This is a genomic window from Komagataeibacter oboediens (assembly GCF_003207815.1).
Classification (GTDB): Bacteria; Pseudomonadota; Alphaproteobacteria; order Acetobacterales; family Acetobacteraceae; genus Komagataeibacter; species Komagataeibacter oboediens.
The window spans coordinates 1-57671 of the sequence record NZ_NKTX01000012.1; the positions used below are offsets into that span (position 1 = coordinate 1).

Sequence of the window (57671 nt, forward strand, 5' to 3'; positions counted from 1 at the left end):
CAGCTATGTCATGACCCATCTGGCCAAAACCGGCCTGCTGGACCGCGTGCGCTTCCGCCCCATGACCCTGCCCGACCGCTTCATCGATCACAACACCCAAGCCGCGCAGTATCATGAGGCCGGGCTGGATGCGCCTGCCATTGTCGCCACCGCACTGTCCGCCCTGGGCGTGCCGCAGTCACGCCAGATGGCCTGACCTCGCCGGAAAGCAGGCACCACGCATGGCAAAACGTCGCGTTGACCAGATTCTGGTGGACCGGGGGCTGGTGGAAACCCGCACCCGGGCGCAGGCACTGATCATGGCCGGTCTGGTCCACACGCCCGACCGGCGCATTGCCAAGGCCGGGGAGCAGATCCCCGAGGATACGCCCCTGACGCTGAAGGGGCAGGACCATCCATGGGTCTCGCGCGGCGGGATAAAGCTGGCGCACGGGCTGGAACATTTCGGCCTGTCGCCTGCGGGCCTGACCTGTCTTGATGTCGGCGCGTCAACCGGCGGCTTTACCGATGTGCTGCTGCATGAAGGGGCGGCGAAGGTCTATGCCGTCGATGTGGGCCATGGGCAGCTGGCATGGAAACTGCGCAGCAACACCGAACAGGTTGTTGTGCTGGAAAAATGCAATGCCCGTACGCTGGACACAACCATCATTCCCGACCCGATACAGGCGCTGGTCTGTGACGCCAGCTTCATTGGCCTGCGCACCGTCCTGCCCGCGGGGCTGGAACTGTGCGTACCGGGTGCGTGGGCCATTGCGCTGATCAAGCCGCAGTTCGAGGCAGGACGGGATGCGGTCGGCGCAAAGGGCGTCGTGCGCGACCCGGCGGTGCATGACGCCGTATGCGCCATGATCCATGAATGGTGGTCGGGCCTGCCTGGCTGGACCGTACTGGGCATTGACCCCAGCCCCATCACCGGGCCGGAAGGCAACCGGGAATTTCTGATCGCGGCGCGTAAGGACGGCTGATCGAAAGTCGCGCATCCATCCCCTGCTGTGATAGACAGGGGATGGCAAATGGGGATATTCCTCCCCTCCCCCATAAATGACACGACGAACATAGGCAGCACCGGTATGTCCGCAGCCCCTGCAACTTCACCTTCCCGGTCACGCGACGGGACGGCGGCCTCGCTTCTGAATGATGAGGAACGCGCGCGCATCCGCGCGAAATCCGCCCAGTTCGCCCCGCCGCCTGCCGCCCTGCCCGATGGCAGGCGCGACCTTGTTGGCCTGTCGCGTGAGGAACTGACGGACATCATGGTCGAGATTGGCGAAAAGCCATTCCGCACCAAGCAGCTGTGGCACTGGATCTACCATCAGGGCGCGACCGATTTCTCACGCATGAGTTCCATTGCCCGTCCGTTGCAGGAAAAGTTGGCCGAACGCTTCGTCATTGGCCGCCCCGGCGTGGTGACCGAACAGACATCGCAGGACTCCACGCGCAAATTCCTGTTCCGCTTCCGCGACGGGCAGGAAGCCGAAACCGTGTACATTCCCGACCGGCAGGAAGACCGTGGAGCGGTGTGCATTTCGTCGCAGGTGGGCTGCACGCTGTCATGCACTTTCTGCCATACCGGCACGCAGGCGCTGGTGCGCAACCTGGGAGCTGCCGAAATCGTGGGCCAGTTCATGGCCGCGCGCGACAGTTATGGCGAATGGCCCAGCCCGAAGGGCGAGACGCCGCGCCTGTTGTCCACCATCGTGCTGATGGGCATGGGCGAACCACTGTACAATTACGACAACGTGGCCAAGGCCATGCGCATCATCATGGATGGCGAGGGCATCGGGCTGTCACGACGGCGTATCACGCTGTCCACATCCGGCGTGGTGCCGATGATGGATCAGTGCGGGGCAGAACTGGGCATCAACCTGGCCGTGTCACTGCATGCCGTGCGCGATGACCTGCGTGACGAGATCGTGCCGCTGAACCGCAAATATCCCATCCGGGAAGTCATTGCCGCCTGCCGCCGCTATCCCGCCGCCAGCAATGCCCGGCGCATCACGTTCGAATACATCATGCTGCGCGGCATCAATGACAGCGAGGCCGACGCGCGTGAACTCGTGCGCCTGATTTCGGGCATACCGGCCAAGGTGAACCTGATCCCGTTCAACCCATGGCCGGGCAGCAGCTACCGCCCGTCCACGCGCGAACAGCTGGACCGGTTCGCGAAGATCGTGATGGATGCGGGCTTTGCCTCCCCCATCCGCATGCCGCGCGGGCGCGACATCCTGGCTGCGTGTGGCCAGCTGCGCACCGAAAGCCAGCGTTTGCGCCGCGCCGCAGGCCAGCCGGACGCCGCACCGGAAGCAGAGGACGCGGGGGCATAAAAATCCGGCCTTAACTTCTGGTCGGCCACGCCGTGGGATGCTAGGAGGACAGGCCGCCGGTTCACCCGGCAAAGTATTGTCCAGAGTTTTTCGACAGGAGCGTTCTCCCATGGCCGCCAGGGATGTCAAAAAGGTCGTTCTCGCATATTCGGGCGGTCTTGATACTTCCGTGATTCTGCGCTGGTTGCAGACCACCTACAACTGTGAAGTCGTGACGTTCACGGCCGACCTTGGTCAGGGCGAGGAACTTGAACCCGCCCGCCGCAAGGCCGAAATGTTTGGCGTGAAGGAAATCTTCGTCGAAGACCTGCGCGAGACCTTCGTCAAGGACTTCGTCTTCCCCATGTTCCGCGCCAACGCGCTGTACGAAGGGCAGTACCTGCTGGGCACGTCCATCGCCCGCCCCCTGATCGCCCAGCGCCAGATCGAGATTGCCGAGCAGGTCGGGGCTGACGCCGTGGCCCATGGCGCCACCGGCAAGGGCAATGACCAGGTCCGTTTCGAACTGGCCTATTACGCGCTCAAGCCCGACATCACCGTGATCGCGCCGTGGCGTGAATGGGACCTGACATCGCGCACCCGCCTGCTGGCCTTTGCCGAGGAACACCAGATCCCCATCGCAAAGGACAAGCGCGGGGAAGCCCCGTTCTCGGTCGATGCGAACCTGCTGCACTCCTCCTCTGAAGGGAAGCTGCTGGAAGACCCGGCGGTCGGCCCCGAGGAAATCGTGTTCCAGCGCACCATTTCCCCCGAAGCGGCCCCCGACAAGGCCACCGAAATCACCATCGATTTCGTATCGGGCGATCCGGTCGCGATCAATGGCGTGGCCATGTCCCCCGCCACCCTGCTGACGCGCCTGAACGAACTGGGCCGTGACAACGGCATCGGCCGGCTTGACCTGGTGGAAAACCGCTTTGTCGGCATGAAGTCGCGCGGCATTTACGAAACGCCGGGCGGCACGATCCTGCTGACCGCGCACCGCAGCATCGAAAGCATCACGCTCGACCGCGAGGCCATGCACCTCAAGGACAGCCTGATGCCGCGTTATGCCGAAATCATCTATAACGGGCTGTGGTTCTCCCCCGAACGGCACATGCTGCAGGCGCTGATCGATCGCAGCCAGCATTCCGTGAGTGGTCGCGTGCGGCTGAAGCTGTACAAGGGCAACGTGATCTGCGTTGGCCGCGAAAGCCCCAACAGCCTGTACGACACCCGTGTCGTGACGTTCGAGGATGATGAGGGCGCCTACAACCAGGCCGACGCGCAGGGCTTCATCAACCTGAACGCGCTGCGCCTGCGGCTGGGGGCCAAGATTGGCCGACGTGGCGGCGCGCTGTAATCTTTCACCCGATCCTTCGTGTTCATTCCAACGACCTGCCGAGGTGTCATGAAACGATTTTCCCGTGTCATTCCCCTTCTTCTTGCGACTGCCGTGGCGTTGCCGCTGGCAGCATGCGGGGGCAGCAAGAAGGATGACCAGCCGGAACTGACCCCGGCAGAGTTCATGGACAACGTGCGCAAGCAGCCCGGGGTCAAGACCCTGCCGGACGGACTGGCCTACAAGGTCCTGAAATCCGGGCCGAAGGATGGCGCGCAGCCCACCATCAATGACAGCGTGATGGTCATATACGAAGGCCGCCTGCCTGATGGCGGCATTTTCGACAGTTCCGAGCAGCACGGGCATGGCGCGTATATGCAGATGCCGCTGGAGATGGTGATCAAGGGCTGGCAGGAAGCCGTGCCGCTCATGCATGTGGGCGATACATGGATGCTGTATGTGCCACCCGAACTGGGTTACGGGCATAAATCCATGGGCATCATCCAGCCCGACAGCCCGCTGATCTTCAAGATACAGCTTCTGGGCGTCGCACCCGGCGGCCATTAAGGGATGCACAGGGCCATTCATCCAACGGGTGAATGGCCTTTTTCATGACATAACGGGACAGGAAACCGGATAACCGACATGGGTAATGGGACCGGGCGTATGGCGTCCGTACTGCGCGGGGCCTGCATGGTGGGCACGATGGTGCTGCTGGCGGCCTGCACGCGCCACGGCCACGAAGGCTATGCACGTTACCGCACCAACTGCGGCATATGCCACCATGGCGGGGAAGGCATGAAGGGAGAAATCCCGCCCGTATCCGGACGGGTGGACAAGATCGCCTCCACCCCCGAGGGCAAGCAGTACCTGATGCATGTGCTTCTGAACGGACTGAATGGCCCGCTGCAGATTGACGGCGTGCGGTACAATTTTTCCATGCCGCCATTCCGCGCCCATCTGTCGGATGAGGAAATCGCCTCCATCCTGACCTATCTGGCCACGCGTGGCGATACCCGCCCCGCCCCGGTGTTCAGGGCCGCGGATGTCGCCGCGGAACGCGCCCACCCGATGACCACCACCATGGTAGCCGAAGAACGTCGCCGCCTTGACGCCATCCATCCCCTGCCCTGACAACCTGGCATCTTGACCACCACGGGCAAAAAAACGGAAAACGCTTTCATGCAACGCCTATTTTCCGGCATTCAGCCGACCGGTATCCCGCAGCTTGGCAATTACCTTGGTGCAATACGCAACTGGGTTGCGCTGCAGCGTGATCATGAATGTATCTTCTGCCTGGTGGACATGCACGCCATCACCACATGGCAGGACCCTGCGGTGCTGCGCCAGCAGACACTGGCGCAGACGGCGGTCCTGCTGGCATCGGGCATCGATGTGCAGCGGCATATCCTGTTCAACCAGTCCGCCGTCAGCGCGCATGCGCGGCTGGGGTGGATTTTCAACTGTGTCGCCCGCATCGGCTGGCTCAACCGCATGACGCAGTTCAAGGACAAGGCCGGCAAGGACCGTGAGAAACATTCCGCGGGCCTGTATGTCTATCCCGACCTCATGGCCGCCGACATCATGGCATACAAGGCTACGGTCGTGCCGGTGGGCGATGACCAGAAGCAGCACCTTGAACTGACCAACGACATTGCCCAGAAATTCAACCATGACTACGGGACGGAATTCTTCCCGCAGGTCGAAGCCCTGATCCCGCCGCAGGGCGCGCGCGTCATGAGCCTGCGTGACGGCACCAAGAAAATGTCAAAGTCCGATCCCTCCGCCCAGAGCCGGATCGAGATGACGGACGATGCCGACGCCATCGCCAACAAGATCAAACGCGCCAAGACCGATTCCGAACCGCTGCCGTCTGAGGAATCAGGCCTTGAAAACCGGCCCGAGGCCCGCAATCTGGTAACCATCTACGCCACGCTGTCCGGCACGACTGTCGCCGGGGTGCTGGCGCAGTTCGGCGGTCAGGGCTTCGGGCCGTTCAAGACGGCGCTGACCGACGTGGTGGTGGGGGCAATCGCCCCGATTGCCGAAGAAACCGGACGCCTGCTGAAGGAACCCGGTTTCCTGTGCGACACGCTGCGCGATGGCGCGAACCGGGCCCGCGCCATTGCCGAACCAATTGTATCGGAAGCGGAATCCCTGATCGGCTTCCTGAAATAAACACGAAAGGCGGCACCATGCGCCAGGATCTGCACAGCCTTGTGGTCACGACCCGCGGCAAGGGACTGGTCCCGATCGACCGGCCGGTTCTGGACTGGGTAAGGCAGAGCGGGATCGGGACCGGCCTGCTGACGCTATGGTGCCGCCATACCTCCGCATCGCTGACGGTGCAGGAAAACGCCGACCCGACGGTGCGCGAGGATATCGAACGGTATTTCGAAACCCTCGTGCCTGAACAGCCGGGGCGTTACATCCATGAAGATGAAGGGCCGGACGACATGCCCGCCCATCTGCGCGCCATGCTGACCAATACCCAGCTTTCCATTCCGGTGGCGGATGGGCGGCCGGTGATGGGCACATGGCAGGGCCTGTACCTGTTCGAACACCGTGCGCGCGCCCACAGGCGGGAAATCGTCCTGCACCTGATCGGTGAGTGATCCCCGCCCGCCCGGCGAGCTCAGAGCGCGTTCAGGATGGTGGCATGGTGGTCAAGATGATCGGCGATGAATGACTGGATGAACCAGTAGGAATGATCATAGCGCTGATGCACGCGCAGGCGCAGGTCCTGCCCTGCCGCGCCAGCCGCAGCCGCCAGCAGTTCCGGCCTGAGCTGGTCATGCAGGAATTTGTCGCTTCCCCCCTGATCCACCAGAATTTCGGTGGGATGGGTATGCCCTGCTTCCAGCAGCAGGGTCGCGTCATGCCGCGCCCATGTGGCACGATCAGGCCCCAGATAGGCGGTAAAGGCCTTCTTTCCCCAAGGCGCGACGGCAGGATGGCAGATCGGGGCAAAGGCCGAAACCGATTTCCATGCCTGTGGCGCACGCAGAGCATGGACCAGCGCGCCATGGCCGCCCATGGAATGGCCCATGATGCCACGCCGCGCGCCATCAATGGCGAACTCGGCCTGCGTCAGTTCGGGCAGTTCGTGGCTGACATAGGTGCCCATGCGGTAATGCCTGCGCCACGCGGGCGTCGTGGCATCAAGGTAGAAGCCTGCCCCCGTGCCAAGGTCATAGGCATCGTCTTCCCCCGCAACGCCCGCGCCACGTGGCGAGGTATCGGGGGCAACCAGCGCGATGCCATGATGGGCCGCGAACCGCACGGCATTGGACTTGACCAGAAATGTCTCCTGCGTGCAGGTCAGCCCCGCCAGCAGGTGGATGACGGGCACGCGTTCCCCCGCCAGCGCGCGTTCGGGCAGGAACACGCCAAAACGCGCCTCCAGCCCGAGGCTTTCGGAGGGGTGGCTGTAAAAGCCCACCCGTCCGCCACAGCTTGCATGTTCTTCAAGCGTCGTGATCCGGCTCATGGATCAGAACTCGACAACCGTGCGGATGCTCTCACCCTTCGCCATCATGTCGAAGCCTTCATTGATGCGCTCCAGCGGCAGCCTGTGGGTAATCAGGCTGTCGATATCAATGCGGTTTTCCATGAACCAGTCCACGATGCGCGGCACGTCCGTACGGCCACGCGCGCCGCCGAAGGCCGAACCGATCCACCGCCGCCCGGTCACAAGCTGGAACGGCCGCGTGCTGATTTCCTGCCCCGCGCCCGCAACCCCGATGATGGTGGACACCCCCCATCCGCGATGCGCGCATTCCAGCGCCTGCCGCATGAGCGTCGGGTTGCCTACACATTCAAATGAATAGTCCACGCCGCCACCGGTCAGTTCAACGATATGACCAACCAGGTCGCCATTGGGGCCGAGATCCTTCGGGTTGATGAAGTCGGTCATGCCGAATTTACGGCCAATGGCTTCACGCTCGGGGTTGATGTCGATGCCGATAATCCGTTCGGCCCCGACCATTTTCGCGCCCTGAATGACGTTCAGCCCGATCCCGCCCAGACCGAATACGGCAACCGTGCTGCCGGTCTCGACCTTGGCGGTGAACAGCACGGCCCCGATGCCGGTGGTGACCCCGCAGCCGATATAGAACACCTTGTCAAACGGGGCATCGGGCCGGATCTTGGCCAGCGCGATTTCCGGCAGCACCGTATAGTTGGCGAAGGTGGAACAGCCCATGTAGTGATGGATCGGCTGCCCCCTGAACGAAAAACGCGACGTGCCATCGGGCATCAGCCCCTTGCCCTGCGTCGTCCGGATGGCCGTGCACAGGTTGGTCTTGCGTGACAGGCAGGACTTACATTCCCGGCATTCGGGAGTATAGAGCGGGATGACATGGTCGCCGGGCTTCAGGTGCCTGACACCTGCGCCGACTTCCACCACCACACCAGCGCCTTCATGGCCAAGAATGGCGGGAAACAGCCCCTCAGGATCAGCGCCGGACAGGGTGAACTTGTCCGTATGGCACAGGCCGGTGGCCTTGATCTCGACCAGCACCTCACCCGCGCGCGGGCCTTCAAGCTGCACGGTCTCGATTTCAAGTGGTTTGCCTGCCTCGAAGGCAACAGCTGCCCTTACGTCCATGAACCCGGTCTTCCCTTCAATACGTGGGCCCCGCGCGGGGGCTTTTGTCCGTAATGATTAAGGGCATCATCGCCACCTGCGTCAATGTCATGTGGCCATGCAGGCGCTGACGATATTTTCAGTGACAAAACATGCCACCCGCCCACTCCCGGTGCCGCAACGCCGGCATGATGTGATAAGCGGCACAAAGGGGACCGATGCACGGCCCCGTATCGCACCCTTAGATAAACCGGGAATCTTGCATGGTCATTGATCGCAGAATTGGTTTGTGGATCCTGCTGCGCGAAAGCGTGCTGTCACTGGTTTTCCTGTGCGCGTGGGACATCGTCGTCGTGGTGATGTTCCAGATCTTCCATCAGGAATGGATGGAACAGCCCACCCTGCCCATATCGCTGATCGGCTCGGCGCTGGTGCTGTTCATGAGCTTTCGCAACAACACCGCCTATAACCGCTGGTGGGAAGGACGGACGCTGTGGGGGGCGGTCACCAACAACAGCCGGTCCTTCGCACGTCAGGCGGGCACGATCCTGCGCGGGTGTCCCGACCTTGCCCGCGCCATGGCGGCCTATCCCTATGCCCTGCGGGGCGCGCTGGGGCGGCTGGATGCAAGCGACGACATCATGCGCCTGCTGCCCGATTCCATGAAGGCGGGCATCGCAGGCAAGGTCAACGTCCCCGCCGCCATCCTGTTTGAAATCGGGCTGCGGGTGGATGCGGAATCACGCAGGCTGGGCATTGACGGTGCGCTGCAGGGACAGATCGACCGCATCCTGTCGGACATGTGCAACGCCCAGGGCGGGCTGGAACGCATCCGCAACACACCGCTGGCCATACAGTTTTCCGTCCTGCCGAAGGTGGTGGCGGTGGTCTTCTGCATCATCCTGCCCCTGTCCATGGTGCAGACGCTGGGGTGGATCACGCCACTGGGGTCATCACTGGTGGGGCTATTGTTCGTGGCACTGGACAAGATCGGCAACGACCTGCAGGATCCCTTCAGCGCAACGCCGCACGGCATGCCGATGCTGGCCATTTCCCGCACGATCGAAATCGACCTGCTGCAGTCCTGCGGCCTGCCTGCGCCGCCACCGCTGACACCCGTGGGCGGCATACAGGCATGACGCAGCCCGCCTGATGGGCCAACCTCCCCGGGCATACCGGGTACCGCGCCGTCATCGGGGTACCATATTTCCCGGACCGGAAGCGTTATGAAGGAAGCAAGACAGAAGGGCGGATTTATGCTATATGGGCGGTATGAGCATGTTCAGAACCACCCAGAAGGGCACTGTGACCGATGCAATGGCACGGACGGCCGCAGCTGCCACGGCAGCCGAGGCAAAGTCCAGCAAGGCCGTAAAAGACGAGGATCCATTCCGCGAGGGCGACGCCATTGTGTATGCGGCACATGGCGTTGGCCGTGTTGACCGGATTGGCGTTGACGAAATCGCGGGCACCAAGCTGGAAATGATCCAGATCTCCTTCCCCGGCAACCAGATGACGCTGCGCATCCCGCTGTCCAAGGCGCGCAAGTCGGGCCTGCGCAAGATCGTATCAAGGGAAATCGTGGACAAGGCGATGGCCATCATCAAGGGCAAGCCGCATGTCAGCCGTGGCATGTGGGCGCGCCGCGCGGTCGCCTATCAGGAAAAGATCAATTCCGGCGACCTGGTGCAGATCGCCGAAGTGCTGCGTGACCTCCGCCGCAATGTGGACAGCCTTGACGGCAGCTTCAGCGAACGCAAGCTGTTCGAGGCGGCACAGGAACGCTTCGTGGCCGAGGTCGCCGTGCTGGAAGGCAAGGAGCCGACCGAAGTGCTTGAAAAGCTGACCGAGGTCATGAAGGCGGCCTGACCACCCCACGCCGCCTTTTCCGTCACAACCCCATCCATGCCGCCGGCCCCTGTGCCGGCGGTTTTGCCATGCGCGCCCTACTTTATGGACCGGATGCCGCCGGTGGCTATGGTGCCCTGTCCGTATCGGGATTGCGGATCACCAGCATGAGCACGCTGCCCGCGACCGCCGACAGCATGGCCAGCACGAAGGGGCTGCGTGGTCCCGCCACCCCCACCATAATACCGGACATGACCGCGCCTGAGCCCGCGGCAATGTCAAAGAACACATCAAACAGCCCGATTGCCGATCCCGCTGCACCAGGAGGTGCCTGCCGCAGCACCGGCAGCGCCAGCAGCGGGTAGGTCAGCGAAAACCCGAACCCGGTCAGGAAACTGCCTGCCGCCGCCCATGCCGGCCCCGGCGCAAGCCAGATCAGGGTCAGGCCCAGCGCCTCCACCAGCATGATGGCGGCCACCATCGGCCGCACATCGTCACGATCCACATGGGCACTGCCGACCAGTCGGGCAATGACATGCCCCGCGCCGAACAGTCCCAGCGCCCAGCCGCCGCCATGCCAGTCCTTCGCGGCATAAAAGATGACCAGAAACGACGAAATCGCGGCAAACCCCACCGCCGACAGAGCCAGCGTCAGACCCCATGCCCAGGTATGCCCGATCAGGTGCTTCCACCGCATGCCCCCGTCGTGCCCGCCCCCATGCAGGCGCGGTGGCGCGGGCATCAACACGGTCAGCCCCATGCCCGTCACCGGCAGGATAATGGCGACAAGGCACAGCCGGGCGAACCCGGCATGGATCTCGATCACGTCACCCAGCGCCGTGCCCATGCCCAGCCCGGCGAAAATGGCCAGCCCGATCCATGACATCGCGGCCCCCGCCTTCTCGCTGCCAGCCAGGCTTACGGCCCATATGCCACCACCCGTCACCATCAGCCCTTCGCCCAGCCCCATGGCCAGGCGCCCCGCCACGATCATCGCCTGCTGCATGACGGGCGACAGGACGGGCACCAGCGCAACGCTGTAGGCCAGACCCGAACACGCCGTGCACAACAGACCGCACAGCAGCGTATCACGCCCGCCGCGCCGGTCGGCCATCCGCCCCGCCCATGGGCGCGACAGCAGGGTGGCAGCGGCCTGAATACCCATGACCAGACCGATCACGGTCGTCCCTTGCGCGAAACGGGACTGGAGTTCCAGCGGCAGGGCAGGCAGCGCCACCCCCATCGCCAGCATGCCGCTGGTCATGGCCAGCATGATGGGCAGCAGGCCGCCACGGGCCGTAACACGATAAATCATGCCGGGACCGTAATGCATTTACTCCGTGGGGAACAGGTCGGCGCATGCTCAGTATTTGAACTGGTACAACAGGCCCACACTGCTGCCCGGATCGTTTTCCGGCGTGGTGAAGCCGGTCACGTTGCCGCCGGTCCCCACCGTGGTGTTGAGCTTCAGCCGCTTGGTCAGGTCAACCTGCACCTGCGCCTGCGTGCCCGAACCCGACGTCGCCTGCTTGGCGCCCACGTACACGCGGCGCATGACATATTTGCCCGCCTCGATCGAACCGGTGTCATTGCTGCCCGACCCGTTGGATGAACTGCTCATCTGCAACCGGTCCAGGTGCAGGGTCTTGCGCACCATGCCCAGCGGGTCGAAGGCGGACCCGCCACTCAGCGTCGCGACGGCTGCCGCGATGGACGCCATCTGCGTGGGCGAAAGGGACTGCGTATCCGACCCGAACAGGAGTATGGCCAGTATCTGGTCCTGTGACAGTGGCGGCGTGGAGGAAAACGAAATTTTCGGCGCGCTGGCATACCCGCCCACGTTCAGCCGCGCCGTGCCGTCATTCGTGCTGCGCTCGGCCACGAAGTCCAGCGTGGGGTCGATCGCATGGGTCACGCCCATGCCGTTGAAGCCCACCTGCCCCTTGCTGAAATCAAGCGAGATACCGCCCAGCGAAAACCCGCCCTTGACCAGCGAGAACCCACCCGTCACCACCGGCGTCGCACTGGTGCCACCGGCATGGATGCTGCCGTGCATTTCCGTGTTCAGCCCGTGCCCGCGCACATAGAATTGTCCTGGCGAACGTACATCAAGGTTCAGTCCGATCACCAGCGGGGCGGTGTGGACCACCTTTTGCTGCGCCGCCTCATCCTCGGGGCGGATGACATCCAGATGCGCGACCGACGTGGGCAGTGAATCCGGGATGTTGATATCCACGCGCTTGAGCGTGATGGCCCCCGCTGCATCGATCCGGCTGGCAAGCTGGCCCTTTATGCCCATATCCCCGTTTATGGTCGCGGTCACAAGGTCGCTGGCCAGTGGGCGGGCATCATCGGCGTGGATCCGCAGGTCGATCGGCTGCCCGGGTTCCAGCACCCCGTAACTGCCCGTGACGCCAATTGTCCCCTTGCCCGCCTGCGCGTTCAGGTCGGCAATGACCAGCCGGTCCCCCAGCGCATTGACCGTGCCATGCATGTTGGACAGCTGTATCCCTTGCCCGAAATCATGGAATACGCCATTGGTCAGGCCCAGCGTGCCGTTCAGGCGCGGCTGCTGCGGCGTGCCGCGCACGCCAAGCGCGATCTGCAGTGCGCCGCCCGCCTGCATGCCCTGCGCGCCGAGATAGGCATTCGCCACCGCAAGGTCCACGTTCCCGTCCGCCTGCAACGTGATCTGGCCGGCCCTGTACGCCGGGGCCGTGCCATGCAGGCCAAGGTTGACCTGCGTGCCCGCGCGGACCTGCGCATCCACCCGCGCCATGCCGGCTGTCAGGTCGGCCGTTGCCTCCACCGATGCCGGGGCAAGGGACGAGGTGTAGTCGGTCTGGTATTTCAGGTCCGTGCCATGCAGCGTGACCCGGCCGGAAGGACGGTCCGTCGTGCCGGTCAGCCGTGCCTCGGCAGCCAGCGTTCCCTGCGCATGCAGCGTGGGCACGAAGGGCACCAGCAGGTCGGGCGAAAGGCGGCTGATCACCGCATGCAGGTCCAGCGCGGGGCTGATCCTGCCGCTGACCTCCAGACTGCCCGGCTGCCCGCGCGGCGGCGTCAGGCTGATGCGCAGATGGTCGATCGCGGTTTCCTTGCCATAGGTCACCGTGGCGGGGGCATCCAGACGGATCACCTCGCGCCGGGCCTGCGCCTCCAGCCTGCGTATGTTTACCGAAGCTGCGGGAATGTTGGACACGACCGCCGCATCAATGGTGGCGGGACCGGTCCATGGCGTATCCAACCCCGACTGCGCCACAACGTTCAGGGCGGAAAACGGCCCCTTCGCAGTCACATGCGCATGCCCGCCCATATCGCGGAAATGCGCATTATCCACCAGCAGGTCCAGATCGGTGACCGGCGCGTTCCCTGTCGGGTCCTGCACCCTGCCCTTCAGCACCAGCCGGTCCACCCGCGCCATGGCGGCACTCAGCGCGCTATCCACGTTCACGCTCAGGGCAGCGGGGGTATCGGCGGTGGCGCTCGTGCTGTGCAGGGCGGCGGACAGGTGCCCGCTTATGTCCTGTCCCACAAGGTCACGCAGGTCCGCCAGACGCGTCATGCGCAGGTCCAGCGTGCCCGACGGCACAACATGTCCGTCGGGCAGCGTCATGTCCGCCTGCCCCGTCAGGCTTTTCCAGTTCAGGTGCGCAAGCTGGAGGTGGCGGCTGTCATCACCGCCATTGCTGTCCAGATGGGCTGTCACCTGAATGGGCGCGCGGTCCACCGTGCCCGATATATCCAGATCCCCTTCCCTGACCTGCGGCAGGTGGCGCATGGTCAGGCTGGCCTGCACATTGCCCGCCGCCGTGTTGCTGGCCGCCATGCTGGCCTGTGCCTTCAGGCTGGCCGCAAGGTCCGTAACCGGGCCCGCGGCATGCAGGTCCGCCTGCGCCTGCCCCTTCAGCGTGGGGGCCAGCACATGCAGGTCCGACAGGGCCAGATGGGCCGTGGCATCCACCTGCATCGGGTCGCCCGTCACCAGACGGGTTGGCGTTGCATCAAGATGCAGGGTCCGCCCTTCCGCCAGCAGCGACGTGAACGTGACCGTATTGCCGCCACCCGGCCCGCTGGCGATGGTGCCCGCCACGTTCAGGTGTCCTGTATTCCCGATCAGGCCGACAGCCACCGGCAGGCCGCCATCCAGCACGATATGACTGTCCAGCGCGAACGGCCCGGGCCGCCCGGTTGCAGGAAGCGTCACGCTGCCATCCAGCCCGGCATGGCCATGCAACTGCGTGCCGCCCGCTGCCGCCAGCGGGGCAAGGTCAGGCAGGTCGGCATGGAAGGTCGCCGCCATGGGCCGGGCCGTGGTGACCCGTCCGGTCAGTTGCGCCAGCGGATGCGACAGCGACAGGTCCACCGGCCCGCCCGACGCGTCGGGGTGCCACAGCACGTCCAGCCGCAGCGGATCGGACGCAAACAGCGTGGGCTGGCTGCCCGGAATGCGCAGGCCCGTTACGGTGGCATGCAGGCCGGCATGCTCCGCCTGTCCGTCCGCCTGCCCGCTCAACCCCTCGGCCACCATGTGCAGCGTGGAAAAACCGGCGTCGTCATAGGTCAGGCGATCAATATCCAGCGTGCCATTGCCGGTCGGCCGGTCCACCGTGCCACCCACATGCGCGGCAAGGCTCATGCCCTGCCAGTTCGCGCCGCTGATCGTGACCGGGTCGCTTTTGCCGGACACATCCAGCGCCATGCGGTGCGTGACCAGCCCGACCTGACCCGCCGCCTGAAGGTGGATGGCCCCGACCACTGCCGCAAGGGAAAGTGCCGTTGCGTCACGCGGGCCATGCAGCCCCAGCGACAGGTCCAGCGGCGACAGGGCGGGCAGGCCACTCAATGTCGCGACGAAGCCCTGCGCCTCCTCATGCGCATGCAGGTCCAGCGCGACAGTGCTGCGGTCCAGCCGCGTGGTCAGCGACAGGGCGCCGGGCTGGTCCAGCCGCTTCAGGTCCAGCACGATACTGGCGGGCGGCAGGGTGGCGATGGAAAAATGATCCAGTACCGGTGCGATATCATCCAGGCTGGCATGGCCGTTCAGGCTGAAGGCCGCAGGTATCCGGGCAATGGCCGCGCCAACGTCAATCCGCGCCACATGCACCGCACGGATGTCGACCCCCATATGGACGCTGCCCGAAGAGTCCTTTTCCGGCTTAGACGGATGGGCGGGATCGTCCTCGCTCAGACGTGGAATGGACAGCCGCGCCATGGACAGGTTGCTGATGACCGCGTGCCGCGTCAGCAGCCGAAGTGGTGACCAGTCCAGTTGCAGGTCATCAATCGACAGCCATGCGCCTTTGTAGTCATCCAGTTCCAGATGCCGGACATGCAGCGCATCGGGAAACCGGCCGCCCAGACCCGACAGGTGGACGCTGCCGCCGGTCAATCCCGGCAGGCGGCGTTCGATTTCATGCTGGCCCGCGCCCGTATTGGCCGCCACCAGCACCACACCCAGCGCCACGGCCACCAGCCCCGCCGGAATGCCCAGCGCGAAAGCACCCGCCCGCAGGATGCGCCGGGCCGTGCCGCGCCCGGGCGGCGGTGTCGGGGTGGATGTCGGATCAGGCATCAGAACGTTTCCCCCAGACCCACATACAGTTCCCACTTGTCGCCCCGCGCGGGACGGTTGAGCGGCACGGCCACATCCAGCCGCACCGGCCCGATGGGCGTGTAATAGCGTGCCCCCGCGCCCGCGCCCACGCGCAGCGTGCCCTGGAACGGTGTGCGGTCCGCCGTGACCTGACCTGCGTCGATAAAGCCGACCGCGCCGAATTTCTGCATGATGCGCTGGCGGTATTCAAACGACCCCGCATCCATGGACGTGCCGCCAATGGCGTAGCGCGTGTTGGCGAACTGCGGCCCCACCCCCTGATAGCGGAAGCCGCGCACCGTGGCGGACCCACCGGCATACAGACGCTGGTCGGGCGGAATGTCAAAGGTCGATGCGCCCTCCACATTGCCAATGGTGCCACGCCACGCCAGCACGCTGCGGCCGGGACGCGACAGGCCGAAGTTCTTCAGGTCGAAATAGGTCGAGACCGTCGCCTGCATGATCACGAAGAACGACGTGCCGTCCGTCAGCGACGCGGAAGGCGTGATACTGGCCCCCATCCGCACCCCGTGGGTCGCGGGGGTGATGGGGTTGTCCACCCCCGTCCCATCGTAATTGGCCGTAAGTGGCAGGGCAGCGATGAAATAGCTGTTGGTGGTGCCCATCTGCTGGATCTGTTCCTGCTCGATCTGGCCGCCAAAGGACACGTTCCAGTGGCGGTTGACGCGGCGGACAATACCGATACGCGCCAGCAGCGCGGTCTGGCGGTAGGAATAGAGTTCCTGCTTGATGCCTTCCAGGCGCGCGCTCATGTTCTGGTTGCGTGATCCGAAATCGGGCTTCAGCAGGTCGGCATAGAAATCATAGCCCAGCCCCTGCTCCGCCGAGCCGCCAAGCCCGGTAATGAGTGCAGTCAGCCGCAGCCGCTCGGCATTGCCGAACAGGTTATTATGCGTCCACGTCACGCCCGCGCGACCGCCCAGGTCGGTGGAATAACCGCCTTCGGCGCCCACGCTGTGGCGCTTGCCCTCCCGGAATGCGAAATCAAGCGGCATGGAACCATCGGATGCCAGCGTGTCGCCATGGTTGACCTGCACATCGGCAAACAGCCCGGTGGATGCAATATCCTGCCGGGCGCGTTCAATACGCGAAGGCTGGTACAGCTCCCCCGGCGCAATGGTCAGCCTGCGTGCGATATAGGCCGGATGCGTGCGCTGCAGCCCCGCGAAATCGAACGCTCCCAGATTGACCACCGGCCCGCGGTGGACGGTATAGGCGATATCGAGCGTATGCGTCGCGGGCCGCAGCCATGCCTGTGGCTTGCTGACATGGGCCAGCGCGTAGCCTTCTTCCGTCAGCGCGGTCTGCAGGGTCACGCCTGCGGACAGGACGTTTTCGGCCTGCGCGGGCATGCCGGACTTCATGGCGAAGGCCTTGACCTCATCCGCATTCAGGTTGACGGGCGGATCACCTTTATCGGGGTTCAGCGTCACGACGCCGATGCGGAACTGCACGCCGGGCTGCGCGCTGATGGTGATCTGTGCCCTGTGCCCCGCCGGGATGGACTGCATCCATTCGGGCAGGTCGGGATCGCGCCCGTCATGGCTACCTGCGGCGGAAGCACCGGACTTCCCGCCGCCATCGGTCACGGTGATGGTGATGGCACCCGCGTAATAGCCATAGCTTTCCAGCGCACTGATCAGGCGGGAATAGTCGTTATGGATGCGCCCGGTCAGCGCAAAGGGGCTGACGGCCTGTGTCTTCTGCAGCGACAGCAGGTCGGACGACGCCCGCAGCGCGTCATCCAGGTCGGCATTGCCGGTCGGGCGCAGGGTGGTGGTGTAGTCCTGCGGGTCGGCCGCGCGCGCCGCAGGCCCCCATGATACGAGGACCGTCACGACGGCACACAGACTTGCATAACCGGCACTGCGCCTGGCACGCGCATGATGGCTGCGTGCCTGGCGGGAATGACGCAATCCTGTCAAACGGTGCCGCCCCTGTTCCTGTCTTCCGTGCGGTTAGCTTCCCACTGTGTGATAACTGCCATTCCCGGCATGCATGATCAAACCGATATTAACGTCGCTGCCTTAATAAGTTCCGAATATGTCATATCGGTGCCCAAAACGGTCGGATCGTGTTGCAAACTGTCTCCATCACACGGTTCTTGTCTTGACATACCCCCGATTCCGCCGGGCATGATCGCCATGGGCAGGAAGGGTTGCCGTGCCCGGCACCCCGCCACATGCAAACCGGGAGCGTCGATGGGCCAACCGTTTGTTCCTTGGCATATCCGCGGCAAGGCACTTGACCGCGCGCAATCGAACAACGATGTCTTGCGCCCGTTGTGCGGGCACGTGCCCGCGATGATGCCCGAGGATACCTGACCCGTGAACAGCCTGTCTCCCCCTTCCGGCGCGACCCTGCCGCAACCCAGCACATCGTCCACAAGGGGGCTTCATGTCATCACATGGGGCTGCCAGATGAACGTGTATGACAGCGAGCGGATGTCCGACGTGCTGCGTCCGCTGGGCTATCGCACCGTAGGCACGCCGGATGATGCGGACATGATCATCCTCAACACCTGCCACATCCGCGACCGTGCGGCGGAAAAGGTCTTTTCCGAACTCGGTCGCCTGCGCAAGGTCAAGGAAGCCCGCGCCGAACGGGGCGAAGGCACGGTCCTGGCCGTGGCGGGCTGTGTTGCACAGGCGGAAGGCAAAGAAATCCTGTCGCGCGCGCCGTATGTCGATATCGTGCTGGGGCCACAGACCTATCACCGCCTGCCCGAAATGGTCGCCCGCGCGGCCCGTGCGGCAGGGGCGGTGATCGAAACCGATTTCCCCGTCGAGCAGAAATTCGACTTCCTGCCCGCCGACCGTATGGCCCCCGCAGGGGGGGCGGCGTTCCTGACCATTCAGGAAGGATGTGACAAATTCTGCTCCTTCTGCGTCGTGCCCTATACGCGCGGGGCCGAAAGCAGCCGCCCGGCGCAGGCCGTGATTGCGGAGGCACGGCGGCTGGCGGCGGCGGGCGTGCGCGAGATCACCCTGCTGGGGCAGAACGTCAACGCCTACCATGGCGAAGGCCCCGATGGCCGCACATGGGGGCTGGCGCGCCTTGCCCGCGTGCTGGCCGATGAGGTGGGAATCGCGCGCATCCGCTACACCACGTCGCATCCGCGCGACATGGAAGATGACCTGATCGCCGCCCATCGCGACCTGCCGCAGCTCATGCCGTTCCTGCACCTGCCGGTGCAGTCCGGGTCCGACCGGGTGCTGGCGGCCATGAACCGGGGGCACACGGCGGATGAATACCGCGCGCTGGTCGCCCGCCTGCGCGATGCGCGGCCCGATCTTGCGCTGTCATCCGATTTCATCGTGGGCCATCCCGGCGAGACGGATGCCGACTTCGCCGAGACGATGCGCCTGATCGACGATGTCGGCTTTGCGCAGGCGTATTCCTTCAAATACTCCCCCCGCCCCGGCACGCCCGCAGCAGGTGCCGGCGGCCACGTGCCCGAGGACGTAAAGGATGCCCGCCTGCAGGAACTTCAGGCCGTGCTGCGCGTGCAGCAGGATGCATTCAATGATGCGGCCATCGGCCTGACCGCGCCCGTCCTGTTTACCGGGCGCGGGCGCAAGCCGGGTCAGCTTTCGGGGAAAAGCCCGTGGCTGCAGGCCGTGAACGTGGACGGGCCGGACAGCCTGATCGGGCGTATCGCCAATGTGGATATCCGCCACCGTTATACCAACTCGCTGGGCGGTGTCCTGACAGAGGAGACAGACAGGGCTTGAGAGAACAGACACAATCCACGCTCCACGCGCCCCGTCGCGGCGGACGGCGTCCTCCCTCCCCCGGCACGGCTGCGGCGAATGACCGCACCGTAACCCTGCAGTTTGAGGATAATGCGCTTCTGGCGCAGCTTGTGGGGGATCATGACCGTCATCTCCTCCATCTTGAACGTGGATTTGATGTCCGGCTGTCCTGCCGTGGCAACCGCATCGCCATTACGGGCGCGGCCCAGCGGGTGGGGCTGACCCAGGGCACGCTGACCGAACTCTACCGCCGCGCCCGCGCGGGACAGGTGGTGGACACGGCCGCCGTGGACACCGCCATCCGCATCGCCGCCCACGCCCTGTCGGCCCCATCCCCCGCGACAACGGACATGCCCGCCATGACAGATGCCCGCACCCCCGTGGCCCCCGCCCGCCCGTCGCTTGCGGACCTGCCCACCATCATGACCCGCCGCGGTCCCATCGCCCCGCGTTCCGTGGGCCAGGGGCAGTACATGGACATGCTGGCGCGGCAGGAAATGGTGTTTGGCCTGGGGCCTGCCGGCACGGGCAAGACCTATCTGGCCGTGGCGCAGGCTGTGGCCATGCTGCAGGCGGGACAGGTGGACCGGATCGTCCTGTCGCGGCCTGCGGTCGAGGCGGGCGAACGGCTGGGCTTCCTGCCCGGCGACCTGAAGGAAAAGATCGATCCCTACCTGCGCCCGCTCTATGATGCGCTGCATGACATGATGCCGGGCGACCAGGTGATCCGGCGCATGGGCACGGGGGAGATCGAGGTCGCGCCGCTGGCGTTCATGCGCGGGCGGACGCTGGCGCACTGTTTTGTCATTCTGGACGAGGCGCAGAATACCACCCCCGCCCAGATGAAGATGTTCCTGACCCGCATGGGGGAAGGCACGCGCATGGTCATTACCGGCGACCTGAGCCAGGTTGACCTGCCGCGTGGCGTGACATCCGGCCTGCGGGAAGCCGTCGAAACGCTGGACGGCCTGCCCGGGATCGGCATGATGCGATTTGAATCGCGTGACGTGGTGCGCCACCCGCTGGTGGCGCGTATAGTGGAGGCTTACGATCAGCGCGCCGGGGCACAGCACCGCCCCCGGCACGCGCGATCGCAGCAGGAGAACGATGAAACCTCGAAGTAGCACAGGCCCCGCCCATTCCGGCGGGGTCGCGGATGCAGCGGGACGGGCTGACATGCCCGTCCTTCCGGCCGGACTGGACGGCCCCGACATAACCGTGGCGGACCGGCGGTGGAACCGTGCCGTCCGGCATCCGGCACGGCTGGTGGCGCGCGCGGTGGATGCAGCATTGCGGGCCACGGGCCGCCACGGGCCGGTCACGGTCGTACTGGCCGATGACCGCACGGTGGCGCAGATGAACTGGCGCCATCGCGGGCGCAACAAACCCACCAATGTCCTGACATTCGAATATGCCCCCGCCCATGCGGGTGGCGGCCTGTGGGGTGGTGACATCATCATCGCGTTCGAAACGGTGGTGCACGAAGCCCGTGCGGCCGGCCGCACGGTTGCGGCCCATCTGGCACACCTTGTCATTCACGGCGTCCTGCATCTGGCCGGGTATGACCATCATCACCCCGGCGAAGCGCGGGAGATGGAGATGCTTGAGGCCAGCACCCTCTCCACCCTTGGCATTGCCAATCCGTGGAAACAGGGCCGCATGGCCACCGCACGGGGGATGCGATCATGAGCCGCAATGGCAGCGAGCCGGGCGGGGAACCTCCGTCCGGATCGCGCGGCAAGGGATTCCTGTCGCTGTTCAGCCGCAAACGCGGCGAACAGGGACTGCGCCATTCCATTGCCGCGCTGGTCAAGGAAGCCGATGACGCGGCGGGGGACGAGGCCGATCCCCGGTCATCCGAACTGGACCGGCAGGAACGCGCCCTGCTGGCCAATGTCCTGCGCCTGCGCGGGATCACGGCCGATGACGTGATGATCCCGCGCGCCGATATCGTGGCCATGCCCGTCGATATCAGCCTGGACGAGGCACTGGCCATGATGCGCCGGGAAAACCATTCCCGCATGCCGGTCTATCGTGAGCAGCTTGATGACATCGTGGGCATGATCCATGTGAAGGACCTGATCGCCTATGTCGGCACGTCCGAAGCCTTCCGCATGGAACCGCTGCTGCGCCAGCCGCTTATGGTGGCCCCGCAGCTGCCGGTGCTGGACCTGCTGCTACAGATGCGCCAGCGCCACGTCCACCTTGCGCTGGTGATTGATGAATATGGCGGCATCGACGGTCTGGTCACCATCGAGGACCTGATCGAGACGATCGTGGGCGACATATCGGACGAACATGACGAACCGACGGTCAACATGATGCGTGACAGGCCGGATGGCACGCTGGATGTGGACGCCCGCACCCCCGTCGCCGCGTTCGAGGAAAAGGTCGGCCCGATCCTGACGCGCGAGGAACGCGAGGCCGAGATCGAGACGGTGGGCGGCCTTGTCTTCCGTCTGGCCGGTCATGTGCCGACGCGCGGCGAGGTCGTCACCCACGAAAGCGGCATGGTTTTCCGCATCCTTGATGCGGATGCCCGCCATATCCGCCGCGTGCGTGTGCGCCTGCCCCCGCCCGAGGCGCCGCCGGCCACCTGACACAGCCCGGCACGCCCGCGCCCGTACCCGCGGGCGTGCCCTTGCCGCGTGGAATGGATTTACGTGCGCCCGTCGCCTCTTTACACTCGCCGCGCCGGGGATTTATCCCCCACCCAGTCCCACACCGGAGAGTGACCCGTGATGCCCATCAAACGCCGCACCCTGCTTGCCCTTGCCCCCGCGCTGATCACCAGCGGTGGCCTGCTGTCCGGCAGGGCCGTGGCGCAGGCCGCCGACCCGCGCCTGTCCATCCGTGCGGTGGGCAACCCGTCGGCCAAGGTGCATGTGGAGGAATGGTTCTCCCTGACGTGCACGCACTGCGCGCGCTTCGCCGCAGAAGTGTTTCCCGAAATCCGCACGAAGCTGGTCGATACGGGACGCGTGTATTACATTTTCCGTGATTTCCCGCTGGACCAGGTGGCGCTGACCGCATCCATGGTGGCGCGCGCCCTGCCGCCCGAACGGTATGAACCCTTCGTGCTGGCCCTGCTGTCCAGCCAGGACCGCTGGGCATTCGGCAAGGACGTGAACCCCGAGGAACAGATCCAGAAAATGGCCGCACTGGCCGGCATGTCCGCCGATACGTTCCAGCAGACCGTTCATGACGACAAGCTGCGCCACGCCATCATGGACGAGGAAGACCGCGCGCAGGCGCAGTACAAGATCGACGGCACACCCACCTTCCGCTTCAACGACAGGGAACAGGTGGCGCAGGAACTGACGTACGAGGAGTTCGCCAAGAAGGTCGAAGCGGCGGCACAGTGACCGGGGCCATTCCGTTATGACCGCCCGTTTCGTCCGGCTGCGCATCGCAGGGTTCAAAAGCTTCGCCGACCCGGTTTCCGTCGATATCCTGCCGGGACTTACGGGCATTGTCGGGCCGAACGGCTGTGGCAAGTCCAACGTGGTCGAGGCCCTGCGCTGGGTCATGGGGGAAACCAATGCCCGCTCACTACGTGGCGGGGAGATGGATGACCTGATCTTCGCCGGGACCACTGCGCGCGCGGCACGGAACATGGCCGAGGTCACCCTGACGCTGGATGGCGCGGCCGACGTCGCCCCCCCGCCCTTTCAGGGGCAGGACGAACTGCAGGTCTGCAGGCGGGCCGAACGGGGCGCAGGCAGCGGCTACCGCATCAACGGCCGCACCACGCGCGGGCGCGACGTGCAGACGTTGTTTGCCGATCTGGCGTCGGGTGCCCGGTCATCGGCCATGGTCAGCCAGGGCCGCGTCTCCGCGCTGGTCAACGCACGCCCTGAGGAACGTCGCACCATTTTGGAAGAAGCCGCAGGCATTACCGGCCTGCATGGCCGCCGGCACGAAGCCGAACTGAAGCTGCGCGCGACCGAAGCCAACCTTGCCCGCGCCGAAGACCTGCGCATCCAGCTTGAGGCCCGGCTGGGCGACCTGCAGGAACAGTCCGAACAGGCGGGCCGTTACCGGGAACTGTCGCAGGGGCTGCGGGAATCGGAAACCGCCCTGCTGGCCCTGCTGCATGCCCGCGCGCACAAGGCCGTGGCCGACAGCGAAACCGCACTGCATGCCGCACGCCGCGACCTGAAGGCCGCCGAGGAAGTGACCGAAGGTGCGGTGATCGCGGATTACGAAGTCACCCGGACGCTGCCCGCGCTGCGTGAGGAACTGGACACACGCCGCACCGAACTTGAACGTTTCAAGGTCCGCGCCGAAACCATTGCCGAGGAACTGGCCCGCGCCGAATCCGCGCTGGAAACCGCCCGCACGCGGCTTGCGGAATGCGAAACCGTGCATGCAGCCGCCCTTGCCCGGCGCGATGATGCCACCGTCATGCGCGACCGGCTGGCGGCGGAACGCACGCAGGTGGAAGAGCGCCTGTCCGCCCTGCCCGCATTGTGTGACACGGCGCAGGCGGAACGCGCGGAACTGGCGCAGGCCCTGACGGATATGGCCGCGCGCGTGGAACAGGCGACCACCACCCTGCGCGAAGCCCAGCTCCAGACCACGCAGGCGCGCGGCGTGCTGGACGCCGCGACTGCGGCGCATGAACGCCTTGTGGCCCAGCAGACGGAACTGGCTGCCGAAATCGCGGACCTTGAAGCCGCCATGCCGACCGAGGCCGCGATTGCTGAACATGACGCGCAGATAGCCCGGGCCGAACAGGACGCGACCGGGGCGCTGGCCACGCGTGAAGCCGCAATCCATGCCCATTCGGAAGCCGTGCTGCAGGCTGGCCTTGCCCGCAATGCCGCCACCGAAAGCCGTCGCGTGCATGAACAGGCAACCCATGACGCCAATGCGGTGCGCGACCGGTTGGACGCGCTGGAACGCAACATCGCCAGCGTGCGCACGCATGTGGAAAAGGCCCGCGCCAGCCTTGTACCCGAAACCGAGCGCCAGCGCCTGACAGAGGTGGTGGAGGATGCGGAGCGCGCGCTCGCCACCATTCGCGCGGAACTGGGGGGCGCGGAAGAAGCCCGCGCGCAGGCCACACAGGCGGACATACAGGCCAATGCCCGGCTGAAGGACGCCCGATCCACCCGGCAGGGCGCGGAAGAAGCCCTGCGCACGGCACGCGCGGCGCGACAGCGCGCGCAGGGTGAAGTGGACACGCTGGCCACCAGCATGGAGCGCCTGCGCGCGCAGGCAGTGCCGGATGCAGACCTGCAGGCCCTTGTCACCCGGCGCAAAGCCGCCGAAGCCGCGCTGGAAACCGCACGCCAGCACATGGCCACGACCGAGGCCGCCGCCGTTGCCGCCACGCGCGACGACGAAGCCTGCGCCAGCCGCCTGTCGCAGGCACGTGCCACCCTGTCGGGCCTTGAAGCGGAATCTGACGGCCTTGCCCGTGCATTGCAGAGCGATAGCGATACGGACCACGCGCCGGCAGCCGGGGTAACGCTGGCGGAAAGCCTGCATGTGCCGACCGGGCTGGAAACGGCGCTGGCCGTCGTGCTGTCGGACGGGCTGAATGCGACACTGAAGGGCAAGGCCCCGCGTGAATGGCACGACCTGCCCGCGACCGCGCCCGCTCCTTTCCCCGCGGCAGGCATCCAGCCGCTCTCTGCCCTGCTGGACGCGCCGCCCGCCCTGTCACGCGCACTGGGTGCCGCCGGGCTGCTGCCCGATGGCATGGATGGGGCCGGACTGCAGGCAGATCTTGCGCCGGGGCAGTGCCTCGTCACGCGCGATGGCGCGCTGTGGCGGTGGGATGGCTATGCACAGGCCCCCAACCTGCCCGGACGTGCGGCACTGCGGCTGAAGCAGCTTGGCCGCCTGCGCACGCTGCGCGCCGAACTGGAACAGGCACGCACCGAAATCCCGGCGCTGGAACAGGCCGCCACCGCCGCAGGCCAGGCCCGGCAGCAGGCGGCGCAGGCACTGGAGAGCGCCCGCACGTCCCGCGCAGATGCCGAGAACACGCTGGAAACCTGCCGCACGCAGGAAGCCGACCTGTCACGGCGGCACGCGACAGTCGCAGCCCAGATCGACACGCTGGCCGTGCAGCAGGACACGGCAACCGCCGCGCTGAAGGAAGCCGAAGCTGCCTGCGCCCGCGCCCTGGCACAGGAAGCCAGCCTGCCGGACCTTGCACAGCTGGAACAGGCGCAGCAGGCCGCCAGCACGAAGGCCACGCAGGCACAGGCGCATGAAAGCGGGCTGCGCACCGCCCGGCAGCAGGCCGAAGCCCGGGTGGAACAGGCCCGTCAGGCCCTGCAGGCCACCATGTCCAGCCACAGCGAGGCCGAAACCCGCCTGCAGGCCATGCAGCCCGAACTGGCGCGGCTGGAAACCGACCGCGATGCGCTGGCGGCCGAACTGGCCACCCGTCGCGAACACCTTGCCGCCCTGCCCGCCCCCGACATTGCCGAAGGGGCCGCACAGCAGGCCGCGACCGCCGCCACCGACGCGGAACGGGCCCTGCGGCAGGCCCGCGACGCGGTGGACACCACGACCGCGCAACTGGACCATGCACGCGCCACCCGCGCGGCCATGGAACAGAAAATGCGCGAAACCGGCACCCGGCTGGACGCCCGCCGTGCACGGATGGCCGACCTGTCCCTTGCCGTGCAGCAGGGTGATGAGGCGGTGGGCACCGCACGGGCGCGACTGGCGGCGCTGCCTGATATTGCCGGGCTGGAACACGCGCTGGCCGAACTGCGCACGCAGGATGACGCCCTGCGCACGCAGGACCATGAACGCCGCGACACGCTGGCGCGCCTGCAGGCGGAAGACGCCAGCCTGCACCAGCGTTTCGAAGCATCAGCGCAGGAAATGGCGCAGTGGACCGCCCGTGTCGAAGCGGCGACACTGGAAGCGGAGGCCGCACGGGCTCGGCTGGGCAATGCGCAGGCTGAATACGAACGTCTGGCCCCGGAACCCGTGGCCGTGCGTGCACGGCGCGATGCCATTGCAACCGAACTGGAACAGTATGCGGCCAGCCACGACGTGGCGGCGACCGCATTGCAGCAGGCACAGGACCGCCAGTCTGAACTGCAGGCAGGCCGTCGCACGGCGGAGGAAGTCCTGACCGCCGCGCGTGAGGAACTGGTCCGTGCCGAAGGCAGGCGCGAACAGGCGCAGGTGCTTCTGGCGCAGCTACAGGCGGAATCGCAGCCACCTGCCGGCGTGATCCCCACGGATCTGAGCGTGAATGCCGAAACCGGCCTGCGCCGCAAGGTGGCCCGCCTGACGCGCCAGCGCGATGATCTTGGCCCCGTCAACCTGCGTGCCGAACTTGAGGCGCAGGACGCGTCCGGCAGGATCGACACCATCCTGCATGAACGTGATGAACTGCAATCGGCCATTGCCCGCCTGCGTGGCATGATCGGGCAACTGAACCGTGAAGGGCGCGAACGGCTGATGGCCGTGTTTTCCCAGATCGACCAGCATTTCCAGTCCCTGTTTTCGCGCATGTTCAATGGTGGGCGCGCGCATCTGGGCATGGTGGGCAATGATGATCCGCTGCAGGCCGGGCTGGAAATCTATGCCCAGCCACCGGGCAAGAAACTGGCGACGCTGTCCCTGCTTTCGGGTGGGGAGCAGGCGCTGACGGCACTGTCGCTGATTTTTGCGGTTTTCCGCTGTAATCCCGCCCCCATCTGCGTGCTGGACGAGGTCGATGCACCACTGGATGACGCCAATGTGGGACGTTTCTGCGCCCTGCTGGGCGACATGGTGGCCGAAGCGGGCACGCGTTTCCTGGTCGTGACCCACCATCAGCTGACCATGGCGCATATGGACCGGCTGTATGGCGTGACGATGCAGGAACGCGGGGTCAGCCGCGTGCTGTCGGTCGATCTGGAACGCGCCACCGAAATGGTGGATACCCCGCCAGCTACGCCGCTTCTGTAACTGAATGAACGTTTTTGGGTGCCACCTTTCTGGAAAAACGGCGGCACGCTTTCGAAGCTTTTTGAAAAAAGCTTCACCAACAACTTCTGAATTTCAAACCGGCATCCGGTCCGTAATAAAAACAGGCCTGTGGGAACCATTCTCCCACAGGCCTGTTTTACAGTACGGCGTGTATGAACGAGAGAGGGACGACGTGCCTGCGCCGTCCGCTCCCCCTTCCCGCAGGCATCCCGTTTCCATGTGGAAACAGGGATTTGCACTTACGGCATCATGCTGCCGGTATCGATGAAACGCTGGTGCCACGACAGGGCTTCGTTCAGCAGGTGCGGCGACTGCTGGCCGAACGAACCCGCGCGGGCGCGCTTGAAATAATCCTGCAGCATCGGGCGGTAGTCGGGGTGCGCGCAGTTGGCGATGATGACTTCCGCGCGCTGCTTGGGCGACAGGCCACGCAGGTCGGCCAGGCCCTGCTCGGTCACCAGCACCTGCGAATCCTGCGTGATGTGGTCAACATGGGACGCCATGGGCACGATGGCCGAAATCTTGCCACCCTTGGCGGTGGACGGCGTCATGAACACGGAAATATAGGCGTTGCGGGCAAAGTCACCCGACCCGCCGATGCCGTTCTGGATTTTCGAACCCATGATCTGGGTCGAATTCACGTTGCCATAGATATCCGATTCGATCAGGCCATTCATGGCGATACAGCCAAGGCGACGGATCAGGCCGGGATGGTTGCTGACATCCTGCGGGCGCAGGATGATCTTCTTCTGGAATTCCCGCATGCGGGCATTGAGCGATTCCGCAGCTTCCGGGCTGAGGGAGAACGCGGTAGCCGACGCAACCCGCATCTTGCCCGTTTCCAGCATGCCCAGCATGCCGTCCTGAATAACCTCCGTATAGGCGGTCAGGTCATTGAACGGCCCCTCCTCCAGCCCGCCCATGACGGCATTGGCCACGTTGCCCACGCCGGACTGCAGTGGCAGGAGCGACGGCGGCAGACGGCCCATTTTCACTTCGTGGCGGAAGAATTCCATAAGGTGGCCCGCGATGCCGCGCGCGGTCTCGTCAGGCGGCGAGAACGGGGCGTTGCGGTCAGGCGCGTTGGTTTCGACAATCGCCACGATCTTGTCGGGGTCCACCTTCAGCGACGTGCCGCCAATCCGGTCATCGGGGCGCAGCAGCGGGATCGGCTGGCGGTGCGGCGGCAGGGCCGCGCCGTACCAGATGTCGTGCATCCCCTCCAGCGCCGCGTCCTGCCAGCTGTTGACCTCGATGATCACCTGTTTGGCAGTGTCGAGCCATGTCTTGGAATTCCCGACGGAAGAAGACGGCACGATGCTGCCATCTTCACGGATGGCGGTGGCTTCGATGATGGCGGTGTCGATCTCACCAAAGAAGCCCGCCCATGCCATGGGGGCCACATGGCTGAGATGCATGTCGAGGTATTCCGTCTCGCCCTTGTTGATGCGCGCGCGAAGGCCGGGATCGGAATTGTACGGCATACGGAAGGAGATGCCGTTGACCTTGGCCAGCGCGCCATCCAGTTCCGGCCCGGTTGATGCCCCGGTCAGCAGGCGGATGCGGTACTCATTGCCCTTGGCGTGTTCACGCTCCATCAGGGCGGCAAGCGCCTGCGGCACGGCCTTGGGATAACCCGCGCCGGTAAAGCCGCTGGTGCCAACCGTGCTGCCCGGACGGACAAGGGAGGCCGCCTGCTCGGCGGTAGTGATCTTGGCCCGGAGCGCCGCATTCCGGATTCGGGTGTGGTCGATCATGAACTTTCCCTCAAAACTTTTATCGTTATGTCCAGCCTGCGCCGGATATGTCGTATGCCTCAGCCACGGTCGGGCGGGGCCTGCGTTGCCCCCATACTGCCTTGCACCGGTCCGATATGCCTAGCCGCCACATGCGGTGTGGGTATTCCCTTTGCACCACATGCGCAGGCGTTGCGTTTCACTTCAGCATGACGCCATCATCTGTTCTCCCTCCGGCAGGCGACGTCACAACAAAAGAGTGTGACACGGCGCCCTGACTCCGGTGACTGGTTTCACGTTTGCTCCATCACGAAGCGGGTATGCGCGGGGTGTATTTTTGGTATGTATTTTTAGCAATATGTCCCACTGCACGGCAGAATTGTCGTTACCCGTATGCAACCGTTTTGTGTCATTAAAGATACATTCCTGGCCAGTCCCCTAGTGCAAGGCGGCCAATCTTGTGAATAATAGGCAACAGGACACAATCAGGGGGCACCGGTACCCGGCACCGCCATAAAAGCAGGAGAGGATTTTCGTTTGAGACGCCGATTTCCCTCTCACAGGCCTGTCATGGCACGGGAAGGCACGCCCCCGCCCGCCCCGGCGAGGGAGCCGCCACCCCCATTCCCCACCCTGCCGACGCACCCGCTGAAGGACCTGCTGGCCGGACGCCCCCTGCGCGTGGTGGGGGACGTGCATGGCGACCTGTATGCCTTCCGCCACGCCGCGGCGACCGATCGGTTCGTCATACAGCTGGGAGACCTGGTGGATTACGGTCCCGACAGCGCGGGGGCGTTCCGCCTGATGCAGCAGCTGATTGATGAACGGCGCGGGCTGTTCATCCTGGGCAATCATGACCGCAAGCTGGCCCGTGCGCTGCAGGGCCGCAAGATGCGCCGCGACCCGCCATTGATGGAAACGCTGACCCAGTTCACGGCGGAAGAAAATAGCGACGTGTTCCAGCGTGCGCTGGCGGACCTGTCGCATGCGCCCGCGTGGATCGTGCTGGGACAATCGATATTCGTGCATGGCGGGTTTCACGTGCGCATGCTGGGCGAACTGCCGCCACCGGGGCTGGGCACCGTGACGCCGCTGCTGTCGCGCGCGCTGTTTGGCGAGACAACGGGCCGGATGCAGAAGGACGGCTATCCTGAACGTCGGCTGAACTGGGTCGATCATATCCCGGCGGGCTATACGGTCTATTGCGGGCATGACCGCCGGTCCACCGACGGGCGGCCATGGGTCCGGCAGGGCAGAATGGGCGGGCGGGCCATCTTTACCGATACCGGCGCGGGCAAGGGTGGCCATCTGGCATGGATCGACCTGCCGCCCATCGTGTAAGAACCCGGCGGACGACAAGAATTCCCATACCTTCAGGAGAGCCTTCCCCCATGAACACCACCCAGGCCACGCAGGATGCCGCGCAGTCCAAGCTGGAGGAACTGCGCCGCAGCATCGACAATATCGATGCGGCCCTGATCTATATGCTGGCCGAGCGTTTCCGCCATACGCAGGCGGTGGGAAAGCTGAAGGCAACCAACCACATGCCCCCCGCCGACCCCGCGCGGGAAGCCCGCCAGGTCGCGCGCCTGCGCCAGCTGGCCCAGTCAGCCCAGCTGGACCCAGATTTTGCCGAGAAATTCCTGGCCTTCATCATCCGTGAGGTCATCCGCCACCACGAAGCCATTGCCGCCAGCGAAGGGCGGTAATCCCCCATGACCGACATGCCCGCGGGCAGCCCGCAAGTCGCCCGGCAGATGGTGCTGATGCGCCACGCGCAGGCCGCCCCTGCCCCATTTGGTGAAATGGGCATACAGGCGGACCTGAACCGCCCCCTGACGCCACATGGCCGCCAGGGCGCAGCCCGTCAGGGCGCTGTGCTGCGGGCTCGGCATTTCGTGCCGGACCTGATCATGGTCAGTCCGGCGGTGCGCACGTGCCAGACGCTGGAGGCAATCGGATCATTTTATGGCGATCGGCAACCCGATATCCGATATGTGAACGCGCTGTATGACGCAGCCCCACAAACCATTCGTGACCTGCTGTATGAGGTGCCGGATAAAGCAAACAATATCATGATATTAGCCCACAATCCCGGCCTGCAGGCACTGGTTGCGCACTGGGCTGCGCGCCATTGTCCGCCCGACGCGGAAAATGCGCTGCAACAGGGCTTCCCACCGGCCGCAATGGCCTGCTTTACCGCCACGAAAGCCTGGAATCAGGCAGAAGACGGGGATATCCGCCTGCAGGACCTGTCTTGCCAATAATGTCATTGCCGCAGGCAGGGGGGACGGATTGCCACGACGGGGCTTTCGTTCCTATCGTCAGTGCCAAGGCCCGCTGACCGCCGCACCTGCGGCGCACGGGTATATAAATTTGGGCAGACATACCAACTGTCGCACGAACGACAGGATGCCCGGAGGTTGGAGACATGTGCCGCCCTGCCCCGATGTGCGCGGGACCGGCACCCAAGAGGAGTGTTGTAGATGAGCGAGTCCGGAAAAAGCGCCACAATCTCGCTGAACGGCAAGGATGTTGCCCTGCCGGTGCTGTCAGGCACGCTGGGGCCGGATGTCATCGACATCCGCAAGCTGCCGGCGCAGGCAGGGGTATTCACCTATGACCCCGGTTATGGCGAAACGGCTTCATGCTCCAGCAAGATCACGTTCATTGACGGTGAAAAGGGTATCCTGCTGCATCGCGGCTACCCCATCGCGCAACTGGCCGAACAGGCAACCTTCATGGAAGTGGCCTACCTGCTGCTGAACGGGGAACTGCCGGATAAGGCGCAGTATGACGGGTTTGTGAATTCCATCAAGCACCATACCCTGCTGCACGAACAGATCCGCAATTTCTTCAACGGTTTCCGTCGTGACGCCCACCCCATGGCCATCCTGTGTGGCACGGTCGGCGCGCTGTCCTCCTTCTATCATGAAGGGCTGGATGTCTCGAACGCGGCCACCCGTTACCAGTCGGCCATGCGCATCATCGCCAAGATCCCGACCATTGCGGCGTGGGCCTACAAATATACGCAGGGCGAAACCTTCATCTATCCGCGCAACGACCTGTCGTATGCGGAAAACTTCCTGTCCATGATGTTCGCCGTTCCCAGCGAACCGTACAAGATCAACCCGGTTCTGGCGCGCGCCATGGACCGTATCCTGATCCTGCATGCGGACCATGAACAGAATGCATCCACGTCCACCGTGCGTCTGGCCGGTTCCACCGGGGCGAACCCGTTCGCGTGCATTTCCGCCGGTATCGCAGCACTGTGGGGGCCTGCCCATGGCGGCGCCAACGAGGCCGTGCTGAAAATGCTGGCCGAAATCGGGCACAAGGACAACATTCCCGAATTCATCGCCAAGGTGAAGGACAAGAACAGCGGCGTGCGCCTGATGGGCTTTGGCCACCGGGTGTACAAGAACTTCGACCCGCGTGCGAAGATCATGCAGGCCACCTGTCATGAAGTGCTGGGCGAACTGGGGATCAAGGACGATCCGCTGCTGGACCTTGCGATCGAACTGGAAAAGATTGCCATCCACGACGAATATTTCGTCAAGCGCAGCCTGTATCCGAATGTCGATTTCTATTCCGGCATCATCCTCAAGGCCATGGGCATCCCCACCAGCATGTTCACCGTGCTGTTCGCGGTGGCCCGCACCACCGGCTGGATCAGCCAGTGGAAGGAAATGATCGAGGAGCCGGGCCAGCGGATCGGCCGCCCCCGCCAGCTGTACACCGGATCGCCCGAACGCGACTTCGTGCCGTTTGACAAGCGGGGCTGACTGAAGCCCCTGCCGGACGGATATCACATCCGTCCGGCAGGGAATGAAGAACGGACCGGAGCGTGGCAGGGCATCCTGCAGCATCATGCCCGGTACATAAAAAAGGCAGGCCATATACTGGCCTGCCTTTTTTCATATGAGCCTTCCCAATCCGAACGGATCAGTCACATTCACAGCCATTGGTGGGACCGGGGCGTTTCTGGATCACGTGGTGGTCGATCCATTCCGACACCAGGCGCCGTGCCTCGTTCAATGAAGATTCGGGATGGTGGATACGGTACAGGGTGGTGCAGGCGTGAAAAGCCGACACATCGCTGGTCCCTACGCCACGCAGTTCCTGATAGGCGGTGATTACGGCACGCTCGCACTTGCGAGAGATGCGACTGTTTTCAACAGACACGATGCGATGACCCATTGGTGAGAATGATTATCAGTATTGAGATATTAGATCGAATACCCCCATGGGGCAAGGTACGCATGGCCTCACACTCCGCTGATCGGGTCACGTTATGTTTCCGACATGGCTTTTTTTGGCAATTCCGCCCACACCCCCCGCACATAGATGGATTTTCGCATCTGTTGCGGTTAATCGTCTGTGCTGTCATTGACGACACCACATATCATTTGGCCGGAGACAGGGTATGCACGACGCCACGGGGAACGGGGCTGGACTTTCAACAGGCACAACCGCATGGGATCGCGACGCCGCACTTATGACGGCGCGCCTGCTGCTGGAAATCAAGGCCGTCAACTTCCGCCCCGATGACCCATATACCCTGACATCCGGCTGGAAATCCCCGGTCTATATCGACTGCCGCCGTATCATCTTCTTCCCCCGCGCACGGCAGAAGATCATGGAACTGGCGGTGGAAAAGATCGGCCGCCATGTGGGATACGAAAGCATTGACGCCGTGGTGGGGGGCGAGACGGCGGGCATTCCCTTCGCCGCATGGATTGCCGACCGCATGATGGCGCCCATGGCCTATGTGCGCAAAAAGCCCAAGGGATTTGGCCGCAATGCCCAGATCGAAGGCGATGTGCCCGAAGGCATGCGTACCCTGCTGGTGGAAGACCTGACGACCGACGGGTCGTCCAAGGTGCAGTTCGCCAATGCCCTGCGCAAGGCGGGCGCCATTGTGGACCACACGTTCGTGGTCTTCTTCTATGGCGTGTTCCCTGGCGCATACCGCACGCTGGCGGACATGGACATCAGCCTGCATGCGCTGTGCACGTGGTGGGATGTGCTGGAAGCCTGCGCGGGCAAGCCCTACTTCTCGGAACAGGATGCAGCCGAAGTCCGCCGGTTCCTCGAAGATCCCTGTGCATGGTCGGCCAAGCATGGCGGCGTGGGCAGCGCGGAAGAAGCCCTGGAACTGAAGGCCAGACGGGACGCCGGGGCCTGAACCGCGGACGGGTCGATGGCGCGTATCCTCGCTTTTGATTCCGGTATCGGGGGGTTGGGGATTGTCGCCCGCATCCGCGACCTCCTGCCAGGGATCACGGTCGATTATCTGGCGGATACGGCTGTCTTTCCCTATGGCGAACAGGCTGATGGCCCGCTGCGGCAGCGAATCGTCCGCCTGCTGGGACAGGCCATCGCCCGCCTGCACCCCGATGTGGTGGTGGTTGCCTGCAATACTGCCAGCACGCTGGCACTGGACAACCTGCGGGCCACCTATGACGTTCCGTTCGTGGGCTGCGTGCCCCCCATAAAATGGGCGGCGGACCATACCCGCACCGGCACGATCGGCCTGCTGGCCACGCGCGCCACGGTGCGGCGTCCCTACCTGCATGACCTGAGCATGCGCTTCGCGCCCGACTGCACCCTGCTGGCCTATGGCGCGCGGGGGCTGGCCGACATGGCGGAGGCCGCCTTCCGCGGCACGCCACCGGACCGGCGACAACTGGAGACGGAACTTGATGGCCTGTTCCGCCAGCCGGGCGGGGACCGGATTGACGTGGTCGGCCTGGGCTGCACGCACTACACCTTCCTGCTGGATGCCATGCGTGACATCGGGCCTGCGCATATCATGTGGCTGGACCCTGCCCCGGCCGTCGCGCGCCAGACCGCCCGTGTCCTGGCCCGGTGCGGCGCAGCCCAATCCGCCCCGTCTCCGGAACCGGAACAGGTCTTTTTTACCGCAATGCCACCCGACCTCCCTGCCCTGCAGCCCGGCCTGCGCAGCATGGGTTACGCAGCGGATGCACCCTGCCCGTTCGGAGAAGACCTGACTGTCCGGCCCTGAAAGGGCTGGCGCTGAGAGGGTCACCTTGTTTCAAAAAAACGACGTTTCCCGAATCTTTCCGGGAAACGCGTCATCAGAAACTTTTCAATAACCTGCTGGCTGGCTCTTCAGATGATCCCATAAAAAATGCCGCCCTCCCGAAGAAAGGCGGCATCCGGAAACTGTCTGTCCCTGTCAGCCGGTCAGCCTGAAACGTCTGCTTAACGCAGGCGGTTGACGGTATAGCTGGCCGTATCCTGCAGAAGCTGGCGCAGGCGGCTGGGTGGGAAGATGGCCAGCGCCTCACGTGCGGCCGTGGCGTATTCCGTCGCCCGGTCAAGGGTAATGCGGATGGCCCCGGTCTGCTCGATCAGCCTGAGCGCATGATCGAGGTCTTCGGGACGCTGTTCACTTTCCTCGATCACGCGATGCCAGAAGGCGCGGTCTTCTTCCGACCCGGCGGCATAGGCCGCCAGCACCGGCAGGGTAATCTTGCCTTCACGGAAATCATCGCCCACCGTCTTGCCCAGATGGGCCTGATCGGCTGCGTAATCCAGCGCATCGTCCACCAGCTGGAACGCCATGCCCAGATTGGTGCCATAGGACTCCAGGGCGTGCTCCTCCGCCCCTTCCCGGTTGGCCACGACCGCGCCAACACGGCAGGCGGCAGCGAACAGCGCCGCAGTTTTGCCATGAATGACTTCCAGATACTGATCAATCTGCGTGGAAAGATCATTCTGGGTGGACATCTGCAGCACTTCCCCTTCCGCAATCGTGGCGGAAGCGGATGAGAGGATATTCATGACCTTGAGCGAGCCATCATCCGTCATGAGCTGGAAGGAACGGGCAAACAGGAAGTCGCCCACCAGCACCGATGCCTTGTTGCCGAACACCGCATTCGCACTGGCCATGCCGCGACGCAGCGAACTTTCATCCACCACGTCATCATGCAGCAGGGTCGCGGTATGAATGAATTCCACGCACGCCGCCAGCGCCACGTGCCGCTGGTGCGTGGCGTCGGGCCGGTAGCCACACAACCGTGCTGACGCCAGCGTCAGCAGCGGCCGTAACCGCTTGCCACCCGCAGCGACCAGATGGGCTGCCAACTGGGGAATAAGCGCAACCGGGCTGTCCATCCGCTCGACAATGGCGCGATTGCACGCGGCCATGTCGTCTGCAAGATATTCCGCCAGGTCACGCAGGGCGACTTCTGATCCATCTGCCATCGGGCGGCGAGCCCCTTCGTCTTTCTGACTTGCCGTTTCGTCGGATTCCGGCAGACTAACTGCTAGGGCCAAAAGGTTACTCTCCCGGTTCCGAATGTATGAACATAGATATGAGTATATGGGCGGCGCTGGAATAACGGTCAAGCCAGACCACGCACACACACCGCATGGGACTGATGGTGCGCAGTCCCTGCCCCCCATGGGCGACGCCCCGGTCACGACGGGCACTTTGCTGGGGGGAAAGGTGGTCTATCGCCAGTTTCTGACCGGAAACAGGACTGGATTGGAACCGGTTCTGATGGCTGCTTTCGTGCCAGCACGTGCCGGAGAGGTCGTGCTGGAAGGCGGATGCGGCGCGGGCGCGGGACTGCTGTGCCTGACGAATCGGGTACCCCGCCTTGCGGGAGTCGGGCTGGAACAGGATCCCGCCACCGCCAGTCTGGCCCGGCACAACCTGGCGCTGAACGGGCGCCACGACCTGCGCGTGCGGGTGGCTGCCATTCCGGCCCTGCCCGATGACCCGCTCCTGTCGGGTCCGGGCATCCGGCGCATCGACCATGCCTTCGCCAACCCACCATGGCATGGGCATGACTCGTCACCTTCCCCACACATGCAGCGTGACCTTGCCCGTCGCCTGCCCGCAGGCACGCTGGCAGCATGGGTGGGTACGCTGTCGGACCAATTGCGCCACCACGGCACCCTGACACTCGCCCTGCCCGCCAGCCTGCTGTCCGCAGGCATCGCGGCAATGGAACGTGCGCGGCTTGGCCGTATCCGGATATTTCCCTTCTGGCCGCGTCAGGGGCATGCCGCGCGGATCGTACTGGTGCAGGGTCGCGTGAATTCCCGCGCCGGCAGCGAAATGCTGCCCGGCCTGGTCCTGCATGAAGGAAATGGTGAATTCACCCCCGCCGCCCGTGCGGTGCTGGAAGATGGCGCAGCCCTGCAGTAAGGCTGCGTTGCGGAATGTCCTGCACGCCACAACGATTCGGGAAGCGCCGCCTTTTTTGAAAAAGGCAGCACCCGAAACCTTTGTTTTTCAGTCCGCGAATGCTTCGTCCCACGATCCGGTGGTCGCAGCGCGACTGTATTCCGTCGCGCGATTTTCAAAGAAATTCGTATGTTCGACCGCGTTCACCATTTCATCCACCCATGGCAGGGGATTGGCGGCAATGTCATAAAGGCCATCCAGCCCAAGCTGGCCCAGCCTGCGATTGGCGACAAAGCGGATGTACTGCCGGACCTGCGCCGCATCCAGCCCCTCGACCGCGCCCATCTCAAACGCAAGGTCGATGAATGCGTCCTCATGCTCGACAATATCCCGACAGATCTGGCGGATGTCGTCACGCAGGGTATCGGTCCAGATTTCCGGGTTTTCCTGAATGAACACGCGGAACAGGCGGGCCATCGAATCACAATGCAGCGATTCATCACGCACCGACCATGACACGATCTGCCCCATGCCCTTGAGCTTGTTATGGCGGGGGAAGTTCAGCAGGATGGCGAAGGACGCAAAAAGCTGCAGCCCTTCGGTAAACGCGCCAAAGGCAGCCAACGTCCGGGCGATCTGGTAGGTGTCGCTGACGGTAAACTGCTGCATGTAGTCATATTTATCCTTCATTTCCTTATATTTAAGGAACGCGGAATACTCGGTCTCAGGCATGCCGATGGTGTCAAGCAGATGACTGTAGGCGGCAATGTGGATCGTCTCGATATTTGAAAACGCTGAGAGCATCATCAGCACTTCAGTCGGCCTGAACACCTGGCTGTAGTGCTTCATGTAGCAGTTGTTCACTTCCACATCCGACTGGGTAAAGAAGCGGAAGATCTGGGTCACCAGATGCCGTTCGCCGTCCGTCAGCGTGCGGTGCCAGTCCTTCACATCATCAGCCAGAGGCACCTCTTCAGGCAGCCAGTGGACACGCTGCTGCGTCAGCCACGCATCATAGGCCCAGGGATAACGGAACGGCTTGTAGACGGGACTGGCAGTCAGCAGGCTGGGGGCGTGCTGCGTCCTGTCATCCGCGCCGGGGGCTGTATCGGTCATGGCCATGCCTGTCCTGTGCATTTTTGCGGGGCGCCGGGCAGAATCCCGACGCCCAAAACGATAGACAGCATGTCAAGCCAGTGTCCAGACACAATAATGATTCAAAAACAGGCTGCCCCATACATGCGGACAGCCTGTTCACGTCATTCAATATACTGAAAACCAGAAATTTATATAAATGAATTCAGATCAATACATAAACTTCAGCCTTACTGGCAGGCGAGGCACTCCTCGTAATCCGTGGTCGTGGCCGGTGGCGTCTCGCCTTCCTTTTTCGTCATGTCGCGCTTTTCCTGTCCGTCACTGACGGCGTCGGCGCGCTGGATGGACAGCGAACGGCAGTAATACAGCGATTTCACCCCCCGCTTCCACGCCATGTAGTGGATCTGGTGCAGGTCACGCTTGTGCACGTTCGCAGGCAGGAAGATGTTGATCGACTGCGCCTGACAGATGAAGGGTGCGCGGTCAGCGGCATGTTCGATCACCCAGCGCTGGTCCAGTTCGAACGCGGTCTTGAACACATCCTTTTCCTGCTGGGTCAGGAAGTCGAGGTGCTGCACGCTGCCCTTGTTCAGGGTGATGGAGGACCAGACCTCGTTCGTGTTCTGGCCCTTCTGCGTCAGCAGGCGATCAAGGTGGCGGTTGCGCACCGTGAACGATCCCGACAGCGTTTTCTGCAGGAACACGTTGGCCGCGATCGGTTCGATCCCCGGGCTGGCATTGCCTGCGATGATGGAAATCGACGCGGTGGGGGCGATCGCCATCTTGTTGGAAAAACGTTCCATCACGCCATAATCGGCGGCGTCGGGACATGGCCCGCGTTCTTCCGCCAACTTGCGCGACGCGGCATCGGCCTGCGCGCGGATATGCTTGAAAATCCGGCGGTTCCAGCTTTTGGCCACCACGCTTTCAAACGGCACGTCCCGGGCCTGCAGGAACGAATGGAACCCCATGACCCCCAGCCCGACCGAGCGTTCGCGCATGGCGGCGTAGCGGGCGCGTTCCATATCGTCCGGCGCGCGGTCGATAAAATCCTGCAGCACGTTGTCAAGGAACAGCATCACGTCCTCGATAAACTGCGGATTGTCCTTCCACTCATCCCACGTCTCAAGGTTGAGCGATGACAGGCAGCACACTGCCGTGCGTTCGCACCCGTGCTGGTCCATGCCCGTAGGCAGCGTGATTTCCGCGCACAGGTTGGATGTCTTGACCTCCAGCCCCGCCAGCTTGTGGTGTTCGGGCCGGGCGTTGTTCACATGATCGGAAAAGATGATGTACGGCTCACCCTGTTCCATCCGTGCGGTCAGGATCCGGATCCACAGCGAACGGGCCGAGATCTTGCGGATGACCGTATTGTCCTTGGGCGACAGCAGCGCCCATTCATCATCATCGGCCACCGCGCGCATGAACGCATCGGGAACCAGCACGCCGTGGTGCAGGTTCAGCGCCTTGCGGTTGGGATCGCCACCCGTAGGGCGGCGCAGTTCGATGAATTCCTCGATTTCGGGATGCCAGACCGGCAGGTACACTGCAGCCGACCCGCGACGCAGCGACCCCTGACTGATCGCCAGCGTCAGGCTGTCCATAACGCGGATGAAGGGAATGACGCCCGATGTCTTGCCATTGCGGCCGACATTTTCACCAATCGAACGCAGGTTGCCCCAGTAGGAACCGATGCCCCCGCCCTTGGACGCCAGCCAGACGTTTTCGTTCCACAGGTCCACAATGCCGCGCAGGCTGTCATTGGCTTCATTCAGGAAGCACGAAATCGGCAGGCCGCGCGTGGTGCCACCATTGGACAGTACCGGCGTCGCCGGCATGAACCAGTGACGCGAGATATAGTCATACAGCCGCTGCGCATGGGCGGGATTCGCCCCGTAATAGGACGCAACCCGTCCAAACAGGTCCTGATAGCTTTCACCGGGCAGCAGATAACGGTTGTCCAGGGTTGCCTTACCAAAGGCCGTCAGCAGCGCATCACGGGAATGGTCCACGCGCACGGGATGGTGGCCAGGCAACTGGACCACGTTATCCAGCATGTCAGACATTTCAGACATCGTCGTACTGTCCTTTCCCTGGATGGTCCCGTCCACACTGGCCGAACGATCGGGCATGCCTCCAGATACGTCATCCAGGACCATTTACATTCTCCGTCATTGGCTCACGCCAATGCACAGGGCCTTTCGATCCTGTGCCGTGCGGTGAGGTTTTATGATTTTGCCCCCTATATATGGAGTAAACGGTACCGCATTGCACTACATAATGTGTGGGGACAAATTGTGGACTGATCTTCCGAATCAGCGGACAAGCTTGCGTCAAGACATGAAAGGGGCAGAATATTTTTTAAATTTTCTGCCCCCCTCCCCATCATGTCCCCAGCGTGCCCCACCGTGCCGTCGCCGCATCATCCTGCGCGCGGGGCTGGACCCATTCACTGCGCCCGTTTGAGAATTCTTCGCGTTTCCAGAAGGGTGCGCTGGTCTTGAGCCAGTCCATCATGAACTCCGTCCCGTCCAGCGCCGCCTTGCGGTGTGCCGCCGCACACAGCACCAGCACGATGGGCATCCCGACCTCCAGCCGGCCCACGCGGTGGATGACGGTGCAGCCGGTCAGGCCGAATCGCGTGCAGGCCGATTCGGCAATCTGCCGCATCATGGATTCGGTCATGCCGGGGTAATGTTCCAGCTCCAGCGCCACCAGACCGCCGCCCCCGCGGACAATGCCGGTAAACGCGCCCACGCCCCCCACGTCTTCACGCCCGCGCAGCAGCAGCGCGGTTTCATGGGTGACATCGAATGCTTCGGCCTGAACACGGACCGTAACGCAGGACATGATGGCGTCAGCCCCCCGTGACTGGTGGGAAGAAGGCAATTTCGTCATTGGCGGCAACAGGGGCGTCAATCGTGGCGAAACTGTGGTTCACCGCGACACGGATCAGTTCGGGCCTGGCGAATATTTCCCCATACGCTCCGCCACGCGCGCGCAGCCGGTCGATCAGGTCCTGCACGGACCGCACGCCCTGCGGCAGGGGCAGCGTCTCCCCGGGGCAGCCCAGCTGGTCGCGCAGCCATGCGAAATAGAGAATGCGCAGCATTCCGGTTTCATCTCCCTGTGCCACAGCGTCCCCGTGCGGCCTGTCCGCGTCATGGGGCCTGCTGTTCCTGAACCGTGCCGTCAGACGCGACCACGGTGGTGGTGCCATCGCCGTTCGGGACGACAATGGCCGAATCCGATACGCCCTTATGCGTTGCCGAAGGGCCCGAAGACAATGCGGAAACGTGCCCCCCGCCGGCCGGGACGCCATCGGGGTCCGCATCGTTGCCGATCCGCATCTCGCCCCCGGCGGGCAGGTCGACCTCGCGTTCCACAAGTTGCGAACGTGCACCAGCGCTGACGCCATCCGCCCCGATCGCAACCAGTACCGACTGGCCCGAGCGCACGACCGGCCAGATATTGCGTTCCTGCGGCATGATGGGCAGCACCTGTGGCGCCTGCCCCGCCACGCGGCGCATGTTCTCGACCTCCGCATGCGGGGTATTGGGCAGGCTGCCGGGCAGTTCCGTATTCCCGGACAGGATATGGCCAAAACCCCCACACCCCGTCAGCCCCACCAGCAATGACAGCACCATTGCGTTGCGCACCGCGTTCTCCCCCTGACCTGTCTGGCACCGGACGGACCAGACGGCCCGCACAGGAGAGAGCAACCACGTCGCGCGTTAATTTTTCATGTAGGTCAGGAAGATAATTTCGTGGCCCCTGTCGTGCCACGGTTGACATGGCGCAGACCGGTGGACAGGTAATCCCACCCGGTAATCAGGGTCAGCACGGCGGCGATCCACATCATGACCGCGCCCATCACGTCAACCGGCAACCAGCCTATATGCAGCAGCCCCGCCGTACTGTCCCCCGCCAGCAGGAAGCCGATGGCGGTCATCTGGAATCCGGTTTTCCATTTCGCCAGCCGCGTTACCGGCAGGCCCACCCGCGTCGCCGCAAGGTATTCCCGCAGCCCGCTGACCAGGATTTCACGCGAAAGGATGATGATGGCCGGATACAGGCAGCCATAAGGCAGCCGCCCCAGCCCCGCCAGCACCATGAGCGACGCGCCCACCAGCAGCTTGTCCGCAATGGGGTCGAGCATGCGGCCCAGGTCGGAATTCTGGTTCCATGCCCGCGCCAGCTTGCCATCAAGGTAATCGGTGATGCCCGCCAGTACGAACAGCACGCACGCCGCGCAGTCGGTCTGCGGCGTATGGATGACGACAAGCCCGGCAACAATGGGGACCACGACAATGCGGGACAGGGTCAGGAGATTGGGCAGGTCGGTAAGCATGCTGGTACTGCTATAACGAAAGATGGGGAAAAACCGAAATACTGATAACGCCTGTCAGGCAGGTCATATGCTCACATCTGCATGACAGCCGATCACTCCCCTGTCCAGCCGGGATGGAAATATCCGTATATGGCGCGTGCCATGTCGCGATTGATGCCCGGTGCATTTTCCAGTTCCCCCAGGCCGGCCTGCCGCACGCTGCGCGCCGATCCGAAATGGTTGAGCAGCGCGCGCTTGCGTGCAGGCCCAACGCCGGGAATATCGTCCAGTTCCGAACGCACCAGCGTTTTGGACCGCCCGGCGCGATGGGTGGTGATGGCGAAGCGGTGCGCTTCATCACGCAGGCGCTGCAGGTAATACAGCACCGGGTCGCGCGGCGGCAGCTGGAATGGGGGACGGCCCTCGGTATGGAACCATTCGCGCCCTGCATCCCTGTCCGGCCCCTTGGCGATGGCGACCAGCGTCACCCCGGTCACCCCCAGTTCATCCAGCACGCCACGCACCGCCGTGTACTGTCCCGCGCCGCCATCGATCAGAAGGATGTCGGGCCAGTCCTCTGGCCGCACGCCTTCCTCCCGGTCCTTCAGCGCACGGCGGAAGCGACGTTCAAGCACCTCACGCATCATCGCGAAGTCATCGCCCGGCGTGACCGGTCCCTTGATGGAGAATTTGCGGTAAGCACGCTTGTCAAACCCCTCCGGCCCGCCAACCACCATCACGCCATAGGCGTTCGCCCCCTGGATATGGCTGTTGTCATAGGTTTCGATCCGGCGCGGCGGCGCATCCAGCCCGAACAGGTCGGCCACCCCCTGCAGCAGCCGCGCCTGACCGGCGCTTTCCGCCAGCTTCCGCTCCAGCGCCTCGCGCGCGTTGAGTTCGGCATGTTCGATCACCGCGCGCTTTTCCCCGCGCTGCGGATGCGTGATCTCCACCTTGCGGCCCCGGCGCAGCGTCAGGGCGGATGTCAGGACATCGAGTTCCGGCAGGTCCTGGTTGACCAGCACATGGACCGGCGGTGGCTTGTCGTCATAAAACTGGCCAATGAAGGCGGCCAGCACGTCGGGCGCGTTCTCGTCGCGCGCATGGCTGGGGAAAAACGCGCGGTTGCCGTTGTTGCGTCCGGCACGGATGAAGAACACCTGAATGCACGACTGCCCTGCGATCTGCCAGATCGCGATGATGTCCGCATCCGTCACGGTGGAGGGATTGATGACGCTGGAATCCTGCTGCAGCGCCGACAGGCCGCGTATGCGGTCACGAATGGCGGCCGCGCGTTCGAACTCCAGCGCCTCGGCCGCTTCTTCCATCTCCCGCCCCAGTTCCTCGCGCATGTGGGGGTTCCGGCCCGCCAGGAAGTCACGTGCCTGACGGGCCAGGTCGGCATAGTCCTCGCGGCTTATGCGGTCGGTACACGGGGCGGAACAGCGGTGGATCTGGTGCAGCAGGCACGGGCGCGTGCGGCCCTGCATCTCGCTGTCGGAACATGACCGCAGCAGGAACGTGCGCTGCAGCAGGTTGAGCGTCTGGTTGACTGACCATGCGGATGCAAACGGCCCCCAGTACGACGCCCCCTTTACCGGCTTGCCGCGATGTTTGCTGATCTGGGGAAAATCATGCTTGTCCGTCAGCATGATCCATGGATAACTTTTATCGTCACGCAGCAGGATGTTGTACCTGGGCTGCATGCGCTTGATGTAGTTGGACTCCAGCAGCAGGGCCTCGGCCTCGGTATGGGTCGTGACGATTTCCATGCTGCGAGTTTCGGACACCATCCGGCGCAGGCGCTCGGTCAGGCGGCCGACATGGGTGTAGGAGGTGACGCGCTTCTTCAGATTCAGCGCCTTGCCGACATACAGCACGTCACCCTTTGGCCCCAGCATGCGGTACACGCCCGGGGACTGCGGCATGGTCTGCAGGGCATGGTGAATCGCCTCCACCCCCACGGGACGGACGGGGGCGGTCGAAATGGCGGTTGTCATGGATGGCAGCCGTTCATCCACCGAAGGTGTGGATAAGTCTGTGGAGCAGCAGCAGAAAAAAACGTGCGGATGGCGGTTTTCCTTTCCTGCACTTGGATTGCCCAAAAAAACATCACTAACGATAACCTGTTGTTTTAAAAAGATTATATTCCACACCCCAAGGGCCGGAAAAAAAATCCCACCCCACATGGACCCCAAAAGGCCCTGTCAACCCCACAGGTGGACAGATTGTGGCATCTCCGTGGTGGAAAACCCGGTTTCCATTTTATGCGGAATATCAGCCGCCTTTTGTAATTCGTTCCTGTTTTTGTCCCCCACCGCGCAACGGACGGGCAAAAATATTCTTGTCAGCCCGCGCCCGATCGGCAATGCACCCGATATGCGTATTGTGACATGGAATATCAATTCCCTCCGCCTGCGGATGCCCCTGCTGGCCCAGCTGTGCCAGGACACATCCCCCGATATCGTCTGCCTGCAGGAAACCAAGGTACCCGACAGCCTGTTCCCACTTGATGCGGTACGGGCGCTGGGGTTTGACCATGTCGTGTTCCGCGGCATGAAGGGCTATAACGGGGTGGCGATCCTGTCACGCCAGCCCGTAACCGTGCTGGAGGACGCGCCGGACTGGTGCCAGCGTGGGGACTGCCGCCATATCGCCGTGCGCCACGGTACGGGCGCTGACGCGATTGACGTGCATGATTTCTATGTCCCGGCGGGCGGCGATATTCCCGACCCGGTGGAAAATCCCAAATTCGCGCACAAGCTGGCGTTCGTGGAAGAAGCCCGCCAGTGGTTTTCCGGCCGGGACATGCGGCGCACCGTGCTGGTGGGCGACCTGAACATCGCCCCGCTGGAACAGGATGTGTGGAGCCATAAGCAACTGCTGAAGATCGTCAGTCACACACCTGCGGAAACCGAACGCCTGATGGCATGGCAGCAGACCGGCTTTGTCGATGCCATGCGTCATTTCGTGCCCGCGACCGAGAAGCTGTACACGTGGTGGTCCTACCGCAACCGGGACTGGAGCAAATCCAACCGCGGCCGCAGACTGGACCATGTCTGGATTACGCCCGACCTGCAACCCGCCCTGCGCGGCATGCAGGTGCTGCGCGCGGCGCGCGACTGGGACAAGCCATCGGATCACGTACCGGTCATGATCGACCTGGACGCCTGAAAAAAACGCCCCTGAACGCGACCGGGCCGCCCGAAACCGGGCGGCCCGTCAGGATAGCCTGCAATGCGGGCCATCATCCATCAGGCGATGGCGGTCTTGCCCCCTTCGGGGTCAAGGCGGTAGCCGCCCCCTTCCGTCACCAGCAGGGTGGCGTTGGTGGGATCAGGCTCGATCTTCTGGCGCAGGCGGTAAATATGCGTTTCCAGCGTATGCGTGGTGACCGCGGCGTTGTAGCCCCACACCTCGTTCAGCAGCACCTGGCGCGGCACGGGGCGCGTGCCCGCACGGTACAGGAACTTCAGGATCGCGGCCTCTTTTTCCGTCAGGCGGATACGACGATTCTTGGCCGTTTCCTGCAACAGCTTGGCGGACGGGCGGAAAATGTACGGCCCGATCGCAAAGACCGCGTCCTCGCTGTTTTCAAAAATACGCATCTGCGCGCGCAGCCGGGCCAGAAGCTCGGCAATGCGGAACGGCTTGGCGACGTAATCATTCGCACCGGCGTCAAGGCCGCGCACGACGTCCGTCTCGTCATCGGAACCGGTCAGGATGATGATGGGAATACGCTTTCCCTTGCGGCGCAGGTCGGCGCAAAAATCGCGCCCATCCCCGTCCGGCAGGGAAACATCGAGGATGATCGCATCGAAACGCGCCCCCGGTTTCTGCAGTTTTTCCCAGGCCTCGGCGACGGAGCCGGCCTCGATCGCTTCAAATTCACCATCAATCTGCAGCTGTTCAACGAGCATTTGACGTAATGTCTGATCGTCGTCCGCTATCAGTATGGGACGTGCTCCTGCCATCGAACCCTCTTTATCACTTTAGTCCCGTCCCGTTAGCGGGGCGGTCTCTGTCTTGCTGTTCATGTCCGGCCACACCACCGACAGGCCACCGACCCGACGGCCATAATGCCGTATGCTGCCGGATTAGGCCGGAGTAACATAAATACGACCCGATCCAGAGGAATTCATGATACGCGCTATTTTACAAACGAATACAGGGCTGGATGCACAACTGCATTGCATGCGCGAAATCATCCCCGCCATTATCGGCGCGGGTGGCGTCAAAAACCGCAAAACAGAGGGAGATCACGCCACTCCCTGCGGTATTCTGCCGTTACGGCGCGTATTCTATCGCGCCGACCGGGTGCCATCACCTGTTTGTCATCTGCCCGTGGAACCGCTCTCCCCTCTGGATGGATGGTGTGATGATCCCGATCATCCTGATTATAACCGATATGTGAGCCTGCCCCACCCCGCCCGACATGAACGGCTGTGGCGTGAAGATCACGTTTACGACATCGTGGTGGTCCTTGGTTATAACGACGACCCGGTTCATTCTGGCGCGGGGTCCGCAATCTTCCTTCACCTGCCGCCCGACGGGGGGCGGCCGACGGAAGGCTGCATCGCCCTTCCCGAACCCGTGCTGCGGCGCCTGCTGGCGGCGGGACTGGGGGAAATTGACGTCAGGCCGGTATAGGTTCGGGGGCCGGTGGCACGACTGCGGCCACCGGCGCCGCCGGAGCCACCGCAGGCGGCAGCAGCATGACGATGATGTCGCCCGCCGCCGGTTCCGCCGGAATCGCGTCCTCGGCGGAGAATATCCATATCGCGCTGCCTTTGCGGATGATCATGAACAGCATCCCCGGCCCATCCAGCAGGTCGGCTTCCTCCACATGTTCTTCCATGACATGGCTGCCAAAACGCCAGCCCTTTGCGTACAGGGAATCGATGTAGGAGAAATTCCACCCCGGTTCCCCCAGCACCTTGCCGCGCGAATCCCGGCTCAGCCCATGATACAGGTCCAGCCGCGCCAGGCCGGGACTGACCTGGAACACACGCTGCCGCCCCAGATCGGGCGCCATGCGCGCGCAGACAAGCCCGTTATAGATCGCGTCCGGTGTGGTGGCGATCAGGTAGTCCGCCGGACGTTCCTCCAGGCTTTCCTGCCCTTCAACCGACAGCAGCTCCGCGCGCAGGATCGGGATGCCGAACCCCGCCGCCTTGTTCAGGGCGGGGGCATAGGTGTCGACCATCAGCACCGGCACGCCACGGTCATGCACGGCGCGGGCCAGGCTGGTGGACCATGCATTGGCCCCCATTATGGCCAGCGCGGGTTCATCCGACAGGGTCAGCCGCAACGCACGCGCCAGCGGACGGAGGGAAAACCCATGCAGGATCATGGTCGAGGCGATCAGTGCGAACACGGCGGGCGTGATCAGATCCCCCCCGGGATACCCCGCTTCGTGCAGTTGCAGGCCCACGACACCCGCCACCGCCGCCGCCACGATCCCGCGCGGCGCGATCCAGCCCACGAACAGCCGTTCCTGCCATGACATGCTGGCCCCGATCGTGGACAGGAAAATGCCCAGCGGCCGGACCACGAACATGACGGTGAACGTCAGCGCCATGATGGGCAGCGACAGTTCGGTCAGCAGCGCGCGCGGCAGGTCCGCCGTCAGCAGCACGAACAGGCACGACACCACGATCACCCCCAGCGATTCCTTGATGCGCTGCAGTTCCGACATGCCGGTCACATGCAGGTTGGCCAGCGCCATGCCGAACACGGTGGCCGCCATCAGCCCCGCCCCCTGCATAAGCAGGTTGCACACCGCCGCCACCCCCATGGCGAAGGCAAGGATCATGGGAATACGCAGGATTTCGGGCAGCATGTCGCGCGCGGACAGGAACTTGATCAGCACAGCGGGGAAGATGCCGCACGCAATGGCAAACATGGTGGCGAACAGCAGGTGCGGCCCGATTTCCATTGCCGCCAGCGACATGCCCCCCGTATGCAGCGGCCGGATCAGCAGACATTCCAGCACCAGCGTCGCCAGAATGGCCGCAATGGGGTCATTGACGATGGCTTCCCACCGCAGGAAGGCCGCGACCCGTGGCCGCAGCTTGGTATGGCGCAGCAGCGGCAGCACCACCGTCGGCCCCGTCACCACCACGATCGCCCCAAACAGCCATGACGTGCCCCATGGCAGGTGCCCGACATAATGCGCGGCCAGCGACCCCAGCACCCAGTTGATGGGCAGGGCCGCCGCCGTCAGGCGTAGCACGCCCTCGCCCGATTCACGCCACTGGCGGAAATCAAGCGCAAGGCCACCTTCGAACACGATGAAGGCCACGGCCATGGACACAAGTGGATGGAAATATGGCCCGATCGCCGCACCGGGGTGCAGGATGCCCAGCCCCGGCCCGAACAGCAGACCCAGGGAAAACAGCAGCACGATGGCCGGCAGCTTGAACCGCCACGCCACCCACTGTGCCGCGATCCCGCCGCCCAGCACGCACAGAATTCCAATTGCCAGGTTTGTTGCCTGCATTCCCATGTCCCGCGTTGTTGCATGTGCAAACGCAAACGCCCCTGCCGCGCGCCAGATTTATGTCATGGCCCTGGAATGCGATCGTAGCGTGTCGTTTCGCCTGTTGGATTATATCAGGAATCGCGCTGCATGATGGCAGCAAAAAAACCATCCGTGTGGTGCTGTCGCGGCGTCAGGCACACCTGCCCCGCCTGCGCCAGCCCCGGTGGCAGGTCATCGTGCACCCCATCCGGAGTGACCGGTGAAAAAGCGGGGTTGCGCGCAAGGAAGGCGGTGATCTGATCGCCATTTTCCTCACGCAGGACGGAGCACGTGGCGTAGACCATGCGCCCGCCGGGGCGGACAAGGGCCGCCGCGCGGTCCATGATGTCGGCCTGCTTGGCCGTCAGTTCCAGCAGGTCCTGTTCACGCAGGCGCAGGCGCGCGTCGGGGTTGCGCCGCCATGTGCCCGTGCCGGTGCATGGCGCATCGACCAGCACGCGATCGAAACTGCCGCTGCGCCGGCGCGCCCAGCGGTCGCCCGAAACCAGCAGATGACGCTCGGCATTGTGAACGCCCGCGCGGCGCAGGCGGCGCACCGCGCCCTCCAGCCGGGGTTCGGAAACATCGCATGCCACGATATGGCCGCGATTCTCCATGGTCATGGCCATGCCCAGCGTCTTGCCCGCGGCCCCGGCACAGTAATCCAGCACGCGCATGCCCGGCCGCGCGCCGACGGCAGCCACCACAAGCTGACTGCCTTCGTCCTGTATTTCCACCATGCCACTGCGAAAGGCCGCGCACGATGTCACTGGCTGACGCCCCGCAAGGCGCAGCCCCCATGGCGACAGCGTGGTCTCCTGCGCCGCGATTCCTTCCGCCTCCAGCGCAGCGCGCGCGGTGGGGCGATCGGATTTCAGCAGGTTGACGCGCAGGTCCAGCGTCGCCTCCCCCTCCATCGCGGCGAGTTCGGCCTCCAGCCCCTCGCCAAACGTCCGCTCCAGCCGGGGCAGAAGCCAGTCCGGCACTTCCAGCGCAACGGCGCGCGGCATGTCGGGGTGGGTCATCTCCTTGTCGCGAAGCTGGTCGTACAGCCGTCTTTCCGGCCCGGTCAGGCCCAGCGGGGCGTAGCGTTCACCCGTGAACAGGTCATCGGGGTTTTCGCGCCCCAGCGGTTCGACCGCCATCATCGCCAGCGCCAGCAGGCGCGGCGTCGGGTTCATGTCGACACGTTCAATCCACCACTGCAACCGCCGCCAGTGCCGCAGGATCCGCCACACACGCGCCGAAATGGCCCGGCGGTCGCCGCCACCGATATACCGGCGTTCGCGGAAAAAGGCATTGGCCAGCGCATCGGCAGGCCGCTGCGGCGTCTCCTCCATTGCGGAAAGAAGGTCAATGGCGGCGGAAAGCCGTGCGCTGGGTGTCATGGATTATTGAACCGTTGCTGTCATGAAACCGGCAGGATCAGTCCTGCCGGTAGTTGGGGGCTTCACGTGTGATGGACACGTCATGCACATGGCTTTCACGCAGGCCCGCCCCCGTAATGCGGCGGAAGCGCGCGCGCTGCTGCAGGTCGGCAATGGTGGCCGAACCGGTATAGCCCATGCCCGCGCGCAGCCCGCCCACCAGCTGATGGATGACCGCGCCCATGGCCCCCTTATAAGCCACGCGGCCCTCGATCCCTTCGGGGACCATCTTGTGCGTGTCCTTGATGTCCTGCTGGAAATAGCGATCGGCCGACCCGCGGGACATGGCCCCGAGGCTCCCCATGCCGCGATAGGATTTGTAGGTCCGGCCCTGGTACAGGAACACCTCGCCCGGGGCTTCTTCCGTCCCGGCCAGAAGCGAGCCGATCATGACCACGTCAGCCCCGGCCCCGATCGCCTTGACGATATCACCCGATGTCCGCACGCCGCCATCGGCAATGGCGGGCACGTCGAGTTCATGACAGGCGGCGGAGGTTTCCATCACGGCGGAAAACTGCGGTACGCCCACGCCGGCAACGACGCGGGTCGTGCAGATCGACCCTGGCCCGATCCCCACCTTCACGCAGTCGGCGCCCGCGCCGATCAGCGCCTGCGCGGCCTCGGGCGTTGCGACATTGCCCGCGATGATCTGGATGTCGTTTTCAATCGCGCGGATCCGCTCGATGCTTTTCAGCACACCGGACGAATGGCCATGCGCGGTGTCGATCACCACCACGTCCACCCCGGCGGCGATCAGTTCGCGCGCACGCGCCACCCCATCATCACCCACGCCGGTGGCCGCCGCACACAGCAGGCGGCCAAGGCTGTCCTTGTTCGCCTGCGGGTACTGCACCGCGCGGTCCATGTCCTTGACGGTAATTAGGCCGATGCAGCGGTCTTCGTCATCAATGACCAGCAGCTTCTCGATACGGTGGCGGTGCAGCAGCTGACGGGCCTGATCACGATCCACACCGTTGCGCACGGTCACCAGGTTTTCTCGCGTCATCAGTTCATAGACCCGCTGCGCCGGATCGGTGGCGAAGCGGACATCGCGGTTGGTCAGGATACCGACCAGGCGGTTTGTCTCGCGCTCGACCACCGGCAGGCCACTGATCCCGTGACGGGACATGGTGGCATTGACTTCCGCCAGGGTCTGGTCGGGATAGACCGTGACGGGATTGACCACCATGCCCGATTCGAAACGCTTTACGCGGCGGACCTGCTCGGCCTGCTGTTCGATCGTGAGATTCTTGTGAATGACGCCAAGGCCGCCGTTCTGGGCCATGGCGATGGCCATGCTGTCCTCGGTCACGGTGTCCATGGCTGACGAAATCAGCGGGATATTGAGCGTAATCCTGCGCGTCAGCCGGGTTTTCGTGGATGTCTGCGACGGCAGCACATTCGATTCGTCGGGAACAACCAGCACGTCATCAAAGGCAAGGGCTTCGCGGATGCGGTCCTCAAGCCGGGGAACAGGTGTGTTTTTGGGGATGGAAGACATGATGCAGGGGCCTCGTCAGCAGATGGCGGCTTCCCCGCGCCTCGGGTCACCGACCGTTGGCGCTCCCTCTTACGGGGCTGCGTGCCCGCTGGCAAGCCTTACGCGCGGGCCTGATGCGCTTTATTGCATAAATCTGGCACGGAATGCCGCCTTTGCCATAAAAGGCAGCCCCCGGAAGCCATCATCATTGCCTGTCACGCACCCTTACGCATGCAGGCGCAGGCCATCATACGCGGCCTCGACACCATCGGGCAGGTTGGCCTGCATCCAGCCCCAGTCCATGTCCGGCCCCATATGGGTCAGCACCGTGCGGCGCGGACTGATGATGTCACGCCATTCCAGCACCCGCGCCAGCCACCCGTGGGAGGAATGGGCATCACGCTGGAAACAGTCCACAACCCATGTATCCACGCCCCGCAGCGTCTCCAGCGCCGTATCATCCATTTCCGCCACGTCGGTGCAGTAGGCCATCGGCCCCACGCGCAGGCCCAGCGTTTCGGTCCTGCCGTGGCACTGCCCGAACACGCTGACCTCCATCCCCGCCATGACCTGCGTGGAGGGAAGCATCACGTGATTGACCTCCAGAATAGGACGGAAGATGTGGGGCGGCGTCCATGGGCGGAAGGCATAGTCAAAACGGACGCTGATTTCATCCATCACCTGCCGCGTGCCGTAAACCGGCAGCGCGCCGCCGATGATGCGGTTGATGGTCCGCAGTTCATCCAGCCCCGCGATATGGTCGGCATGGGCATGGGTGTACAGCACCGCGTCCACCACGCCGACCCGCTGCGCCAGCAGCTGGTCACGCAGGTCCGGCCCCGTATCCACCAGCAGCACCCGCCCCGGCCCGTCGCTTATGATCACGGATGAGCGCGTGCGACGGTTACGCGGCTCGTTCGGATCGCATTCGCCCCAGTCCCCTGCCCCATCCGGGCCGCCCAGCATGGGCACGCCAGCCGAACCGGCGCAGCCAAGGATGATCATTTCCATGTGTCAGACCGCCCGGCTGAACAGGCGGCTGAAATTGCGCGTGGTCAGTTCCGCGAACGCGGCATCCTCCACCCCACGCAGTTCCGCCAGCATACGGGCCGTGTAGGCCACGTATCCCGGCTCGTTCCTCTTGCCGCGGCGCGGCACCGGGGCAAGGTAGGGGGAATCGGTTTCGACCAGCAGCCGGTCTGCGGGCACGTCCTTCGCCACATCACGCACCGACTGCGCACGGTTGAACGTCGCAATGCCGGAGAAGCTGATATATCCCCCAAGTTCCAGCGCCCCGCGCGCAAGGTCCGGCCCGGATGAGAAGCAGTGGATCAGGAACGGAAACGCCCCGTTACGCGCAGTCTCGTCCCGCAGGATGCCCAGCGTATCGTCATCGGCTTCACGCGTGTGGATCACCAGCGGCAGCCCGGTGCGCCGGGCGGCGTCGATATGCACGCGGAAGCTTTCATGCTGTCTGGGGCGGATGTCGGGCTGGCCGTGGAAATAGTCCAGCCCGCTTTCCCCGATCCCCACCACGCGCGGGTCATCGGCCATCGCCACCAGTTCCGCCACGTCGGGCAGCACTTCCTCATCCACATGGTCGGGATGGGTGCCGATGGTGCACCACACCCGCAGGTCGGGCGTATCCAGCGTGGCCAGCTTCTTCTGCTGGTCCGCGCGTGACAGGCGGGTGCCGATGGTCACCATGCCATCCACCCCGGCTTCACGCGTGCGGGCCAGGATTTCGGGCATTTCCTCATCGGAAAAATGGTCAAGGTGACAGTGGGAGTCGGTCAGTCCCGAACGGGTCATGAAGCCTCCGGTTCGACATAACGGGGGAAAATGCCCTGTGGCGCGGGCAGTTCGCGGCCCGCGGGCAGTGGCGTGTCGAGGGATGCGAAATCCCGCGCGCCCTCTTCCACACCAAGCTGGGTCAGCATTTTATCCATGCTGCCGGGCATGTAGGGCTGCAGCACGGTCGCGATGATACGCAGCGCATCAGCCAGCACGCGCAGCACGTCGCCCATGCGGGCGGCATCGGTTTTCTTCAGCTTCCACGGGGCCTGATGGTCGATATAGGCGTTGCAGGCGCGAATGACCTTCCACACTTCTTCCAGCGCATCGGTCAGGGCCTGCCGGTCGATCTGGTCATGCATGATCTGCGGCAGCAGGCTAGCGGCGGCCAGCAGCTTCGTGTCCTCGGCCGTGCGGGTGCCCTGCGCCGGCAGCCTGCCGTCACAGTTGCGCGCGATCTGCGACAGGGTGCGCTGGGCCAGGTTGCCAAGGTCATTGGCCAGTTCGACATTCATGCGCGAGATGATGGCGCGGCGGCTAAGGTCGCTGTCCCCGCCAAAGGGCATTTCGCGCATCAGGAAAAACCGGATCGGGTCGAGGCCGAATTCCGTTACCAGGTCGCGCGGGTCCACCACGTTGCCCAGCGACTTGCTCATCTTCTGGCCTTCGATGGTCCACCACCCGTGCGAGAACACGCGCCGGGGCAGCTCCAGCCCCGCCCCCATCAGCAAGGCAGGCCAGTAAATGGCATGGAAACGCAGGATGTCCTTGCCCACCAGATGCAGGTTGGCGGGCCAGAAATCCCAGCGCGGGGCGGTCTCATCGGGATAGCCCACGGCGGACAGGTAGTTGGCCAGCGCATCCACCCACACATACATCACATGCTTCGGGTCGCCCGGCACGGGAATGCCCCAGTTAAAGCTGGTGCGGCTGATGGACAGGTCGCGCAGGCCCTGCTTCACGAAACTTGCCACCTCGTTACGGCGGCTGGCTGGTTCGATGAAGCCGGGGCGGGTTTCATACAGTTCCAGCAGCCTGTCCGCAAAGTCAGACAGCCTGAAGAAATATGACGGCTCCTTCACCCATTCAACGGCAGCGCCCGTGGGGGCGACCTTCTTGCCGTCCGGGCCGTCGACCAGTTCTTCCTCGCCATAGAAGCACTCGTCGCGCGTGGCGTACCAGCCTTCATACGCGCCAAGGTAGATGTGGCCGTTTTCCTCCAGCTTCTTCCACAGCGCCTGCGCCCCATCAGCATGGCGCGGTTCGGTAGTGCGGATGAAATCATCGTACGAAATGGCCATTTTATCGTACATGTCACGGAAATCGGCGGCCACCCTGTCGGCAAAGGCAATGGGGGTCATGTCCGCCGCCTGTGCGGCCTGTTCCACCTTCTGCCCGTGTTCGTCCGTGCCGGTCAGGAAAAAGACGTCAAACCCCGCCAGACGCTTGAACCGCGCGATCACGTCGGCCGCGACCGATGTATAGGCGTGGCCAATATGCGGCGCCCCGTTCACGTAATAGATTGGTGTTGTGACGTAGTAGCGCCGTGTCATGTTCCACTCACCCGCGCAAGCGCCGTCAGGACCGCCTGCAGTTTATCCAGATTGAATTGTTCGGTTTCCGCGCGCAGCCGTACCATGTCCTGCCACAGCAGGGCCAGTCGGGCCGGGTGCGGATCCCCCTCGCGCCCCCGCTCCGCGCCGAGGGCGAGATTACGCGTCCTGTCTGATATGGCATCACACAGCAGATCGAAAAAGACGCAAAAGCCATTTTCGCGCCGGACCACCTGTTCGGCAATGTCATATCCGGCCGCGTCGCCCACCGTGCCATCCATCACGGCAGCCACGATATCGGCCAGTTCCGCCGCATTCCCCGCCAGCAGGCCAGCCGCCCGCCCTGGCGCGCCGTGGGCCAGCGGCAGGATACGCGCAACCTGTTCCGCCATGGGGGCGGATGGCATGTCCGCCAGCACCGCGCGCATGGCCGCGTCATCCAGCGGGGACAGCGCCAGCACCCGGCAGCGGCTGCGGATGGTGGGCAGCAACCGGCCGGGCACCGATGTGGTCAGGATCAGGATCGCGCGTTCTGGCGGTTCCTCAAGGATCTTGAGGATGGCATTGGCCGCCGTGCGGTTCATGTATTCCGCGCCATCGACAATCACGACGCGCCATCCCCCTTCCGCCGCCGTGCGACGCAGGAAGGCCGATATGGGGCGGATGTCATCACCCACGATCTCGCGGCGCGGGCGGTGGCGCTTTTCATCCATACCACGCGCGACCACCAGCAGGTCGGCATGGGTGCCCGCCGTAACGCGCCGGCCCACAGGGCTGTCATGGTCCTGCGCGCCCAGCAGGGTACGCGCCATCATGAAGGCCATGGTGGCCTTGCCGATCCCCTCTGGCCCGGTCAGCAGCCAGGCATGGTGCAGCCTGCCGGTGCGGATGACCGACAGGAATTCCTGCCACGCCGCGTCATGCCCCAGCAGCCGGCGGCAGGCGCGTGGGTCAGGCATCGGCGACCCGGTTCAGGTACGGGGCCACAATGGCGCGAATGTCGTCCTGCACCGCTGCGGTTGCCGCACTGGCGTCAATCCGGCGGCACCGCGTGTCATCCCGCCGGGCAATGGCGTCAAAACCGGCCGCCACGCGGGCGTGAAAGGCGGTGTCCAGTGCCTCATACCGGTCCGTGCGGCCATTGCCGCGCGCGGCCATGCGGGCGGCGGCAATGGCGGGCGACACCTGCAGGACAAGGGTCAGTTCCGGCACAACCGGAATCAGCCCGCGCAGCCGGGCAATCATCTCCAGCAGCGCCGGATCCCCCTGCCCCAGGCCGTATCCCTGATAGGCTTCGGTGGAATCGGTAAAACGGTCGCACACCACCACCTTTCCCGCCGCAAGCGCCGGGGCGATGCGGCGGTCGACATGGTCGGCGCGTGCAGCGAAATGGGCCATGACCTCGGCCCGGGGCGACAGGTCGTGGCCGCCAAACAGCAGGAAGTCCCGCAGGGCCTCTGCCCCCGGCGTGCCGCCCGGCTCCCGCGTCAGGTCCACATCCAGCCCCAGCGCGCACAGGTGATCGGCCAGCAGCCGGGCCTGCGTGGACTTGCCCGCCCCCTCGCCGCCTTCAAACGTAATGAACAGACCGGACATGGCCTATCCGTGGCCCAGCTTGCGACCCAGTACCGCCGTCGCACGGCCCATAAGCCCCAGCCTGGGCACCGCAGCCCCCGCGACCAGCGGGACCCGGATTTCGGCAAGGCCCGTATTGGCAATGACCAGTTCACCAAGCTGCTGTCCCGCCGTGACGGGGGCCGGCACCGGGCTGCGGTAATCCATGCTGACATGCACCCGGTTCTGCCAGCCATGGGGCAGCGTCAGGGTCACGTCACGGGTGGCGATCACCGGCACGGTCGGGGACTGTCCCAGCCAGACCGGAATGTTGTCCACCACCGCGCCATTATGAATCAGGGTCGCGTTTTCAAAATTGACGAACGACCATTCAAACAGCCGCTCGCCTTCATTGGCGCGGGCATTGCTGCTGGGCAGGCCATTAATGGCCATGACCACCCGGTTACCGCTGCGTTCGGCACTGGCGCACAGGCCGAAGCCACCGGCATCGGTATGGCCGGTCTTCAGTCCGTCAGCGACACCCCTGACCACAAGCGCGTTGCGGTTTTCCTGCGATATCTTGTTAAAGGTGAAGCTTTTTTCCGA

50 protein-coding genes (1 of these 50 running past the window's edge) are annotated in these 57671 nt (G+C 64.1%); 25 read left to right on the forward strand and 25 right to left on the reverse strand.

The window, feature by feature from the left end; genetic code table 11:
- The 8 genes from CFR80_RS07535 to CFR80_RS07570 form a co-directional block, all read left to right on the forward strand.
- Positions 1-196: hypothetical protein (locus CFR80_RS07535; protein ID WP_146221616.1), on the forward strand; the 196-nt coding region annotated here is incomplete at its 5' end.
- A 25-nt stretch (positions 197-221) separates the two neighbouring features.
- Positions 222-965: a TlyA family RNA methyltransferase gene (locus CFR80_RS07540; RefSeq protein ID WP_110507200.1), complete on the forward strand. Its 744-nt coding sequence runs from the start codon at positions 222-224 to the stop codon at positions 963-965.
- 105 nt (positions 966-1070) lie between these two features.
- Positions 1071-2324, forward strand: a complete 1254-nt coding sequence (gene rlmN / locus CFR80_RS07545) for a 23S rRNA (adenine(2503)-C(2))-methyltransferase RlmN (protein ID WP_010513993.1) — start codon at positions 1071-1073, stop codon at positions 2322-2324.
- 109 nt (positions 2325-2433) lie between these two features.
- On the forward strand, positions 2434-3663 hold the full coding sequence (locus CFR80_RS07550) for an argininosuccinate synthase (RefSeq protein WP_010513994.1): 1230 nt from the start codon (positions 2434-2436) through the stop codon (positions 3661-3663).
- Positions 3664-3711: 48 nt separating this feature from the next.
- Entirely contained in the window at positions 3712-4209 is a 498-nt protein-coding gene (locus CFR80_RS07555; protein WP_010513995.1) for an FKBP-type peptidyl-prolyl cis-trans isomerase, read from the forward strand.
- 78 nt (positions 4210-4287) lie between these two features.
- Positions 4288-4776, forward strand: a complete 489-nt coding sequence (locus tag CFR80_RS07560; RefSeq protein WP_010513996.1) for a c-type cytochrome — start codon at positions 4288-4290, stop codon at positions 4774-4776.
- A 48-nt stretch (positions 4777-4824) separates the two neighbouring features.
- Positions 4825-5820: a tryptophan--tRNA ligase gene (gene trpS, locus CFR80_RS07565; RefSeq protein ID WP_010513997.1), complete on the forward strand. Its 996-nt coding sequence runs from the start codon at positions 4825-4827 to the stop codon at positions 5818-5820.
- Between the two features lie 17 nt (positions 5821-5837).
- Positions 5838-6257, forward strand: a complete 420-nt coding sequence (locus CFR80_RS07570; protein ID WP_010513998.1) for a secondary thiamine-phosphate synthase enzyme YjbQ — start codon at positions 5838-5840, stop codon at positions 6255-6257.
- Between the two features lie 20 nt (positions 6258-6277).
- Here CFR80_RS07570 and fghA read toward each other — a convergent pair whose 3' ends face one another.
- The gene (fghA, locus tag CFR80_RS07575) at positions 6278-7132 is read right to left on the reverse strand and encodes an S-formylglutathione hydrolase (protein ID WP_010513999.1); all 855 of its coding nucleotides are present in this window, start codon (positions 7130-7132) and stop codon (positions 6278-6280) included.
- A gap of 3 nt (positions 7133-7135) precedes the next feature.
- Positions 7136-8251 (reverse strand): S-(hydroxymethyl)glutathione dehydrogenase/class III alcohol dehydrogenase, encoded by a 1116-nt coding sequence (locus CFR80_RS07580; protein WP_010514001.1) that lies wholly within the window; start codon positions 8249-8251, stop codon positions 7136-7138.
- A gap of 242 nt (positions 8252-8493) precedes the next feature.
- On the opposite strand from CFR80_RS07580, the gene CFR80_RS07585 reads away from it, so the two are divergent.
- Positions 8494-9369 (forward strand): bestrophin family protein, encoded by an 876-nt coding sequence (locus tag CFR80_RS07585; RefSeq protein WP_029329397.1) that lies wholly within the window; start codon positions 8494-8496, stop codon positions 9367-9369.
- Between the two features lie 133 nt (positions 9370-9502).
- Complete coding sequence (locus CFR80_RS07590; RefSeq protein WP_026018640.1) at positions 9503-10099, forward strand: CarD family transcriptional regulator; 597 nt, start codon at positions 9503-9505, stop codon at positions 10097-10099.
- Positions 10100-10205: 106 nt separating this feature from the next.
- Here CFR80_RS07590 and CFR80_RS07595 read toward each other — a convergent pair whose 3' ends face one another.
- The 3 genes from CFR80_RS07595 to CFR80_RS07605 are packed head-to-tail and all read right to left on the reverse strand — an operon-like array spanning position 10206 to position 17611.
- Complete coding sequence (locus tag CFR80_RS07595) at positions 10206-11393, reverse strand: MFS transporter (RefSeq protein WP_232275650.1); 1188 nt, start codon at positions 11391-11393, stop codon at positions 10206-10208.
- 48 nt (positions 11394-11441) lie between these two features.
- Positions 11442-15653 (reverse strand): translocation/assembly module TamB domain-containing protein, encoded by a 4212-nt coding sequence (locus tag CFR80_RS07600; RefSeq protein WP_010514005.1) that lies wholly within the window; start codon positions 15651-15653, stop codon positions 11442-11444.
- A complete protein-coding gene (locus tag CFR80_RS07605) occupies positions 15653-17611 on the reverse strand; it encodes an autotransporter assembly complex protein TamA (protein WP_010514006.1) in 1959 nt (652 codons plus the stop codon). Before CFR80_RS07605 ends, CFR80_RS07600 begins: the two co-directional genes overlap by 1 nt.
- A 411-nt stretch (positions 17612-18022) precedes the next feature.
- Here CFR80_RS07605 and miaB point away from each other — a divergent pair, with 411 nt between their 5' ends.
- The 6 genes from miaB to CFR80_RS07635 all read left to right on the forward strand — a co-directional run bounded on the left by miaB (position 18023) and on the right by CFR80_RS07635 (position 27382).
- On the forward strand, positions 18023-19429 hold the full coding sequence (gene miaB / locus CFR80_RS07610; RefSeq protein ID WP_010514007.1) for a tRNA (N6-isopentenyl adenosine(37)-C2)-methylthiotransferase MiaB: 1407 nt from the start codon (positions 18023-18025) through the stop codon (positions 19427-19429).
- Positions 19426-20574 (forward strand): PhoH family protein, encoded by a 1149-nt coding sequence (locus CFR80_RS07615; protein ID WP_010514008.1) that lies wholly within the window; start codon positions 19426-19428, stop codon positions 20572-20574. Before miaB ends, CFR80_RS07615 begins: the two co-directional genes overlap by 4 nt.
- Positions 20575-20626: 52 nt before the next feature.
- Positions 20627-21139, forward strand: coding sequence for an rRNA maturation RNase YbeY (gene ybeY / locus CFR80_RS07620; RefSeq protein ID WP_010514009.1), 513 nt, complete (start codon positions 20627-20629; stop codon positions 21137-21139).
- Positions 21136-22050: a hemolysin family protein gene (locus tag CFR80_RS07625; protein WP_010514010.1), complete on the forward strand. Its 915-nt coding sequence runs from the start codon at positions 21136-21138 to the stop codon at positions 22048-22050. Before ybeY ends, CFR80_RS07625 begins: the two co-directional genes overlap by 4 nt.
- Before the next feature lie 141 nt (positions 22051-22191).
- Positions 22192-22815: a thioredoxin domain-containing protein gene (locus CFR80_RS07630; protein WP_010514011.1), complete on the forward strand. Its 624-nt coding sequence runs from the start codon at positions 22192-22194 to the stop codon at positions 22813-22815.
- Between the two features lie 16 nt (positions 22816-22831).
- A complete protein-coding gene (locus tag CFR80_RS07635; protein ID WP_110507201.1) occupies positions 22832-27382 on the forward strand; it encodes an AAA family ATPase in 4551 nt (1516 codons plus the stop codon).
- 260 nt (positions 27383-27642) lie between these two features.
- Here the strand turns inward: CFR80_RS07635 and CFR80_RS07640 are convergent, their stop codons facing one another.
- The gene (locus CFR80_RS07640) at positions 27643-29160 is read right to left on the reverse strand and encodes an acetyl-CoA hydrolase/transferase family protein (RefSeq protein ID WP_110507202.1); all 1518 of its coding nucleotides are present in this window, start codon (positions 29158-29160) and stop codon (positions 27643-27645) included.
- A gap of 549 nt (positions 29161-29709) precedes the next feature.
- On the opposite strand from CFR80_RS07640, the gene CFR80_RS07645 reads away from it, so the two are divergent.
- From CFR80_RS07645 to gltA, 4 genes are all read left to right on the forward strand, one after another.
- Positions 29710-30480: a metallophosphoesterase gene (locus CFR80_RS07645; protein WP_010514015.1), complete on the forward strand. Its 771-nt coding sequence runs from the start codon at positions 29710-29712 to the stop codon at positions 30478-30480.
- 50 nt (positions 30481-30530) lie between these two features.
- Positions 30531-30848: a chorismate mutase gene (locus tag CFR80_RS07650; RefSeq protein ID WP_010514016.1), complete on the forward strand. Its 318-nt coding sequence runs from the start codon at positions 30531-30533 to the stop codon at positions 30846-30848.
- A gap of 6 nt (positions 30849-30854) precedes the next feature.
- A complete protein-coding gene (locus CFR80_RS07655) occupies positions 30855-31406 on the forward strand; it encodes a SixA phosphatase family protein (RefSeq protein ID WP_110507203.1) in 552 nt (183 codons plus the stop codon).
- Between the two features lie 219 nt (positions 31407-31625).
- The gene (gltA, locus tag CFR80_RS07660; protein ID WP_010514018.1) at positions 31626-32924 is read left to right on the forward strand and encodes a citrate synthase; all 1299 of its coding nucleotides are present in this window, start codon (positions 31626-31628) and stop codon (positions 32922-32924) included.
- A gap of 160 nt (positions 32925-33084) precedes the next feature.
- On the opposite strand, the gene CFR80_RS07665 is transcribed toward gltA, so the two are convergent.
- Positions 33085-33339 (reverse strand): hypothetical protein, encoded by a 255-nt coding sequence (locus tag CFR80_RS07665; protein ID WP_010508037.1) that lies wholly within the window; start codon positions 33337-33339, stop codon positions 33085-33087.
- Between the two features lie 226 nt (positions 33340-33565).
- Here CFR80_RS07665 and CFR80_RS07670 point away from each other — a divergent pair, with 226 nt between their 5' ends.
- Together CFR80_RS07670 and murI are read left to right on the forward strand one after the other, a co-directional pair.
- Positions 33566-34327, forward strand: a complete 762-nt coding sequence (locus CFR80_RS07670) for an orotate phosphoribosyltransferase (protein WP_010514019.1) — start codon at positions 33566-33568, stop codon at positions 34325-34327.
- A 15-nt stretch (positions 34328-34342) separates the two neighbouring features.
- The gene (gene murI / locus CFR80_RS07675; protein ID WP_010514020.1) at positions 34343-35170 is read left to right on the forward strand and encodes a glutamate racemase; all 828 of its coding nucleotides are present in this window, start codon (positions 34343-34345) and stop codon (positions 35168-35170) included.
- 200 nt (positions 35171-35370) lie between these two features.
- On the opposite strand, the gene CFR80_RS07680 is transcribed toward murI, so the two are convergent.
- A complete protein-coding gene (locus tag CFR80_RS07680) occupies positions 35371-36375 on the reverse strand; it encodes a polyprenyl synthetase family protein (protein WP_010514021.1) in 1005 nt (334 codons plus the stop codon).
- 199 nt (positions 36376-36574) lie between these two features.
- Between CFR80_RS07680 and CFR80_RS07685 the strand changes: the two genes are divergently transcribed.
- Positions 36575-37327: a tRNA1(Val) (adenine(37)-N6)-methyltransferase gene (locus tag CFR80_RS07685; protein ID WP_050017550.1), complete on the forward strand. Its 753-nt coding sequence runs from the start codon at positions 36575-36577 to the stop codon at positions 37325-37327.
- 87 nt (positions 37328-37414) lie between these two features.
- Here CFR80_RS07685 and CFR80_RS07690 read toward each other — a convergent pair whose 3' ends face one another.
- The 7 genes from CFR80_RS07690 to uvrC all read right to left on the reverse strand — a co-directional run bounded on the left by CFR80_RS07690 (position 37415) and on the right by uvrC (position 44734).
- A complete protein-coding gene (locus tag CFR80_RS07690; RefSeq protein WP_029329401.1) occupies positions 37415-38422 on the reverse strand; it encodes a ribonucleotide-diphosphate reductase subunit beta in 1008 nt (335 codons plus the stop codon).
- A 209-nt stretch (positions 38423-38631) separates the two neighbouring features.
- Positions 38632-40563 carry a ribonucleoside-diphosphate reductase subunit alpha gene (locus tag CFR80_RS07695; protein ID WP_010514024.1) on the reverse strand — a complete coding sequence of 644 codons (1932 nt, stop codon included), beginning with the start codon at positions 40561-40563 and terminating at the stop codon, positions 38632-38634.
- A 226-nt stretch (positions 40564-40789) separates the two neighbouring features.
- A complete protein-coding gene (locus CFR80_RS07700) occupies positions 40790-41254 on the reverse strand; it encodes a molybdenum cofactor biosynthesis protein MoaE (protein WP_010514025.1) in 465 nt (154 codons plus the stop codon).
- Positions 41255-41261: 7 nt separating this feature from the next.
- Positions 41262-41516, reverse strand: a complete 255-nt coding sequence (moaD, locus tag CFR80_RS07705; RefSeq protein WP_010514026.1) for a molybdopterin converting factor subunit 1 — start codon at positions 41514-41516, stop codon at positions 41262-41264.
- Between the two features lie 49 nt (positions 41517-41565).
- Entirely contained in the window at positions 41566-42063 is a 498-nt protein-coding gene (locus tag CFR80_RS07710; protein WP_232275652.1) for a hypothetical protein, read from the reverse strand.
- A gap of 92 nt (positions 42064-42155) precedes the next feature.
- Positions 42156-42755, reverse strand: a complete 600-nt coding sequence (gene pgsA / locus CFR80_RS07715; protein WP_110507204.1) for a CDP-diacylglycerol--glycerol-3-phosphate 3-phosphatidyltransferase — start codon at positions 42753-42755, stop codon at positions 42156-42158.
- 92 nt (positions 42756-42847) lie between these two features.
- Positions 42848-44734: an excinuclease ABC subunit UvrC gene (gene uvrC / locus CFR80_RS07720; RefSeq protein ID WP_010514029.1), complete on the reverse strand. Its 1887-nt coding sequence runs from the start codon at positions 44732-44734 to the stop codon at positions 42848-42850.
- Between the two features lie 379 nt (positions 44735-45113).
- Between uvrC and CFR80_RS07725 the strand changes: the two genes are divergently transcribed.
- Positions 45114-45908 (forward strand): exodeoxyribonuclease III, encoded by a 795-nt coding sequence (locus tag CFR80_RS07725; RefSeq protein WP_029329403.1) that lies wholly within the window; start codon positions 45114-45116, stop codon positions 45906-45908.
- 80 nt (positions 45909-45988) lie between these two features.
- Here CFR80_RS07725 and CFR80_RS07730 read toward each other — a convergent pair whose 3' ends face one another.
- On the reverse strand, positions 45989-46708 hold the full coding sequence (locus CFR80_RS07730) for a response regulator transcription factor (protein WP_026018684.1): 720 nt from the start codon (positions 46706-46708) through the stop codon (positions 45989-45991).
- A 220-nt stretch (positions 46709-46928) separates the two neighbouring features.
- Between CFR80_RS07730 and CFR80_RS07735 the strand changes: the two genes are divergently transcribed.
- The gene (locus CFR80_RS07735) at positions 46929-47384 is read left to right on the forward strand and encodes a L,D-transpeptidase family protein (protein WP_010514031.1); all 456 of its coding nucleotides are present in this window, start codon (positions 46929-46931) and stop codon (positions 47382-47384) included.
- Here the strand turns inward: CFR80_RS07735 and CFR80_RS07740 are convergent.
- The 9 genes from CFR80_RS07740 to CFR80_RS07780 all read right to left on the reverse strand — a co-directional run.
- On the reverse strand, positions 47371-49236 hold the full coding sequence (locus CFR80_RS07740) for a cation:proton antiporter (protein WP_042658819.1): 1866 nt from the start codon (positions 49234-49236) through the stop codon (positions 47371-47373). The two genes, CFR80_RS07735 and CFR80_RS07740, sit on opposite strands and share 14 nt — an antisense overlap.
- Before the next feature lie 113 nt (positions 49237-49349).
- Positions 49350-50645, reverse strand: coding sequence for an RsmB/NOP family class I SAM-dependent RNA methyltransferase (locus CFR80_RS07745; protein WP_048856676.1), 1296 nt, complete (start codon positions 50643-50645; stop codon positions 49350-49352).
- 37 nt (positions 50646-50682) lie between these two features.
- Positions 50683-52185: an IMP dehydrogenase gene (guaB, locus tag CFR80_RS07750; protein ID WP_010514034.1), complete on the reverse strand. Its 1503-nt coding sequence runs from the start codon at positions 52183-52185 to the stop codon at positions 50683-50685.
- A gap of 204 nt (positions 52186-52389) precedes the next feature.
- Positions 52390-53175 carry an MBL fold metallo-hydrolase gene (locus CFR80_RS07755; RefSeq protein ID WP_010514035.1) on the reverse strand — a complete coding sequence of 262 codons (786 nt, stop codon included), beginning with the start codon at positions 53173-53175 and terminating at the stop codon, positions 52390-52392.
- Positions 53176-53178: 3 nt separating this feature from the next.
- Positions 53179-53976, reverse strand: a complete 798-nt coding sequence (locus CFR80_RS07760) for a TatD family hydrolase (RefSeq protein WP_010514036.1) — start codon at positions 53974-53976, stop codon at positions 53179-53181.
- Positions 53973-55511, reverse strand: a complete 1539-nt coding sequence (metG, locus tag CFR80_RS07765; protein WP_010514037.1) for a methionine--tRNA ligase — start codon at positions 55509-55511, stop codon at positions 53973-53975. Before metG ends, CFR80_RS07760 begins: the two co-directional genes overlap by 4 nt.
- Positions 55508-56470: a DNA polymerase III subunit delta' gene (locus CFR80_RS07770; protein WP_010514038.1), complete on the reverse strand. Its 963-nt coding sequence runs from the start codon at positions 56468-56470 to the stop codon at positions 55508-55510. The genes metG and CFR80_RS07770 overlap by 4 nt, the downstream gene beginning before the upstream one ends.
- On the reverse strand, positions 56463-57107 hold the full coding sequence (tmk, locus tag CFR80_RS07775; RefSeq protein WP_010514039.1) for a dTMP kinase: 645 nt from the start codon (positions 57105-57107) through the stop codon (positions 56463-56465). The genes CFR80_RS07770 and tmk overlap by 8 nt, the downstream gene beginning before the upstream one ends.
- A gap of 3 nt (positions 57108-57110) precedes the next feature.
- Positions 57111-57671: the final stretch of a D-alanyl-D-alanine carboxypeptidase family protein gene (locus CFR80_RS07780; RefSeq protein ID WP_048856681.1), read on the reverse strand. The gene runs 717 nt beyond the window's last position; the window shows 561 of its 1278 coding nt (coding positions 718-1278); the start codon falls outside the window, past its right edge — the gene reads right to left on this strand; the stop codon is at positions 57111-57113.

What these genes read in the sequence shown, in the direction of transcription:
- CFR80_RS07735 (WP_010514031.1), top strand. Translation starts at nt 46,929, where the DNA reads ATGCGCGAAATCATCCCCGCCATTATCGGCGCGGGTGGCGTCAAAAAC.
- gltA (WP_010514018.1), top strand. Translation starts at nt 31,626, where the DNA reads ATGAGCGAGTCCGGAAAAAGCGCCACAATCTCGCTGAACGGCAAGGAT.
- CFR80_RS07650 (WP_010514016.1), top strand. Translation starts at nt 30,531, where the DNA reads ATGAACACCACCCAGGCCACGCAGGATGCCGCGCAGTCCAAGCTGGAG.
- uvrC (WP_010514029.1), bottom strand. Translation starts at nt 44,734, where the DNA reads ATGACAACCGCCATTTCGACCGCCCCCGTCCGTCCCGTGGGGGTGGAG.
- CFR80_RS07685 (WP_050017550.1), top strand. Translation starts at nt 36,575, where the DNA reads ATGGGCGACGCCCCGGTCACGACGGGCACTTTGCTGGGGGGAAAGGTG.
- CFR80_RS07760 (WP_010514036.1), bottom strand. Translation starts at nt 53,976, where the DNA reads ATGACCCGTTCGGGACTGACCGACTCCCACTGTCACCTTGACCATTTT.
- pgsA (WP_110507204.1), bottom strand. Translation starts at nt 42,755, where the DNA reads ATGCTTACCGACCTGCCCAATCTCCTGACCCTGTCCCGCATTGTCGTG.
- CFR80_RS07560 (WP_010513996.1), top strand. Translation starts at nt 4,288, where the DNA reads ATGGGTAATGGGACCGGGCGTATGGCGTCCGTACTGCGCGGGGCCTGC.
- CFR80_RS07570 (WP_010513998.1), top strand. Translation starts at nt 5,838, where the DNA reads ATGCGCCAGGATCTGCACAGCCTTGTGGTCACGACCCGCGGCAAGGGA.
- CFR80_RS07540 (WP_110507200.1), top strand. Translation starts at nt 222, where the DNA reads ATGGCAAAACGTCGCGTTGACCAGATTCTGGTGGACCGGGGGCTGGTG.
- CFR80_RS07755 (WP_010514035.1), bottom strand. Translation starts at nt 53,175, where the DNA reads ATGGAAATGATCATCCTTGGCTGCGCCGGTTCGGCTGGCGTGCCCATG.
- CFR80_RS07725 (WP_029329403.1), top strand. Translation starts at nt 45,114, where the DNA reads ATGCGTATTGTGACATGGAATATCAATTCCCTCCGCCTGCGGATGCCC.
- guaB (WP_010514034.1), bottom strand. Translation starts at nt 52,185, where the DNA reads ATGTCTTCCATCCCCAAAAACACACCTGTTCCCCGGCTTGAGGACCGC.
- CFR80_RS07770 (WP_010514038.1), bottom strand. Translation starts at nt 56,470, where the DNA reads ATGCCTGACCCACGCGCCTGCCGCCGGCTGCTGGGGCATGACGCGGCG.
- CFR80_RS07690 (WP_029329401.1), bottom strand. Translation starts at nt 38,422, where the DNA reads ATGACCGATACAGCCCCCGGCGCGGATGACAGGACGCAGCACGCCCCC.
- ybeY (WP_010514009.1), top strand. Translation starts at nt 20,627, where the DNA reads ATGCCCGTCCTTCCGGCCGGACTGGACGGCCCCGACATAACCGTGGCG.
- moaD (WP_010514026.1), bottom strand. Translation starts at nt 41,516, where the DNA reads ATGCTGCGCATTCTCTATTTCGCATGGCTGCGCGACCAGCTGGGCTGC.
- CFR80_RS07680 (WP_010514021.1), bottom strand. Translation starts at nt 36,375, where the DNA reads ATGGCAGATGGATCAGAAGTCGCCCTGCGTGACCTGGCGGAATATCTT.
- CFR80_RS07640 (WP_110507202.1), bottom strand. Translation starts at nt 29,160, where the DNA reads ATGATCGACCACACCCGAATCCGGAATGCGGCGCTCCGGGCCAAGATC.
- fghA (WP_010513999.1), bottom strand. Translation starts at nt 7,132, where the DNA reads ATGAGCCGGATCACGACGCTTGAAGAACATGCAAGCTGTGGCGGACGG.
- CFR80_RS07655 (WP_110507203.1), top strand. Translation starts at nt 30,855, where the DNA reads ATGACCGACATGCCCGCGGGCAGCCCGCAAGTCGCCCGGCAGATGGTG.
- CFR80_RS07595 (WP_232275650.1), bottom strand. Translation starts at nt 11,393, where the DNA reads ATGATTTATCGTGTTACGGCCCGTGGCGGCCTGCTGCCCATCATGCTG.
- CFR80_RS07700 (WP_010514025.1), bottom strand. Translation starts at nt 41,254, where the DNA reads ATGTCCTGCGTTACGGTCCGTGTTCAGGCCGAAGCATTCGATGTCACC.
- CFR80_RS07740 (WP_042658819.1), bottom strand. Translation starts at nt 49,236, where the DNA reads ATGCAGGCAACAAACCTGGCAATTGGAATTCTGTGCGTGCTGGGCGGC.
- CFR80_RS07585 (WP_029329397.1), top strand. Translation starts at nt 8,494, where the DNA reads ATGGTCATTGATCGCAGAATTGGTTTGTGGATCCTGCTGCGCGAAAGC.
- CFR80_RS07555 (WP_010513995.1), top strand. Translation starts at nt 3,712, where the DNA reads ATGAAACGATTTTCCCGTGTCATTCCCCTTCTTCTTGCGACTGCCGTG.
- CFR80_RS07600 (WP_010514005.1), bottom strand. Translation starts at nt 15,653, where the DNA reads ATGCCTGATCCGACATCCACCCCGACACCGCCGCCCGGGCGCGGCACG.
- rlmN (WP_010513993.1), top strand. Translation starts at nt 1,071, where the DNA reads ATGTCCGCAGCCCCTGCAACTTCACCTTCCCGGTCACGCGACGGGACG.
- metG (WP_010514037.1), bottom strand. Translation starts at nt 55,511, where the DNA reads ATGACACGGCGCTACTACGTCACAACACCAATCTATTACGTGAACGGG.
- CFR80_RS07630 (WP_010514011.1), top strand. Translation starts at nt 22,192, where the DNA reads ATGCCCATCAAACGCCGCACCCTGCTTGCCCTTGCCCCCGCGCTGATC.
- CFR80_RS07670 (WP_010514019.1), top strand. Translation starts at nt 33,566, where the DNA reads ATGCACGACGCCACGGGGAACGGGGCTGGACTTTCAACAGGCACAACC.
- CFR80_RS07665 (WP_010508037.1), bottom strand. Translation starts at nt 33,339, where the DNA reads ATGGGTCATCGCATCGTGTCTGTTGAAAACAGTCGCATCTCTCGCAAG.
- CFR80_RS07730 (WP_026018684.1), bottom strand. Translation starts at nt 46,708, where the DNA reads ATGGCAGGAGCACGTCCCATACTGATAGCGGACGACGATCAGACATTA.
- tmk (WP_010514039.1), bottom strand. Translation starts at nt 57,107, where the DNA reads ATGTCCGGTCTGTTCATTACGTTTGAAGGCGGCGAGGGGGCGGGCAAG.
- CFR80_RS07625 (WP_010514010.1), top strand. Translation starts at nt 21,136, where the DNA reads ATGAGCCGCAATGGCAGCGAGCCGGGCGGGGAACCTCCGTCCGGATCG.
- CFR80_RS07645 (WP_010514015.1), top strand. Translation starts at nt 29,710, where the DNA reads ATGGCACGGGAAGGCACGCCCCCGCCCGCCCCGGCGAGGGAGCCGCCA.
- CFR80_RS07590 (WP_026018640.1), top strand. Translation starts at nt 9,503, where the DNA reads ATGAGCATGTTCAGAACCACCCAGAAGGGCACTGTGACCGATGCAATG.
- CFR80_RS07580 (WP_010514001.1), bottom strand. Translation starts at nt 8,251, where the DNA reads ATGGACGTAAGGGCAGCTGTTGCCTTCGAGGCAGGCAAACCACTTGAA.
- CFR80_RS07695 (WP_010514024.1), bottom strand. Translation starts at nt 40,563, where the DNA reads ATGGTCCTGGATGACGTATCTGGAGGCATGCCCGATCGTTCGGCCAGT.
- CFR80_RS07745 (WP_048856676.1), bottom strand. Translation starts at nt 50,645, where the DNA reads ATGACACCCAGCGCACGGCTTTCCGCCGCCATTGACCTTCTTTCCGCA.
- murI (WP_010514020.1), top strand. Translation starts at nt 34,343, where the DNA reads ATGGCGCGTATCCTCGCTTTTGATTCCGGTATCGGGGGGTTGGGGATT.
- CFR80_RS07550 (WP_010513994.1), top strand. Translation starts at nt 2,434, where the DNA reads ATGGCCGCCAGGGATGTCAAAAAGGTCGTTCTCGCATATTCGGGCGGT.
- trpS (WP_010513997.1), top strand. Translation starts at nt 4,825, where the DNA reads ATGCAACGCCTATTTTCCGGCATTCAGCCGACCGGTATCCCGCAGCTT.
- CFR80_RS07635 (WP_110507201.1), top strand. Translation starts at nt 22,832, where the DNA reads ATGACCGCCCGTTTCGTCCGGCTGCGCATCGCAGGGTTCAAAAGCTTC.